Annotated in this window: 69 protein-coding genes (2 of these 69 running past the window's edge); 37 read left to right on the top strand and 32 right to left on the bottom strand. The window is 65.5% G+C overall.

From position 1 onward, the window contains the following. The 3 genes from P2T57_RS15675 to P2T57_RS15665 form a co-directional block, all read right to left on the bottom strand. Positions 1–832, bottom strand: the 5' portion of a protein-coding gene (locus tag P2T57_RS15675) for a Brp/Blh family beta-carotene 15,15'-dioxygenase (RefSeq protein ID WP_276300153.1). The gene continues 260 nt to the left of window position 1, outside the view; 832 of the gene's 1092 nt are visible here — the first part of the coding sequence; it begins with the start codon at positions 830–832; the stop codon falls past the left edge of the window. Continuing rightward, on the bottom strand, positions 823–1695 hold the full coding sequence (locus tag P2T57_RS15670) for a lycopene cyclase domain-containing protein (protein WP_276300152.1): 873 nt from the start codon (positions 1693–1695) through the stop codon (positions 823–825). Before P2T57_RS15670 ends, P2T57_RS15675 begins: the two co-directional genes overlap by 10 nt. Before the next feature lie 146 nt (positions 1696–1841). After that, positions 1842–2594 (bottom strand): bacteriorhodopsin, encoded by a 753-nt coding sequence (locus tag P2T57_RS15665; protein ID WP_276300151.1) that lies wholly within the window; start codon positions 2592–2594, stop codon positions 1842–1844. 277 nt (positions 2595–2871) lie between these two features. Between P2T57_RS15665 and P2T57_RS15660 the strand changes: the two genes are divergently transcribed. The 5 genes from P2T57_RS15660 to P2T57_RS15640 all read left to right on the top strand — a co-directional run bounded on the left by P2T57_RS15660 (position 2872) and on the right by P2T57_RS15640 (position 7544). Beyond that, positions 2872–3471, top strand: coding sequence for a hypothetical protein (locus P2T57_RS15660; protein ID WP_276300150.1), 600 nt, complete (start codon positions 2872–2874; stop codon positions 3469–3471). Positions 3472–3704: 233 nt separating this feature from the next. Then, complete coding sequence (locus P2T57_RS15655) at positions 3705–4757, top strand: zinc-dependent alcohol dehydrogenase (RefSeq protein WP_276300149.1); 1053 nt, start codon at positions 3705–3707, stop codon at positions 4755–4757. A gap of 403 nt (positions 4758–5160) precedes the next feature. After that, a complete protein-coding gene (locus P2T57_RS15650; RefSeq protein WP_276300148.1) occupies positions 5161–5538 on the top strand; it encodes a 6-pyruvoyl trahydropterin synthase family protein in 378 nt (125 codons plus the stop codon). A gap of 3 nt (positions 5539–5541) precedes the next feature. After that, entirely contained in the window at positions 5542–6630 is a 1089-nt protein-coding gene (locus tag P2T57_RS15645; protein ID WP_276300147.1) for a glycosyltransferase family 4 protein, read from the top strand. Further along, complete coding sequence (locus P2T57_RS15640) at positions 6627–7544, top strand: class I SAM-dependent methyltransferase (protein WP_276300146.1); 918 nt, start codon at positions 6627–6629, stop codon at positions 7542–7544. Before P2T57_RS15645 ends, P2T57_RS15640 begins: the two co-directional genes overlap by 4 nt. A gap of 164 nt (positions 7545–7708) precedes the next feature. Here P2T57_RS15640 and P2T57_RS15635 read toward each other — a convergent pair whose 3' ends face one another. The 3 genes from P2T57_RS15635 to P2T57_RS15625 all read right to left on the bottom strand — a co-directional run bounded on the left by P2T57_RS15635 (position 7709) and on the right by P2T57_RS15625 (position 8858). Then, positions 7709–7918, bottom strand: coding sequence for a hypothetical protein (locus P2T57_RS15635; protein WP_276300145.1), 210 nt, complete (start codon positions 7916–7918; stop codon positions 7709–7711). A gap of 72 nt (positions 7919–7990) precedes the next feature. Next, on the bottom strand, positions 7991–8599 hold the full coding sequence (locus P2T57_RS15630) for a DsrE/DsrF/DrsH-like family protein (RefSeq protein ID WP_276300144.1): 609 nt from the start codon (positions 8597–8599) through the stop codon (positions 7991–7993). A 1-nt stretch (position 8600) separates the two neighbouring features. Then, positions 8601–8858: a sulfurtransferase TusA family protein gene (locus P2T57_RS15625; protein WP_276300143.1), complete on the bottom strand. Its 258-nt coding sequence runs from the start codon at positions 8856–8858 to the stop codon at positions 8601–8603. 276 nt (positions 8859–9134) lie between these two features. Here P2T57_RS15625 and P2T57_RS15620 point away from each other — a divergent pair, with 276 nt between their 5' ends. The 7 genes from P2T57_RS15620 to P2T57_RS15590 all read left to right on the top strand — a co-directional run bounded on the left by P2T57_RS15620 (position 9135) and on the right by P2T57_RS15590 (position 13801). After that, positions 9135–10325 (top strand): MBL fold metallo-hydrolase, encoded by a 1191-nt coding sequence (locus tag P2T57_RS15620; RefSeq protein ID WP_276300142.1) that lies wholly within the window; start codon positions 9135–9137, stop codon positions 10323–10325. A gap of 24 nt (positions 10326–10349) precedes the next feature. Further along, positions 10350–10835 carry a YeeE/YedE family protein gene (locus P2T57_RS15615; protein WP_276300141.1) on the top strand — a complete coding sequence of 162 codons (486 nt, stop codon included), beginning with the start codon at positions 10350–10352 and terminating at the stop codon, positions 10833–10835. Then, positions 10832–11308, top strand: a complete 477-nt coding sequence (locus P2T57_RS15610; protein WP_276300140.1) for a YeeE/YedE family protein — start codon at positions 10832–10834, stop codon at positions 11306–11308. Before P2T57_RS15615 ends, P2T57_RS15610 begins: the two co-directional genes overlap by 4 nt. A gap of 133 nt (positions 11309–11441) precedes the next feature. After that, a complete protein-coding gene (locus P2T57_RS15605) occupies positions 11442–11591 on the top strand; it encodes a DUF7512 family protein (protein ID WP_276300139.1) in 150 nt (49 codons plus the stop codon). Between the two features lie 2 nt (positions 11592–11593). Next, positions 11594–12562, top strand: coding sequence for a sulfite exporter TauE/SafE family protein (locus P2T57_RS15600; RefSeq protein WP_276300138.1), 969 nt, complete (start codon positions 11594–11596; stop codon positions 12560–12562). 95 nt (positions 12563–12657) lie between these two features. Next, entirely contained in the window at positions 12658–13053 is a 396-nt protein-coding gene (locus P2T57_RS15595; protein ID WP_276300137.1) for a helix-turn-helix domain-containing protein, read from the top strand. 100 nt (positions 13054–13153) lie between these two features. Further along, entirely contained in the window at positions 13154–13801 is a 648-nt protein-coding gene (locus P2T57_RS15590) for a DUF7095 family protein (protein WP_276300135.1), read from the top strand. Positions 13802–14086: 285 nt separating this feature from the next. Here the strand turns inward: P2T57_RS15590 and P2T57_RS15585 are convergent, their stop codons facing one another. The 3 genes from P2T57_RS15585 to P2T57_RS15575 form a co-directional block, all read right to left on the bottom strand. Further along, on the bottom strand, positions 14087–15178 hold the full coding sequence (locus tag P2T57_RS15585; protein ID WP_276300133.1) for an aminopeptidase: 1092 nt from the start codon (positions 15176–15178) through the stop codon (positions 14087–14089). A gap of 108 nt (positions 15179–15286) precedes the next feature. After that, the gene (locus P2T57_RS15580) at positions 15287–16150 is read right to left on the bottom strand and encodes a universal stress protein (RefSeq protein ID WP_276300132.1); all 864 of its coding nucleotides are present in this window, start codon (positions 16148–16150) and stop codon (positions 15287–15289) included. Positions 16151–16201: 51 nt separating this feature from the next. Further along, positions 16202–17002 (bottom strand): class I SAM-dependent methyltransferase, encoded by an 801-nt coding sequence (locus P2T57_RS15575; protein WP_276300131.1) that lies wholly within the window; start codon positions 17000–17002, stop codon positions 16202–16204. 460 nt (positions 17003–17462) lie between these two features. Here P2T57_RS15575 and P2T57_RS15570 point away from each other — a divergent pair, with 460 nt between their 5' ends. Beyond that, on the top strand, positions 17463–17909 hold the full coding sequence (locus P2T57_RS15570) for a hypothetical protein (RefSeq protein ID WP_276300130.1): 447 nt from the start codon (positions 17463–17465) through the stop codon (positions 17907–17909). A gap of 25 nt (positions 17910–17934) precedes the next feature. Here P2T57_RS15570 and P2T57_RS15565 read toward each other — a convergent pair whose 3' ends face one another. Further along, positions 17935–18765, bottom strand: a complete 831-nt coding sequence (locus tag P2T57_RS15565; RefSeq protein WP_276300129.1) for a deoxyribonuclease IV — start codon at positions 18763–18765, stop codon at positions 17935–17937. A 125-nt stretch (positions 18766–18890) separates the two neighbouring features. Between P2T57_RS15565 and P2T57_RS15560 the strand changes: the two genes are divergently transcribed. Both P2T57_RS15560 and P2T57_RS15555 read left to right on the top strand, forming a co-directional pair. Next, entirely contained in the window at positions 18891–19199 is a 309-nt protein-coding gene (locus P2T57_RS15560; RefSeq protein WP_276300128.1) for a hypothetical protein, read from the top strand. A gap of 49 nt (positions 19200–19248) precedes the next feature. Further along, positions 19249–19782: a redoxin domain-containing protein gene (locus P2T57_RS15555; RefSeq protein ID WP_276300127.1), complete on the top strand. Its 534-nt coding sequence runs from the start codon at positions 19249–19251 to the stop codon at positions 19780–19782. Here P2T57_RS15555 and P2T57_RS15550 read toward each other — a convergent pair whose 3' ends face one another. Further along, a complete protein-coding gene (locus P2T57_RS15550) occupies positions 19783–20595 on the bottom strand; it encodes a lipoate--protein ligase family protein (RefSeq protein WP_276300126.1) in 813 nt (270 codons plus the stop codon). 226 nt (positions 20596–20821) lie between these two features. On the opposite strand from P2T57_RS15550, the gene P2T57_RS15545 reads away from it, so the two are divergent. From P2T57_RS15545 to P2T57_RS15525, 5 genes are all read left to right on the top strand, one after another. After that, the gene (locus P2T57_RS15545) at positions 20822–21109 is read left to right on the top strand and encodes a YbhB/YbcL family Raf kinase inhibitor-like protein (RefSeq protein WP_276302121.1); all 288 of its coding nucleotides are present in this window, start codon (positions 20822–20824) and stop codon (positions 21107–21109) included. Between the two features lie 293 nt (positions 21110–21402). Next, a complete protein-coding gene (locus P2T57_RS15540) occupies positions 21403–22080 on the top strand; it encodes a hypothetical protein (protein WP_276300125.1) in 678 nt (225 codons plus the stop codon). Between the two features lies 1 nt (position 22081). Then, positions 22082–22660 carry a hypothetical protein gene (locus P2T57_RS15535; RefSeq protein ID WP_276300124.1) on the top strand — a complete coding sequence of 193 codons (579 nt, stop codon included), beginning with the start codon at positions 22082–22084 and terminating at the stop codon, positions 22658–22660. Positions 22661–23259: 599 nt separating this feature from the next. Then, complete coding sequence (locus tag P2T57_RS15530; protein ID WP_276300123.1) at positions 23260–24171, top strand: serine/threonine-protein kinase RIO2; 912 nt, start codon at positions 23260–23262, stop codon at positions 24169–24171. Between the two features lie 201 nt (positions 24172–24372). Continuing rightward, complete coding sequence (locus tag P2T57_RS15525; protein WP_276300122.1) at positions 24373–25308, top strand: hypothetical protein; 936 nt, start codon at positions 24373–24375, stop codon at positions 25306–25308. Between the two features lie 123 nt (positions 25309–25431). On the opposite strand, the gene P2T57_RS15520 is transcribed toward P2T57_RS15525, so the two are convergent. Beyond that, positions 25432–25578 carry a DUF1328 family protein gene (locus P2T57_RS15520; protein WP_420028545.1) on the bottom strand — a complete coding sequence of 49 codons (147 nt, stop codon included), beginning with the start codon at positions 25576–25578 and terminating at the stop codon, positions 25432–25434. 363 nt (positions 25579–25941) lie between these two features. Between P2T57_RS15520 and P2T57_RS15515 the strand changes: the two genes are divergently transcribed. From P2T57_RS15515 to P2T57_RS15505, 3 genes are all read left to right on the top strand, one after another. Continuing rightward, a complete protein-coding gene (locus P2T57_RS15515; protein WP_276300120.1) occupies positions 25942–26532 on the top strand; it encodes a 50S ribosomal protein L15e in 591 nt (196 codons plus the stop codon). 84 nt (positions 26533–26616) lie between these two features. Then, complete coding sequence (ubaA, locus tag P2T57_RS15510; protein ID WP_276300119.1) at positions 26617–27450, top strand: SAMP-activating enzyme E1; 834 nt, start codon at positions 26617–26619, stop codon at positions 27448–27450. Positions 27451–27565: 115 nt separating this feature from the next. Further along, entirely contained in the window at positions 27566–28135 is a 570-nt protein-coding gene (locus tag P2T57_RS15505) for a DoxX family protein (protein WP_276300118.1), read from the top strand. A 248-nt stretch (positions 28136–28383) separates the two neighbouring features. Here P2T57_RS15505 and gfo6 read toward each other — a convergent pair whose 3' ends face one another. Next, positions 28384–29466, bottom strand: coding sequence for a D-xylose 1-dehydrogenase Gfo6 (gene gfo6 / locus P2T57_RS15500; protein ID WP_276300117.1), 1083 nt, complete (start codon positions 29464–29466; stop codon positions 28384–28386). A gap of 156 nt (positions 29467–29622) precedes the next feature. Here gfo6 and P2T57_RS15495 point away from each other — a divergent pair, with 156 nt between their 5' ends. From P2T57_RS15495 to P2T57_RS15485, 3 genes are all read left to right on the top strand, one after another. Next, a complete protein-coding gene (locus P2T57_RS15495; RefSeq protein ID WP_276300116.1) occupies positions 29623–30162 on the top strand; it encodes a VIT1/CCC1 transporter family protein in 540 nt (179 codons plus the stop codon). A gap of 69 nt (positions 30163–30231) precedes the next feature. Continuing rightward, the gene (locus P2T57_RS15490) at positions 30232–31341 is read left to right on the top strand and encodes a hypothetical protein (protein ID WP_276300115.1); all 1110 of its coding nucleotides are present in this window, start codon (positions 30232–30234) and stop codon (positions 31339–31341) included. Positions 31342–31414: 73 nt separating this feature from the next. Further along, positions 31415–31699 (top strand): hypothetical protein, encoded by a 285-nt coding sequence (locus tag P2T57_RS15485; RefSeq protein ID WP_276300114.1) that lies wholly within the window; start codon positions 31415–31417, stop codon positions 31697–31699. Here P2T57_RS15485 and P2T57_RS15480 read toward each other — a convergent pair. Next, positions 31696–32613, bottom strand: a complete 918-nt coding sequence (locus tag P2T57_RS15480; RefSeq protein ID WP_276300113.1) for a hypothetical protein — start codon at positions 32611–32613, stop codon at positions 31696–31698. The genes P2T57_RS15485 and P2T57_RS15480 overlap by 4 nt on opposite strands. A gap of 90 nt (positions 32614–32703) precedes the next feature. Beyond that, positions 32704–33339 carry a DsbA family oxidoreductase gene (locus P2T57_RS15475; protein WP_276300112.1) on the bottom strand — a complete coding sequence of 212 codons (636 nt, stop codon included), beginning with the start codon at positions 33337–33339 and terminating at the stop codon, positions 32704–32706. An 8-nt stretch (positions 33340–33347) separates the two neighbouring features. Between P2T57_RS15475 and P2T57_RS15470 the strand changes: the two genes are divergently transcribed. Beyond that, entirely contained in the window at positions 33348–33491 is a 144-nt protein-coding gene (locus P2T57_RS15470) for a hypothetical protein (protein ID WP_276300111.1), read from the top strand. A 133-nt stretch (positions 33492–33624) separates the two neighbouring features. Here P2T57_RS15470 and P2T57_RS15465 read toward each other — a convergent pair whose 3' ends face one another. Then, positions 33625–34005: a thioredoxin family protein gene (locus P2T57_RS15465; RefSeq protein WP_276300110.1), complete on the bottom strand. Its 381-nt coding sequence runs from the start codon at positions 34003–34005 to the stop codon at positions 33625–33627. 198 nt (positions 34006–34203) lie between these two features. Between P2T57_RS15465 and mutS the strand changes: the two genes are divergently transcribed. The 3 genes from mutS to P2T57_RS15450 all read left to right on the top strand — a co-directional run bounded on the left by mutS (position 34204) and on the right by P2T57_RS15450 (position 37742). Further along, complete coding sequence (gene mutS / locus P2T57_RS15460; RefSeq protein WP_276300109.1) at positions 34204–36849, top strand: DNA mismatch repair protein MutS; 2646 nt, start codon at positions 34204–34206, stop codon at positions 36847–36849. A gap of 65 nt (positions 36850–36914) precedes the next feature. Beyond that, positions 36915–37298: a DUF7522 family protein gene (locus P2T57_RS15455; protein WP_276300108.1), complete on the top strand. Its 384-nt coding sequence runs from the start codon at positions 36915–36917 to the stop codon at positions 37296–37298. 69 nt (positions 37299–37367) lie between these two features. Continuing rightward, positions 37368–37742 (top strand): winged helix-turn-helix transcriptional regulator, encoded by a 375-nt coding sequence (locus P2T57_RS15450; RefSeq protein WP_276300107.1) that lies wholly within the window; start codon positions 37368–37370, stop codon positions 37740–37742. 30 nt (positions 37743–37772) lie between these two features. Here P2T57_RS15450 and P2T57_RS15445 read toward each other — a convergent pair whose 3' ends face one another. Further along, positions 37773–38096 (bottom strand): DUF7344 domain-containing protein, encoded by a 324-nt coding sequence (locus P2T57_RS15445; protein ID WP_276300106.1) that lies wholly within the window; start codon positions 38094–38096, stop codon positions 37773–37775. A gap of 430 nt (positions 38097–38526) precedes the next feature. On the opposite strand from P2T57_RS15445, the gene P2T57_RS15440 reads away from it, so the two are divergent. Then, positions 38527–39120: a DUF6735 family protein gene (locus tag P2T57_RS15440; RefSeq protein WP_276300105.1), complete on the top strand. Its 594-nt coding sequence runs from the start codon at positions 38527–38529 to the stop codon at positions 39118–39120. A gap of 79 nt (positions 39121–39199) precedes the next feature. Further along, on the top strand, positions 39200–40015 hold the full coding sequence (gene nucS, locus P2T57_RS15435) for an endonuclease NucS (RefSeq protein WP_276300104.1): 816 nt from the start codon (positions 39200–39202) through the stop codon (positions 40013–40015). A gap of 20 nt (positions 40016–40035) precedes the next feature. Here the strand turns inward: nucS and P2T57_RS15430 are convergent, their stop codons facing one another. Genes P2T57_RS15430 through P2T57_RS15390 form a run of 9 tightly spaced genes read right to left on the bottom strand, consistent with a single transcriptional unit; the run spans position 40036 to position 47252 of the window. Next, positions 40036–41727, bottom strand: coding sequence for a proton-conducting transporter transmembrane domain-containing protein (locus P2T57_RS15430; protein WP_276300103.1), 1692 nt, complete (start codon positions 41725–41727; stop codon positions 40036–40038). Further along, positions 41724–43223 (bottom strand): proton-conducting transporter transmembrane domain-containing protein, encoded by a 1500-nt coding sequence (locus P2T57_RS15425; protein WP_276300102.1) that lies wholly within the window; start codon positions 43221–43223, stop codon positions 41724–41726. The genes P2T57_RS15430 and P2T57_RS15425 overlap by 4 nt, the downstream gene beginning before the upstream one ends. Continuing rightward, entirely contained in the window at positions 43220–44713 is a 1494-nt protein-coding gene (locus P2T57_RS15420) for a proton-conducting transporter transmembrane domain-containing protein (protein WP_276300101.1), read from the bottom strand. Before P2T57_RS15420 ends, P2T57_RS15425 begins: the two co-directional genes overlap by 4 nt. After that, positions 44710–45051 (bottom strand): sodium:proton antiporter, encoded by a 342-nt coding sequence (locus P2T57_RS15415; RefSeq protein ID WP_276300100.1) that lies wholly within the window; start codon positions 45049–45051, stop codon positions 44710–44712. Before P2T57_RS15415 ends, P2T57_RS15420 begins: the two co-directional genes overlap by 4 nt. Next, positions 45044–45493 carry an MnhB domain-containing protein gene (locus P2T57_RS15410; protein WP_276300099.1) on the bottom strand — a complete coding sequence of 150 codons (450 nt, stop codon included), beginning with the start codon at positions 45491–45493 and terminating at the stop codon, positions 45044–45046. The genes P2T57_RS15415 and P2T57_RS15410 overlap by 8 nt, the downstream gene beginning before the upstream one ends. Then, positions 45490–46029, bottom strand: a complete 540-nt coding sequence (locus tag P2T57_RS15405) for a DUF4040 domain-containing protein (protein WP_276300098.1) — start codon at positions 46027–46029, stop codon at positions 45490–45492. The genes P2T57_RS15410 and P2T57_RS15405 overlap by 4 nt, the downstream gene beginning before the upstream one ends. After that, positions 46013–46336, bottom strand: coding sequence for a monovalent cation/H(+) antiporter subunit G (gene mnhG / locus P2T57_RS15400; RefSeq protein ID WP_276300097.1), 324 nt, complete (start codon positions 46334–46336; stop codon positions 46013–46015). The genes P2T57_RS15405 and mnhG overlap by 17 nt, the downstream gene beginning before the upstream one ends. After that, a complete protein-coding gene (locus tag P2T57_RS15395) occupies positions 46333–46635 on the bottom strand; it encodes a cation:proton antiporter (RefSeq protein WP_276300096.1) in 303 nt (100 codons plus the stop codon). The genes mnhG and P2T57_RS15395 overlap by 4 nt, the downstream gene beginning before the upstream one ends. Then, entirely contained in the window at positions 46632–47252 is a 621-nt protein-coding gene (locus P2T57_RS15390) for a Na+/H+ antiporter subunit E (protein WP_276300095.1), read from the bottom strand. The genes P2T57_RS15395 and P2T57_RS15390 overlap by 4 nt, the downstream gene beginning before the upstream one ends. A gap of 279 nt (positions 47253–47531) precedes the next feature. On the opposite strand from P2T57_RS15390, the gene P2T57_RS15385 reads away from it, so the two are divergent. From P2T57_RS15385 to P2T57_RS15370, 4 genes are all read left to right on the top strand, one after another. Next, positions 47532–48551: an AIR synthase family protein gene (locus P2T57_RS15385; protein WP_276300094.1), complete on the top strand. Its 1020-nt coding sequence runs from the start codon at positions 47532–47534 to the stop codon at positions 48549–48551. 51 nt (positions 48552–48602) lie between these two features. Continuing rightward, positions 48603–49022, top strand: a complete 420-nt coding sequence (locus tag P2T57_RS15380) for a DUF7994 family protein (protein ID WP_276300093.1) — start codon at positions 48603–48605, stop codon at positions 49020–49022. A gap of 56 nt (positions 49023–49078) precedes the next feature. Further along, the gene (locus P2T57_RS15375; protein WP_276300092.1) at positions 49079–49444 is read left to right on the top strand and encodes a DUF5518 domain-containing protein; all 366 of its coding nucleotides are present in this window, start codon (positions 49079–49081) and stop codon (positions 49442–49444) included. A gap of 78 nt (positions 49445–49522) precedes the next feature. Next, positions 49523–49834, top strand: coding sequence for an ASCH domain-containing protein (locus P2T57_RS15370; protein ID WP_276300091.1), 312 nt, complete (start codon positions 49523–49525; stop codon positions 49832–49834). Between the two features lie 419 nt (positions 49835–50253). On the opposite strand, the gene hisE is transcribed toward P2T57_RS15370, so the two are convergent. The 5 genes from hisE to P2T57_RS15345 all read right to left on the bottom strand — a co-directional run bounded on the left by hisE (position 50254) and on the right by P2T57_RS15345 (position 52321). Beyond that, the gene (gene hisE, locus P2T57_RS15365) at positions 50254–50592 is read right to left on the bottom strand and encodes a phosphoribosyl-ATP diphosphatase (protein ID WP_276300090.1); all 339 of its coding nucleotides are present in this window, start codon (positions 50590–50592) and stop codon (positions 50254–50256) included. Beyond that, a complete protein-coding gene (locus tag P2T57_RS15360) occupies positions 50589–51041 on the bottom strand; it encodes a bifunctional nuclease family protein (RefSeq protein ID WP_276300089.1) in 453 nt (150 codons plus the stop codon). The genes hisE and P2T57_RS15360 overlap by 4 nt, the downstream gene beginning before the upstream one ends. 74 nt (positions 51042–51115) lie before the next feature. Then, complete coding sequence (gene pdxT, locus P2T57_RS15355; protein WP_276300088.1) at positions 51116–51730, bottom strand: pyridoxal 5'-phosphate synthase glutaminase subunit PdxT; 615 nt, start codon at positions 51728–51730, stop codon at positions 51116–51118. A 66-nt stretch (positions 51731–51796) separates the two neighbouring features. Further along, positions 51797–52093 carry a hypothetical protein gene (locus P2T57_RS15350; RefSeq protein WP_276300087.1) on the bottom strand — a complete coding sequence of 99 codons (297 nt, stop codon included), beginning with the start codon at positions 52091–52093 and terminating at the stop codon, positions 51797–51799. A gap of 63 nt (positions 52094–52156) precedes the next feature. Next, positions 52157–52321 carry a preprotein translocase subunit Sec61beta gene (locus P2T57_RS15345; RefSeq protein ID WP_276300086.1) on the bottom strand — a complete coding sequence of 55 codons (165 nt, stop codon included), beginning with the start codon at positions 52319–52321 and terminating at the stop codon, positions 52157–52159. Between the two features lie 226 nt (positions 52322–52547). Here P2T57_RS15345 and P2T57_RS15340 point away from each other — a divergent pair, with 226 nt between their 5' ends. Continuing rightward, positions 52548–52814 carry a thioredoxin family protein gene (locus P2T57_RS15340; protein WP_276300085.1) on the top strand — a complete coding sequence of 89 codons (267 nt, stop codon included), beginning with the start codon at positions 52548–52550 and terminating at the stop codon, positions 52812–52814. A gap of 153 nt (positions 52815–52967) precedes the next feature. Here the strand turns inward: P2T57_RS15340 and P2T57_RS15335 are convergent, their stop codons facing one another. Continuing rightward, positions 52968–53427 carry the end of a carboxypeptidase M32 gene (locus P2T57_RS15335; protein WP_276300084.1) on the bottom strand. The gene runs 1022 nt beyond the window's last position, so 460 of the gene's 1482 nt are visible here — the last part of the coding sequence; its start codon lies beyond the right edge, outside the window — the gene reads right to left on this strand; the stop codon is at positions 52968–52970.

The raw sequence follows: 53427 nt of genomic DNA, 5'->3' as shown, positions 1-53427 counted from the left end.
CCACCACGAGGAGTCTGGCGACGTGGCGGACCGAGTGCCAGAGACAGAAGTAGAGACCGACCGCGAGTATCGGCGGCACGACGAGGAAGTACGCCCAGAGCAGACCGGTTTCGAGCGCGTCGATTCGCCAGCTACGGCTCTCGGTTCCGGTCCGGACCGCACCGACTGCGAGCGCACCCACCGAGAGCGCCGCCAGTCCCCCGCCGAGCGCGAGCCGAGTTTCGGGCCGAAAGGCGGCGGCGAGCGCGGCCGAACCGACGATTCCGGGGTCGAACAGCCGAATCGTGGCCTCTGCGACCGACCGGTAGACGCCCGGAAACCCGACCAGCGGGACCACCATCGGAATCCCGCCCCGGACCGCGAGCGCAGAGAGGCGCTGACCGCGAGTCCGGAGGTGGTCGCCGACCGACAGCAGGACGTAGAGGTCACCCTGCCCCCAGTGGTACCACGTCAGCGCGATGAACGACGCGAATCCGACCGCGGGCGAGACCAGCCAGACCCCGAGGTAGGCCGCGCCGCCGACCAGATACGCCGCACCGACCGCGACCCACGGCCGAGACCCGCCGAGGCGAGCGACCGCGAGGTGGTCGGCCCCGCCGTGGGGTAGCCCGAAGACGACCAGACTGGCCAGAAACGGGAGGTAGCGCACCGCGGGCGGCAGGTCGGAAACGTCGCCGAGGACCGCCAGCGCGCCGACCGCGCCGAGCGCAACCCACGCCGGGACGAGCGCGACGCCGACCAGCGCCGAACCGCGGTCGTCGCTCGAATCGCCGGGCGTCGGACCAGCAGAGCCGCCGCGTTCCCCGGATTCGCGCTCGCCGGTCACTGCCATCTGCGGCGCACCTCCGCGACATCCGGCACGCGGCCCGCGACCGACCCCACCGAGTCAGCGACCGAATCGGGAAGTAGGCCCGAGACGGCGTAGGCGGGGCCTCGCTCGGCGGAGCGGGCAACCACCCAGTCGAACAGCAGGAGGCCCTGCACCACCAGCAGGTTCGTCGCAACGAAGAAGACGGCCTCCTCGATTGGAAGTCCGGCGACGAGAATCCCGGTCGAGGAGTCGGGCGAGATAGTCCAGAGGCCCGACCCGATGGCGTACCAGTCGGCGACCCAGAGGTACGCCGACGGGACCGCGACCCCTGCGAGGACGCGGCGGCGGTACCGGAGGATGACCGGGCCGCCGACCGCCCAGAGGAAGGCAACGACTGGCGCGGCCCACGCGAGTATCATGCCGAAGTAGTAGGTCCGAGGCGACGCGACCACCAGCACGACGCCGAGCGCCGCAATCGCCAGCCACACGCCTGCTCCGGCGGTTCGAGCCGTTCCGGCCCGGACCTCGCCGGGCACGTCCCGGCCGGGAAGTCCGGGGTCGATACCGGACTCGCCCCGAGGAGCAAGCCGGTGATACCACAGTCCGGTCCCAATCGTCTGGAGCGCGAAAAAGAGCCACTCGCCGAGGGGGACCCGCGCGAACCGGACCGCCACGACGTCCTCGCCGTAGGTCCAGACGCCGCGACCGATGAGATAGCTATCCCACGGCGCGGTGTAGCCGACCGCGATGCAAACCAGTGCTGTCACCCCCGCGAGGACTCGCCGAGGGCTGTCGGTCCGCCGGGCGACCGAAATCGCCAGCGCGACGATTGGTACTGCGAGGAAGGCCGACAGGAACTCGACGTAGGTGAGCGGGGGAGTCATCGTGAATTCGAACTCGTTCGCGGCGTTCGCAACCGGGATTCAAAACCGGTTCGGTGGAAAACCGGTTCGTGGTGGTCCGGGGCGTGGGTCGGGGAGTCGGCATCACCGTCGCTCGCCGCCCGGCCTCGCGGGTCGAGACGAGCGAGTCAGTCGTCGGCGGTGACGCCCGCTCCGGTCTCGGTTTCGCGGCGGCGGGGCGCGAGGCTCCCGACGCTACTCAGCAGGGCGTAGCCGAACACGACCTTGGCGGTCACGTCGAGGACCGCGTATCCGACAGTCTCGACCCCCAGTGGGACGACGCTGGCCCCCTCGGTCCCCACCAGCCACAGCAGGGGGTAGACGAACCACAGGACCGCCAGTAGGTTTCGGAGGGTGCCGAGGCTACTGGCACGCTCGTCGCCGTAGGCGCTGGCGAACTTTGGCAGTTTAGTGAAGATGGCGTACAGGATGACGACGAACGCGCCCGTACTCACCGCCCACCAGACGTACCGATTGACGGGTTGGGCCGAACTCGCGGCGAAGAAGCCGGTCACGATCATCATCACGTCCAGACCCAGCAGGGTTCCGATGGTCTCCCGGTCCGCGCCGGCGAACAGCGCGAGGTCCAGCAACAGCAGGGGTGTCGTGATTACCCAGTCGGCGTACCGACCCCAGAATACGAGTTGCTCCTCGCCCCCGACGAGCGAGATTCGGGAGACGCCGAACCCGAGCGCCATGGCGAGGTACATCGTCGCCGCGATGGCCGGGATGAAGATGGAGACCACCGCGTGTTCGCGGCCCTCGTCGGTGTCCATGTTCCGACCCTTGATGTAGAGGATGATGGTCCCCACTCCCATCGCGGCCGCGGTTATCCAAAGCGTCCAGTACGTCAATGCGTCGAATTGGTCAGGTGACACCATACCGAAGCGAGGCTTAGGATTTTCCGAACTTAATACCCTAACACCGTAGAACCCGTATCTGGCGGTGACTGATACTAGAAATCCCGATTTCGCAACGTCGGGACCCCTCTGCCGTCTCGTAAATCCGTAGTTACTTTCACGTTTTCGACACCGGATCGAGGGTCGCCGGTCGAACCGCCGAAATCGGACCCGGCCAGAAGAGATACGACCGGCTTGAATCCGGTGACGGCGCGAATCGGGGACGGAATTGAGTGACTGCAGACCGTAGGAGAGTCGAATGCGCCGCGTGTCTCAGGTGACGGTCCTCCGCGAGTGGCTCCGGGTTGAGCGAAGCCATCCCGAGGTAGCGTGGTTCCCCATCGACTCGCTGTCCGAGCGCGAGGCCCTCGACGAACTCTTAGACCGCAAGCCCGGCGCGGCGGCGTTCGTCTGGCGGGACGCTCCGGTCGAGTGGTACGAGACGACCCTCTCCCGCGAGGAGTTCGCCGACCTCCGGGTAATCGAGGGACCGCGGAATCTGCGGTGGCGCGAACTCTCGCCCGACGGGACGGTTCGTTCCGCGGCCGACCGAATCGCCCGCGAGGACCCGGACGAATTGTCGGCCGAGACCGGCGTGGACGTGCAGACCGTGCTGGATTTCGTGGACGAGATGCCTGCGGGACCGCTGGTGGTCTCGACGCGGGAGGGGTGCGTGCCGCGATTCGTCGCCGACGGGAACCACCGCGCGGTGGCCCACGTCCTCCGGATGCGCTCGGGGGAGTTCACCCCACAGCGCGCCTACCTCGGCGTCGGCCGGAACCCGGTGGCCAAGCCCCTGCTAGAGCGCGTCTGTGGCGCAGTTCGGGGCGTCCTCGGCGGAGATTCGGGCCGAAGGTAAACCATTTCGCAGGGCGACAGTCGGTGGGAAAGTGCAGGCCGCCCAGTCGCGTGACCTGCGACCGGGCAGGGGCTTCAAGAGGCGTTTACCGTCTCGGTTCCTATCGAGCCTGATTCGAGTGTTGCCGAGTCTGATTTGCGGTTTGCGGCCACATCGAAACCGAGTACCGGCCAAAGAACGATAAGCCATCCAACCGTATCGAACTGCGACGGTTCGCCGTCGGAATGGGGAGCATGCCACGGTCACTCTACTTCACGGGGAATGGCGAGGTTGAGGTGCGCGAGCGAGAACTACCGACGCCCGGCGAGGACGAAGTTCTCGTCCGGACCGAGCGGTCGGCGGTCAGTCCCGGCACCGAGATGCTGGTCTACCGGGGCGAGGTCCCGACAGGAATGGCCGCCGACGCGACCATCGACGCGCTGGCGGGCACCTTCGAGTTCCCGCTCCGGTACGGCTACGCCGCGGTCGGTCGGGTCGAGGAGGCCGGTCCCGGAGTAGACACGTCGTGGGAGGGTCGGGAGGTGTTCGGCTTCAACCCCCACGAGAGCCACTTCTGCGCGCCGGTCTCGGACCTGCTGGTCGTGCCCGACGACTGCTCGGCCGAGGAGGCCACCTTCCTCCCGAACGTCGAGACGGCGGTCAACTTCCTGCAAGACGGCGCACCCCGCCTCGGCGAGCGCGTGGCCGTCTTCGGACAGGGTGTGGTCGGCCTGCTCACGACCGCGCTCCTCGGCGAGTGCCCGGTAAGCGACCTCGTAACGGTGGATTACTACTTGTCGCGGCGCGAGCGGTCGCTGGAACTGGGCGCTGACACTGCACTCGACCCGGCGGCCGAGGACCGCGACGCGGGCGACCGAATCCGCGAGCGGTTGGGCGGCGGCGACGGAACACGCAACCCCGACGCCGACCGAGCGGCGGGTGCGGACCTGACCTACGAACTCACGGGGTGCCCCGACGCGCTGGACTCGGCCGTCTCGGCGACGGGGTACGACGGCCGGGTCGTGGTCGGGTCGTGGTACGGCACCAAACCGACCGAGTTGGACCTCGGCGGGCGGTTCCACCGGAGTCGGGTGAGTCTGGAGAGCAGTCAGGTCAGCACCATCGACCCCGAACTTCGAGGCCGGTGGTCGAAGGACCGACGCCTCTCGCTGGCGTGGGAGAAACTCCGGGACATCGGCCCCGAGCGGTTCGTGACCCACGAGTTCGACGTTTCGGAGGCCGGCCGGGCCTACGAGCTACTGGACGAGAACCCCTCGGAGGCGCTGGGCGTGATTTTCGAGTACTGACTCCTCGGAACTCGACTCCCGACTGCTTGACCTCGACAGCGCCAAAACTGTGGCAGGACTGGACCGAATAACGGACAGCAACAGCCCGTACCGCCGACAGCAACGCACCGCGACGGCAACGCTACTGTTGCCGAAGCCGAGGCGTCACCGCACCGCCCCGCGCCGCGACCGCGGGCCGGAGGCCTAAAGAAACCTAAGTAAGTCCGAGACACGTATTCGTAATTGTTAAACAAATACAAAGCCCCTTATGATGGTTGTCACGGCGAAGATGGCCGACGTTCGAGTTTGGGGGTTTGGGGTGGTCTCCTCGTCAGTCGTCGGTATCGGCGACACGGTATCGGTCGCTCGCTATCGCCCGTTCGACCCCGACTTTCATACTCGTCGCCGTCGTGTCTCTCGTGGAATGTACTCCGTCACGGTCGAACGCGCGTTCGTGGCACAGCACTTCCTGACGGTCCCTAACCCCGGTCCCGAGGGGGACCTCCACTCGCATCACTTCACCGCGAAGGTCGGACTCGCGGGCGAGGAGCTAAACGACTACGGCTACCTCGCCGACATCGACGCCCTGAACGAGCGAATCGACGCCACGGTGGCCCGCTACCGGGACGCGACCCTGAACGACCTGCCCGAGTTCGAGGACCTCAACCCGAGCCTCGAACACTTCGCGCGCGTCTTCGGCGAGCGATTCGCCGACAGTCTCGACGCCCCCGAGGTCGAGACCATCACCGTCAAACTCCGGGAGGACGACGTTGCGTGGGCGTCCTACCGGCAGGAAGCGTAGCGGATGCACGTCGGACTCGTCGTCTACGGCGACATCGGGACCACGACCGGCGGGTTCCTCTACGACCGGAAACTCGCCGCCGAACTCCGGAGCGCCGGCCACCGCGTCAGCGTGGTCTCGCTCCCGTGGCGGGACTACCACCGCGCGCTGGCCGAGAACTTCGACCCGCGAGTCCGCCGCCGACGCCGCCGGAAACTCCGGGGCTTCGACCTGCTGGTCGAGGACGAACTCTGCCACCCCTCCCTGCTGTGGTGCAACCCGACCATCGACGCCCCGATTGCCGCCGTCGTCCACCACCTCCGAGCCAGCGAACCTCACTCCGCGTGGCGGAAACCGGTCTACCGCGCCGTAGAGCGTCGGTACCTCCGGACCACCGACGCCGCGCTCTACGCCAGCGAGGCCACCCGCCAAGCCAGCGAGGCCCTCGCCGGCCCCCGACCAGCGACCGTCGCCCGACCCGCGGGCGACCGCTTCAATCCCGAAATCACCCCGGAGGCAATCGCCGCCCGCGCCGACCGTAGCCCCTTCCGCATCGTCTTCGTCGGGTCGCTGGTCCCGCGCAAGGGCCTCCACGTCCTCCTCGACGGCCTCGTGCAGGTCTCCGGAAACTGGCACCTCACAGTAATCGGGAGCGAGGCCGACGCCGATTACGCCGAGAAAGTCCGCCGGCAGGCCCGGAATCTCGACATCGCCAAGTCAGTCCGGTTCGAGGGGCGACTCCCGGACGCCACGCTCGCCGACCGACTCGCCGAGAGCCATCTCCTCGCCGTCCCGTCGTCCTACGAGGGCTACGGCATCGTCTACTTGGAGGGGATGGCTTTCGGCCTGCCCGCGCTGGCCACCGCCGCCGGAGGAGCCTCCGAACTCGTCACCCACGGCGAAGACGGCTTCCTCGTCCCACCCGAAAGCCCCGAAGCGGTCGCCGAAGCGGTCGAAACCCTCCTGAGAGACCGCAATCGCCTCGAAACAGCGGGCCTCGCCGCCAGACGCCGGTTCGAGCGCCACCCCGGTTGGGACGAATCGATGGCAACTGCCCGGCGGTTCCTCGAATCGGTCGCCCGAAAATCCGCCCCCGAGGAGGCCCCGGCGTGAACTTCCAGCGCTACCTCTCGGCCAAGCGGACCGTGGACGACCGCGCACTGAACCAGCGCGTCGAGGCCCGACTCGCCGACGAACTCCGAGAGCGCGCCAGACGCCCCGACTGCGACGACCTGCGCGTCCTCGAAGTCGGCGCGGGCATCGGCGCGACCCTGACCAGATTTCTCTCCCGGCCGTGGCTTCCCGACCGAGTTCGCTACACCGTCCTCGACCTCAGAGAGGAGAACGTCTCGGCCGCCCGCGAGCGCCTGCCCGCGTGGGCCGCCCCGCGCGGGTACGCGGTCCGGCGCGCGGGCGACCGGCACGCGGGTAACCGATTTCTGGTCGGTCGAGGACGACGCCGGGTCGAAGTCGAGTTTCGGACCGGGGACGCCTTCGACTTCCTCGCGGAAACCGGCCGCGAGTTCGACCTCGTGGTGGCTCACGCCTTCGTGGACCTCGTGGACCCCGCCGACGCGCTGGCGGCGTTCCGGGGGGTTCTCGCCCCCGGCGGGGTGATTTACTGCCCGATTACGTTCGACGGCGGGACGATTTTCGAGTCCGGCGGCGGCGGTGCCGACTCGGGGCCGGATTCGGCGTTCGAGGAGCGCGTCGTGTCGGCCTTCCACGACCACATCGACGCCGGGGGCGACAGCAGGGCGGGTCGGCACCTCCTCTCGCTGGCCCCCGAGGAGGGCGCGGTCCTCGCTGTCGGCGGGTCCGATTGGGTGGTCCGGCCCCGCGAGGACGGGTATCCCGCCGACGAGGCCTACTTCCTCGACTGCATCGTGGAGATGGTCGGGGGTGCAGTCGAGGACGAGGGACTCGACTCGGACCGACTCGACCGGTGGACCGACCGGCGGCGCGACCAAATCGAGTCAGCAGAACTAGTCTACTGCACCCATCAGTTGGACCTGTTGGTGCGGTAGATGGACTCGCTGGCGCGGTGAGACACCAGAACGCCGGCGAACGCGGAAATCGAACGGTACGGCGCTTCTCGGTCGGACTTTCGGAAGACAGCGAGTAGCGCCACCGAGGAGATTTCCTATATCGCTATTCGATTTAAGACTGTTTTTCGAGTGGAAAGTAGGGGTCAGCGAACAACGCCGACGAAAACCGCGAGGAGGCGTCTCGGTGCGGTTAGGCCGAACAGGGGTTCGGTCGTCTCTCCGGTCGCTTCTGGCATCTCGACCGACTCCTCGTCGGCCAATCGCCGAGGAGTCACTTCCTCGCCATGGTGGTAGCCCTCACCGCCCTCGGTCGCACTCTCGATTGTGACTGCGGAGATAGGACGAAACTCCAAAAGTGACTATACAATGGTCTAAGCATTGGCATCGTTTTGAAAAGCAATAATTCGGTTGCTAGTCCGGGCGACTCAGATGAGCAGTTGGATGTCCGCGTCGGCCATGTGTTCGAGCGCGGTGGCCGCGCCGACGCCGGTCGTCACGTCGTCGTACATCTCGTCTTCGTCGTAGTCCATCAGTTCCATCGTCATCTGGCAGGCCTGCAAATCGACGCCCGTGTCCAGCGACATCTCGATGAGTTCCTCGATTGTCGCGGTGCCCTGCTCGTCTATCTTCTTCTCCATCATCTTGGTCGCCATCGAGTCCATGAAGGGAAGCGAGGCGATGGCGTTGGGCATCGGCATGCTCGGGTTGCCGACTGCGCTCATCTTGAGGTCCTTGGATTTGTCCTCGTGGAGGATGTCGAGGCCCCAGAACGTGTGGAAGACCACCACGTCCCAGCCAAACGCCGCGGCGGTGCTGGCGAGGATGAGCGGCGGGTACGCCATGTCGAAGGTCCCTTTCGTGGCGATGATGGTCATCTTCTTCTGGCCGTCGCCGACCTCGGACCGGACCGCCGACAGTTCGTCCTCCAACTCGTCGATGCGGGCCTGCAACTGTGCGATGTCCTCGGCGTCCGCACGGCCGGGGTCCCCAGAGTCTGGGTCGGGGTCGGACGATTGGGTGGTGTCCGTACTCATCTTATTCGGTCTTGCGAACGTAGTGCTTGAAGACGGCCTCGCCGGCCTCCTCCGATTCTGCTTGGTCGAGGAGTTCCACGCCGTCGGTCGTGTTCGCCCACCCTTCGATGTCGCTCATACTGCCGGAGTCGGTCGCAACGACCTCCAGCACCTCCCCTTCGGAGAGGTCGTCAGTCGCTTGCTTGGACTTGACGACGGGCATCGGGCAGGACTGTCCTTTCACGTCGAGACTTTCGGTAACGTCGTATGTTTCACTCATTTTCAACACCAGTGGTCTGTCTTGTGTGTACCGAGCAATACCGGGTGCCGGGATAAAAGGTTGTTGGTTCTTGGGCAGAGCGAACAATTCAGTCGGTCGGTGAGTGGACGCGTATCGCGCGTATCAACTGTATTTTCCCCCGTAATCGGATTTTACACCCCGTTAAATCCGAATTTCGACGCGAGACGGGGCGAGCGCCCGACGAGACTGTGTTGTTGGTATTGCGCAATACTATGCAAACCCTTATGAGGGAGCGTCCGATTAGGATAACTCGTAATGAGTGACCCAGAGTTCCCGACCCCCGACGTGGCGGTCGAAGGCATCGCACCCGAAACGCTGAAAGAGAGTATCGACGCGGGCGAGGACGTGTTCCTCCTCGACAATCGCGTCCCCGCCGACGTGGCGGAGTGGGCCATCGACGGCGAGAACGTCGAGAGTCTGAACGTGCCCTACTTCGACTTCCTCGCGGGCGACCCCGACGAGGAGGTCTTCGAGCAGTTGCCCGACGACCAACAAATCGTAACCCTCTGCGCGAAGGGCGAATCCAGCGAGTACGTCGCCGGCGAGTTAATCGAGCGCGGCCTCGACGCCGTCTACCTCGAAGACGGCATGCAGGGCTGGGCGCGCGTCTTCGAGTACACCGAAATCGACGCCGACACCGACGCTACCGTCGCGCAGTACCAGCGCCCCTCCAGCGGGTGTATGAGCTACCTCGTCGTCTCGGGCGACGAGGCCGCCGTCATCGACCCGCTCCGGGCGTTCACCGACACCTACAAGCAGGACGCTCGGGCGCTCGGCGCTGACCTGAAATACGCAATCGACACCCACGTCCACGCCGACCACGTGTCCGGCGTCCGGGCGCTGGCCGACGAGGGTATCGAGGGCGTCCTCCCGTCTGCCGCAATCGACCGCGGCGTCACCTACGACGAGGCGGTCACCCACGCCGAGGACGGCGACACCTTCGCGGTCGGCGACGTGGAAATCGAGGCGATTTTCACGCCCGGCCACACCTCCGGGATGACCTCGTATCTCGTGGACGACGCGCTCCTGTTGACGGGTGACGGCCTGTTCGCCGAGAGCGTCGCCCGGCCCGACTTGGAAGGCGGTGACGACGGCGCGCCCGACGCGGCCCGTCAACTCTACGAGTCCTTGCAAGAGCGCATCCTCCCCCTCGGCGACGACGTGGTGGTGGGCGGCGCGCACTTCAGCGACGCGGCCGACACCCGCGACGACGGTACCTACACCGAGACCATCGGCAACCTCAAGCAGAAGATGGACGCGCTGACCATGGACGAAGACGAGTTCGTGGAGTTGGTCCTCTCGGACATGCCCCCGCGTCCCGCCAACTACGAGGAGGTCATCGCCACCAACCTCGGGCAGGAAGCACAGACCGACGAAGAGGCCTTCGAGTTGGAACTCGGCCCGAACAACTGCGCGGCGAGTTCCGACGCGATGACCAGCGACTAAAGCCACACCAACTGAGACACCATCATGGAACCACTCGTGACGTTCGCGGAACTGTTTCCCAACGGAATCTGGCGGTACGCGGTCGGCGGGGCGCTCATCGGACTGGGCACCGCCGCCATCTACCTCGGCACCGCCATTCCGGCAGGGGCCAGCACGTTCCTCGAATCCACGCTGTCGTACGTGTCGAACGTACCGCGGTTCAACCGCGCGAAGTACGTCGCCTCCCGCGACTGGCGGGTCGCGTTCACGCTGAGCATCGTCGCCGGGGCGGCAATCTACGCCGTCGCCTTCGGTGACTTCGGGTGGACGACCCGCGTCTCGTGGTGGCGACTCCTCGGCGGGGGCTTCCTCGTCGGCGTCGGCACCAGAATCGGGAAGGGGTGTACCTCCGGCCACGGCATCTGCGGCGTCGGGTCGGTGGCACCGACTTCGCTGGTCAACGTGGCCACCTTCCTCGGCGTCGCCATCGTGACCGCCCAAATCGTGCAGGCGCTGGGGGTGTCGCCATGAGCGAACCTGTCGAACGGGACCGCCATCCCCTGTTCATGCCCCTCATCGTGGCGGGTGGGCTGATATTCGGGTTCGGTCTCGGCCTGAGTCACATGGCCCGGCCCGAAGTCGTGCTGGACTTCCTCCAGTTCGAGGACTTCGGCCTGCTGTTCGTGCTGGGCACCGGGTCGGTGGTCGCGGGCACCGCGTTCGCCATCGGAGTGAACCTCCTCGACCGCGCGCCGCTGACCGGCCGGGCCTACGCCCGCCGACTGAAGTCGTTCGACCGGAACGTCCTCACCGGCGGCGTCATCTTCGGGGTCGGGTGGGGCCTTTCGGGCATCTGTCCCGGCGCGGCCTACGCCAGCCTCGGCATCGGGAACTATCCCATCCTGCTCGCAATCGGCGGGATGTTCCTCGGGGCCTACGCGCAGGGCCTCTGGCGGACGTACCGAAGCGACAACGACGCCGCGACGGCCGCGAAGGCCGACTAACTCCTCGATGTATTCCACACCTCACGAACCGAAACCGCCGGAAATGGTATTGTATGATAAACCCAATTAGGATAATAACTATGACGCAAGCACAACCACTCGAACGACCTCGTGGACGGACCGCGGTGTAACTATGTTCGGAATCGAAACCCTCTCGGGCAACGCGCAGGCGGTCGCTATCGTGGCGGCCGTCATCGGCGAGGCGCTCGCGCTGAACGTGGTCTACACCGTCCTCGAACGAATCGCCGGCCCGGCGTTGACCGAGGCGGTGGCGGGGACCTAACGATGGACCCCACGGTCATCACCGTCTTCGTCGGGTTCGGCCTCCTCATCGGAATCCTGTTCGGATTCTTCGGGATGGGCGGGAGTTTCCTCGTGACGCCCGCGTTGCTGGTGATGGGCTACGACTCCCAGACCGCAGTCGGAACCGGTCTCGCGTTCGTCTTCGGGACCTCGTTCATCGCGGCGCTCAAGCACCGCGACCACGGGCAGGTGGACTACAAACTCGGCGGTATCATGATACTCGGGATGACCGCCGGTATCGAGGTCGGTAAGACCCTCGTGGACGCGCTGAGCGAACTCGGATTCGCCGACACGGTGGTCAGCGTCGCCTACGTCCTCATGCTCGGCGCGGTCGGACTGTTCGTCCTCCGAGACGCGCGTACCGAGGACACCGACGACCTCCATCCGGTCGCCCGGACGATTCAGGATTTCGACGTGCCGCCCCACATCTCGCTGACGGGCGGCGGAGAGGTGTCGCTGTGGCTGACGCTCGCCATCGCGCTGTTCGTCGGCGTGCTGTCGGGATTCCTCGGTGTCGGCGGGGGGTTCCTGCTGATGCCCGCGATGATGTACGGTCTCGGCGTGCCCGCGGCGGTGGCAGTCGGAACCGACGTGTTCCAAATCACCATCTCGGGCGGCTTCGGTGCCTTCCGGTACGCACAGGCCGGTAACGTCGCGTTGGCAGTCGTGGCGGCCCTGCTGGCCGGAAGCACCCTCGGCGCTCGCGTCGGGTCTGCCGCGACGAACATCGTGGACGAGGGCGACATCAAGGGCTACTTCGCCGCGATGTTGCTCGGCGGGAGCGTGGCCGTCGCCGCGAAAGAAATCGGTAGCACCTACGGTATCGAGGTGCTGAACACCCTGAGCATCGCGCTCATCTTCGGGTCGGCGCTGTTGGTTGCGGGGGCCGTCGTCTACACGACGGTCTCAGAACTCCGCCGCGACCAACGCGTCGCCCCAGCGGGCGACTGACGCCCGCTGTGGCCGAATCCCGCTCAGCTAGCGGTAGTTGTGCAGGAATCATGCAAACCCTTTTAGGGGCGTAGTCCCTATCCATCACCAAGAAAATGACAGACTCGATGGCTGAATACCTGCAGAAGGACATGGAGTGCGAGGGGCTGTTAGAGTGCATCCACGGACTGAAGGAACTCGACCGGGAGTGCTTTCAGGCGCTGGTCGAGACCGAAGAACCTCTGACCATCGACGAGGTGGCCAACCGGGTGGACCGCGAGCGCTCGACTGCCTACCGCGCCATCCAGCGACTCCTGCAGGCCGGATTCGTCCAGAAAGAGCAGGTCAACTACGAGCAGGGTGGCTACTACCACGTCTACCGGCCGACCGACCCTGACGAAGTGGCCGACGACATGCAGAGAATGCTCAACGACTGGTACGCCAAGATGGGCCAACTGCTTCAGGAGTTCCGCGACAAGTACGACCAACAGCCAGTCGCCGCCGAGAACTGAGCGACCCCGATTCCGGGTTCGACCGACTTTCGTTTCTTCTCTCTCGTCTCGGTGGACGAACACGCCACGGTTAACCCGCCAGAACTCCAATCGGCGGGTAATGAACCGAGACGAGGCCATCGAGCGCGTCGAGGACGTCCTCGCCGCTGTCGAGGACGAGACCATGCCCGTGCCGGTCCGCGAGTTGTGGGTCTACGGCGACGTGGCGCTGGGGCTGGACCCCGTGGAGCGACTGGACGTGTACGTCACCAAGGACATTCTCCTCCGGGGCGACGACAGCGATGCCGACGAGGAGTTCCGCAAGTCCCACGGCGTCGAGGGCGTGGGCAAGACCGTTCGGGCCGAGTGGGCCGAACAGTTCCCCGAGTACATCCGGGCGAACGACAGCGGCCACGCCGCGCCGGAGAAGTGTCTGGCCGCCCACCTCTTGCCCGACGACGAACCGGTCCACCTCGAAGTCTGCAACTCCAGTTTCGAGGACAACGTGACCCAGCGGCTCAGAGGAGCGATTCAGCGCGACGACTACGAGCAGATTCTGGACCCGCGCGGGGTCTGCCTTTGGGCGGAAGGCCAGCGGAGCGACGAGGCGCTCCGCAAGCTACGCGAGAGCGAACTCGCCTTCCCGACGCTCCCCGCGGCGCTGGAGATGCTCGGCATGGACGAGGAGAAGACACAAGAAGCCGCCGAGGCGGTCGAATCCTACCGGAAGCGCCAAGAGGGAACGACGGTCCGCGGCGACGTGGTGTAGCCGCGACTGGTCGGCGTCGGCGATAGCGAACAGGCCGTGTCTCGCTCCGCGCGGGGGCACACGGCGCTCCCTCCTCGACGCCCCGCGCGGCGATTCTCAGGTCACGGCCGGGGTTGGTCCCGTGCTGGTATGTAAACCCTCGCAGAGCCAGCTTTTGAGAGCTGAACAATATTCTAGACTATTTCAGGCTCCTACGCAATTGCTAAAGAAATGTATTTGTTTCCCCATTCGCTCCGCTCACTTCGGACCCCTTCCTCGCAAAAACGTCGAATTAAAAAGACCGCCTTAGCCCTCGAAACCGTCCTCGAACCGGAATGTACCGTTTCGCTGGACCACTTCGCCGTCCACCTCGATGTACGAGTCCTCGGCCATGTCAACAATCATGTCCACGTGGACCGCGCTCTCGTTGCCCGATTCGTCCTCGGGCAGGCACTCGTCGTAGGCCTTGCCGACCGCGAGGTGAACCGTGTCGCCCATCTTCTCGTCGAACAGCATGTTGTAGGTGAACTGGTCGATGTCGCGGTTCATCCCGATGCCGAGTTCGCCGATGCGACGGGCACCCTCGTCGGCGTTCAGGACTTCGGTCAGCATCTCCTCGTTTTTGGCGGCGCTGTGTTCGACCACCTCGCCCTCCTCGAAGCGGAGGTAGGCGTCCTCGATTTCCCGGCCGTAGCGGACCAAGGGCTTGTCGAACAGCACTTCGCCCTCGACCGAATCGGCGACTGGCGCGGTGAAGACTTCGCCGCCGGGGAGGTTCTTCTCGCCGTAGTCGTTGATGGTCTGCATCCCCTCGACGCTCATCGTGAGGTCGGTGGTATCGCCCGAGACGATGCGAACCTCGTCGGCGGGGTCCAGAATCTCGACCATCTGGGACTGGAACTCGCGCTGGGCGTCCCAGTCCTTGTTGACCGCATCGTAGACGAACTCCTCGTACTCGGCGGTACTCATCTCGGCCTGCTGGGCCTCGCCGGTCGCGGGGAACTGCGTGCCGACCCACCGCTTGCCCATCTGCTCGGCCATGATGGGGCGGTTGACCTCCCGGTGAGCGGTCATCGTCTCGGAGGGCACGTCGCTCTTTTCGAGGGTGTTGGCCGACCCCTTCACGACGATTTTCACGTCGGTCTCCTCCATCTCGGCCAGCGAGTGTTCGGGCGTGTCGAGATTTTCGGGGTCGGCGGCGCGGAGATACGCCCGGTCGGCGCGCTGGCTTCCCATCGAGATAGCGATGTTCGCGCCGATTTCGCCGATTTTCTCGGCGAGCGCGACCACGAGGTCCTCGCCGGCGGGGTCCGCCTTGACGAGGACGTTGTCGTCGGATTCGACGCTTGTGCAGTGGTTGACGAGAATCTCTGCGTGCTGGCGGATTCGCGGGTCCATATCAGCCACAAAGCGACCGCGCCGATAGTTCTTTTCGACTTGTCCCCAGTCGAAGGGCAGTCGGTTTCAGACCGCGCTCACAGACTCTCCGACCGGCCCACCGTCTACCTACCGGCGCACGGTCAGTACCGGCACCGGCGAGGAGCGAACGATTCGCTCGGTCACGCTCCCGAGCAGAACTCGGTCGGCCGCGCCCCGGCCGGTGGTTCCCATCGCCACCACGTCGATGTCCTCGTCGGCAACGTAGTCAAGGAGTTTGTTCGAAGCCCGCCCGGTGAGGACGTGCTTCTCAACGCGCTCGACACCGGCCTCGTCTGCTCGGTCCGCAACGTCGGCGACGGCCTCCTCGGCGACGCCCCGTAGCTCCTCGCTGGCCGACCCCGAGCGAACGTCGATGCCGAGCGACCGGTCGTCCACCACCGAGACGGCATGGAGGGTCGCGTCGAAGGCGGCCGTCAACTCGACCGCGCGGTCTACGGCACCTCCGGCGGCCTTGCTCCCATCGGTCGGAATCAGGACGTTCTCGTAGGGGAAGGGCGTCCGGGCCTCGTCGTGGGTTCGAATCGTGAGGACCGGGACCTCGGAGTGGCGCACGACCTTCTCGGTGACGCTCCCCAACAAGTACCGCGAGAGGCCGGACCGACCGCGAGTCGGCATCACCACGAGGTCCATCCCCCGCGAGTCGGCGTAGTCCACGATGGTCATCGCGGGGTCGCCCTGTACGACCTCGGACTCGCAGGCGACTCCTCGGTCCCGGAGGTCGTCTGCGACCGGTTCTACGATGTCCTCGCCCTCCTGTTCGAGCGCGTCCACCACGTCGGACCCCACGACGGTCACGCTGTCGCGGTTCGTGCTGGCGACGAACACGACGTGGACGGTGGCGTCGAAGTGGTCGGCGAGGTCGGCGGCGTGGCCGATTGCGTCGTCGGCCCCTTCGCTGTCGTCTACTGGAAGGAGGATGTCGGCGAACATGATAGAACGTGTGACAGGCGCGGTAAAGAGAGTACCGACGAGTCGGGCGCGTCAGACCGACCCGACCGTCACGTAGAAGGGAACGACCTCGGCTCTGCGGTACTCGCCGGCGCTCATCTGCTCGACCACCGACCGGCCCATCTCGCGCCAGTCGGTCCGGAGGTCGTCGTACTCGGTCGCCGAGAGGCCGCCCGCCAGCAGGGTGGCGCGGTCGTCGGCCAGTCCCTCGCCGCTGGCCTTCCGGCGCGCGGACCGCAGGTCTCGCTCGGCGTAGGGCGGTTCGACGGTTCTGGTGTGGTAGTGGCGTCGAGTGGAGAGGTCTGACAGGCCCGCTGTGGCGAAGGCTTCGCGGGTGCCCTCCCCGCCGAGGGTCACGTCGGTCTCCACGCCGTCGAGGTAGGCCCGACGCGCTCGCTGTGCGAGGACGCCCTCGGATTCGACGGTGGACTCGACCGACACCGCACCGTTGTCGGGTTCGACCGCAGACACGAGGTCCGAGGAGACCCGCCGGAACTCCCGGACCGCCTCAGCGGGATTGGGGAGGTTGATGAGGAGGGCCTGACAGACCACGAGGTCGAACGTGTCGTCCGGGAAGGGCAGGCGGAGCGCGTCACCAGCGACGGTCGAGACGCCGGCCTCGTCGCGGGCGACCCGGAGGAGGTCGGGGTCGGCGTCCACGCCGACCACCTCGCCGGGGGCCTCCTCGGCCAGCACGCGGGAGAGTTCGCCCGTGCCGCATCCCACGTCGAGGACCCGCTCGCGCGAGTCGAGTTCGAGGTCGGCCAGCGCCGACCGGTCGTCCCACATCCCGCGGCGCGTGTCTCGGAGGTAGTCGGCGGAGAACTGTCGCACGGCTGAATCTGTCTCGGAGTTGGGCGCGGGCGGTGATAAGCAGGGCGGTCTCAAAGAAATGAATAATTGTCCTAGAAAATTAAATACGATTTCTTAACATATATTTATTCATCTCGTCTTCATTCTGGTCCGGCGCGCGAGAAACGCGCGAGGGACGAGCATCGCAGGGAGCGAAGCGACCGAGAAGCGCAGGAGGTTGGGGAGGTTCGAGGTCCGCGCTCGGTGAAAGGGTCCACGAGCAAAAACCCCACGACACGGACAACAGTGGGTGGAGAAAGGGGCCGTCGGGTTCGGTAATCTTCGCGGACTCCTCCGGCGCAACTACGTCCGACGGATATGCCGCTGAACGACCGGACGGGGACTTTCGAAGGCGAAATCACGTTGCGCCTGTCGGGCACACCACCCACTCTCGTCCCCGTCGCCCCACAGCATTCAAGACCGAACACGTTGCCCGTCTGATATGGGTGTCCGGAGCGCACTCGAGACGATGGGCCGGTTCGTCGCGGCGGTGATGGGACTCTACTTGGTCGTCGCGTTGGGAGCCTTGCTTCTCGTCGTTGCGGGCCGGACGCTCGGCGGATACTACCCGGTTCCGTCGGAGTCAGCGGCGGGACCGGTGAGCGACCTCGCTCTCTTCGTGTCGGTACTGGTAGCTTCGTGGTTCGTGGTCGAGGACCGGTCCCTGCGGCATCTCTTCGCGTTCGCGGTCTCGTTCTGGGCGTTCTTCTTCGTCCCGGTGTTGGCCATCGGTGCCCTCGATTCGGTCCTCGGCCCGTTTCTGTCAGACGCGTCGTGGGCCGGAGCCGTCGTCGTCCTCGTCGGTATCGGGGCGCTTCTCGGCGCATATCGACTCGTCTACCCGGCGTCGTTCGCCGAGCGGAGAGAACAGTTCGGTATCGGTTCCTGAACCGCGCTCCCCCAACTCCTGTCGGTCAGTTCTCTCGCAGTTCCCGAACGCGCTCGATATTCCACGCGAAGCCCTTGCCGTCCTCGTGGGGCGTTTCGAGGACGAGGGGCACGTCTTCGAGGTCCGGGTGGTTGACGAGCGCCCGCATTCCCTCCTCGCCGATGAGGCCCTCGCCGATGTGGGCGTGTTCGTCCTTGTTCGTGCCACACTCGTGCTTCGAATCGTTGAGGTGGACGCACTGGAGGTGTTCGAGACCAACCACCTCGTCGAACTCGGCGATGGTGTCGTGGACGGCCTCCTCGGTGGAGAGGTCGTACCCCGCCGCGAAGGCGTGGGCGGTGTCGATGCACACGTCGAGGTCCTGCTCGGAGCGCGAGAGGACTTCGGCCAGATGCTCGAAGTCGCCGCCCAACTTGGTGCCCGACCCGGCGTCGCTCTCGATGAGGACCGTCACGCCCTCGGGGATGTCCAACTCGTCCAGCGCGCTGGCGGCGTTGTCGAGGCCGCCGTCAACCCCGGCCCCGGTGTGCGCGCCGAGGTGGACGTTGACGTAAGGCACGTCGAGTTTGTCCGCGGCATCGACCTCCTTCTGCATGCTGTCGATGGACTTCGCCCGCAGGTCGTCCTTCGGCGTGCAGAGGTTCACCAGATACGACGAGTGGATGACCCACGGTCCCACGTCGTTCTCGGCCGAGAGGGTCCGGAACTGTTCGGCCTCGTCGTCGCCGATGTTGGGGTCCTGCCAGACCTGCGGGGAGTGAGTGAAGATTTGCCCGCAGTTGCCGCCGTCCTCGATTTGGTCGTCTACGGCGTTGTAGACGCCGCCAGCGATGGATTCGTGCGCACCAACTTTCATGTATTCGGGGAGGGATGGAGGGGTGAAAGGCGCTTCGGAACCCCCGCTGTGTTACCGAGACGACGGGAATCGTGGTTCGTACTACCAAGCCACACACTTTTTTGGACTCGGACCCTACGAGAAGTGTGCCAATCAGCCTCGAAACCTTCGAGGAGGGCGGCGAACGCTACTCCATCGAGGAGCGCGTCCTGAAGTTCCTGCAAGCCAACGACGAGCAGGCGTACAACGTCCGGGAGGTCACCGAGGCGGTGATGGACATCGGGTGGTCGGAATCCAACGTCGAGCAACCCTTCGAGGACGAACACGTCGGGTGGGTGCTGGACGTAGCGACCGTGAGCGCAATCTTGGACCGCCTCGTGGACCACGGTGCGCTGGACCGCCGAATCTTGGATACCGGGAACGGCGAGCAGAGCTACTACCACGCTCGGGGGTAGTCGGCCCCGAGACGCCGAGATTTAAGTCGCCAGCGCGACAGAACCGGTCATGAGCGATGCTCCCGGTGTGGCGGTCGGCGAACACGTCGGCGACGTGGCCGAGACGCTGGTGTATCCCGACGCCAGCGCGGCCGAGACCCGACTCTCGGACCTCCTCGACGACGGACCGGTCCTATTGACGTTCTACACCAACGACTTCAGTCCAGACTGCATCAAAGAGTGGTGTTCCTTCCGGGACTACGACTGGTTCACCAGCGACGACAGCGTGCAGGTCGTCGGCGTCAGCAAGTCCCGAGCGTTCACCCACCGGAAGTTCATCGACCACCTCGGTCTCCAGTTCCCCCTCTACGCCGACACCGACTTGGCCCTCGCCGAGGCCTTCGACGTGGACTACCGAGCGTTCAAACTCGTCCCGAGAGCGCGCCGGTCGTGCTTCCTCCTCGGCGAGGACGGCGTCGTCCGGTACAAGTGGATCAGCGAGCATCCCCTCGACCCGACCCGCGACCAGCCGCCGATTTCCGACATCCACGACGCCATCGTCGAGGAGTTCGGCGGTGACGGCCCGGAGACGTTCGGACTCTGACTACGCTGTCGGGTCCTCGCGGTCCCGGACCCACGCGCCGCTCTCGAACTTCTCCGTGGCGCGGTCCTCTGCTCGGGCGAGTTCGTCGTCGGTCCACCCGCCCTCGTCGGCGTCGGCCCACTCCCGGAGGGCCTCCTCGACCGCTTCGACTGCTTCTGTCCTGCTCACGCCCACTTGCTCGTTCATCGTCGTCACGCGCTCTCGGAACTCGTCAGGGGTAGTCTCGGGGTCCGAGAACACCGAGAGGTGGCGCTCGGCGTCGAGGTCGAACTTGAGCGACCCGTGCTGAATCACGGCGTCCTTCTGGCGGTACTGGGCGTTGCCCGAAATCTTCCGGCCCTCGCCCGCCACGATGTCGTGGGCCGGGTGGAGTTCCCGGAGGTAGCAGGCCGGTTGGTGGATAGCCGGCATCTCGTCGGCGGTAAACCGAGCGTCGATTCCGAGTCGCTCGAAGGCGTCGAAGACCGGTTCACAGAGGAGTTCGTAGGTCTCCATCAGGTCGCCCGGCAGTTCGTCGGCGGGCGCGATGATGGAGTAGGAGATGTCGGCGTACCGGTCGTGGTAGATGCCGCCGCCGCCGGTTGGTCGGCGCGTGACCGTAATCTCCTCGCGGTCGCAGTAGTCCCACGCCACGCTCTCGGGGGCCTGCCGGTAGCCCAGCGAGAGGGTACTCGGGTCCCACTGATACACTCGAACCGTCCGCAGACCGTCCTCGGCGGCCGTCTCCGCGGCGATTTCGTCCAGCGCCATGTTGAGCGGGCCGCGCCGGGACTCCTCCCGAACTAGCCGCCACTCGCGGTCGGATAGGGTCATGTCGAGTGCTTCGAGCGAGGTGGCAAAGTGGATTGCGAAGGCCGCCGGGTCTCCTCGGTTGGGAAGGTAAACAGTTAAGTGGTTTAGGGAGGCCTAAACTAGATATGGACCTGAACCGACTCGGCGGTAAGCGTACCAAGCGAACCCGGACGTGGGCGGCGGTGTGTGCCGGACTGTTCGGCGGTTCTGCCTCCGAGGACCCCGAGGAGACCCAGTAACGGTCCCACTGTTTTCAGGGGCCGACACGGCCCAAATTCCGGAGGCCATCGACCCGGCCGAGGAGTCCTCGGAACTCGACGGCGCGAAGCAGGGCGAGAACGACTTCGACGAGGTCGGTTATCGCGGCCCCTGCCCGCTGGCGGGCGACGACCCCCACGAGTACCGCTTCACGCTCCACGTGCTGGACGCGGCGTTAGACGCAGACGGGGGCGCTCCTCGGCCCGACGTAGAAGACGAACTCGACGCCAAGACCCGCGACTCCGACCAGTTCACCGGGACGTTCGCACGGTCGTAGCCGATACCGCTCTCCGGGCGCAAGAAAGCCGGTCCTCTTTGGATTCCGTTCATCGACAGCGCAGAGCGATTATCCGCGTTAGGCCGACGCAAATCGTTCCCGCGGGTTTAGGAACTCGGCATCAACTGGCCGTTGGATTCATACGTCTCGAAGAAACTCCTTCATTAGTCGATATGTCTGTGCGGTCTTGGGTAGACTGAGAAAAATAGGCTCTCTGGCGTCGAGCCGACAGGTTTCGAACGCTCCGAAGCGTAGTATGAGGCCTTACCCTCGGCAAATCGTTTATTTTAGCCGTGAACGATTGGGGCTTTATAATATCCTGTCCGGCGACCGAGATAGATGGTGCCATGGGAGAAAAGACACCAGATACCGGCGATAGTGGAATAGAGCGGCGAGACATCCTGAAAGGTCTCGGCTTCGGCGCGATGGGCCTCGCGGGCGTTGGTGCGATGAGTGGTGGAGTGGCGGCACAAGGTGCTGTGAATGCCGGGTTCACGCCCCCGGACGAAGACTTGGAGGACGACGAAATCAACGGGACCCCTCCAGAATTGGACCCTACTCAGACGGACAGCACCTACGACATAGTTCTGAAGACTAACATGGGAACTCCGGATGTCGAGACGGTGATCGGAAAGTCGTGGGCCGTCCTGTCGAAAGGAGAAGACCGCATGCGAGTTACCAAAGAGGTCTTCGAAGAAGGGACGGTAAAAGGGTCAATCGAGGAAGTGAAAGCAGACACCGACGGAATGATGGAAATCCGCCAGAACTTCAGCGTCGAGGACCTGACCCCAGGTAACTACGTCCTTTTCCTCTCATGCATTAATTTCTCCGGCCTTCAGGGAGCAGAGATGGTGGAGACGGAGGGCCACCCGATGAGAGGAACCTACGACTTCAGAGTCTGCGATGACCCTTCGACGGATCCAAACGAGAGATCTATAGCCACGGTCGCACACGGCTTCACCGTCCCGTAAAATGCCCAGCGAACGCCCAGACGACCAAGGCGGTATCGAGCGCCGGGACCTCATCAAGGGTCTCGGCCTCGGCGCGCTCGCCGTCACGGGCACGAGTGCGATGGCGGAGACAGTCGCGGCACAGGACGGCATGATTAGCTTCGCGGCTCTCACGCCGCCCGGCGAGGACGTAGAGGACGACACCATCCGCGAGTTCACCGACGGATTCGGTGGCGAGTACACCGGCGACTTGGTGTTCAGTCTCAAACTCGGCATCGAGCGGAGCGTCCCGTTGGGCTACCAGATTACCATCGTGGACCGCGACGACAACACGGTCGTTCCGGGGACGTTCGAGGAGGGCAGTTCGCGGGCGTTCGGCGGGACGATTAAGAGCGATTCGGCGGGCTATGCGTTAGAGCGCGAGCGAATCAGCGTCGAGGGGTTGGGTCCAGAGAACCCGCTCGAATCGCCGAACCACTACTGGGCCGTGCTGACCGTGGTGGACTACTCGGGGCTATCGCTGAAAGACTCCGAGAGCAACTGTGCGATGGACTGCGCCAACGTCCCGTTTTCGGTCAAGCACTGGATGCAGAACCAGTAGCCATCAAGCAGTCCGCGACGGGCAGTCCTTTTTTGTCGTGAAGCGTACTCACTTGGCCGATAGTTCGGGAATAATTAGAATTTGCTTAGGCATATAGGTACAAGTCTCAAAGACAACCGTATATTGTAGAAACAGACACAGTTCTTGTCGTGCCCTTCGACTGGCCGACGAGACTCTGGATTCCGGGGCGAATCCGTCTCCGACGGGAAGCCTCGACCGTTTGCACCGACTTACACGCGGCCGTCGCTCACAACGTGCAGTTTCTCGCAGGTCGTGAGAAGCGATACAAAACAGTTTCGACGGTTCAGAGAGCGGTAGTCAGATGCGCAGTCGAAACCACGATTCCGGTTTCGGCTGGCCTCGCGCGGTTCGCCATCTGTCGGACCTTCGGCCCGACGGGCCGTGGCTCACGCCGCAGTTTTCGACTGTGCTTTCTGAAAGGCCAATTGGCGCGGGAGGCGATATTTCCTATCGCAACAAATAATTTATAGAGCTAAAAGGTCGTCAGTCAAGTGGGACGTTCTGCCCGAGGAGGACGACTGACAGTCGGAGGCCGCGTTGCGCGGGGCTTTTATCCGCCGGGCGTCTACTGGGCGGTGATGGTACAGAACGTCGCGGGCATGCTGGCCGAGTTGGAACCCGAGGACTTCCATCTGCTGTCCGGCATCGAGCAGGGGATGCGCTTCTCGGAGTGGGTCGCCCGCGAGAAGTTGCCGGAGTTCTCGCGGTTGACCGCCGAGGAGGTAGATTATCGACTCGACCGGTGTCTCGACCGGGAACTCGTCGAACGCCAGACGATTCAGTACGAGGGCTATCGACTCAAGTTCGAGGGCTACGACGCGCTGGCGCTCCACACCTTCGCCGAGCGCGAGACGTTGGAAGGGTTCGGGTCGCCCCTCGGCGTCGGCAAGGAGAGCGACGTGTACGAGGTCCAGTCGTACAAACCGCTCGCGCTGAAGTACCACCGGGAGGGCTACACCAACTTCCGCGAGGTGATGAAGGAGCGCGATTACACCTCCGACCGAGAACACGTCTCGTGGTTCTACACCGCCCGGAAGGCCGCCGAGCGCGAGTACGACGCGCTCGAAGGTCTCTACCCCGACGTGAAGGTGCCCCGGCCGGTGGACCACAACCGCCACGCTATCGTCATGGAGAAAATCGACGGCGTGGAACTCTCCCGGACCAAACTCGAAGACGAGCAGGTCGTGCCCCTCCTCGACCTCATCCTGTCGGAGATGGCCGACGCCTACGCCGAGGGCTACGTCCACGCCGACATGAGCGAGTACAACGTCTTCGTCAACAGCGAGGGCATCACGATTTTCGACTGGCCCCAAGCGGTCGAGACCGACCACGAGAACGCCGACGAGTTCCTCGAACGCGACGCGGACAACATCGTCAGCTACTTTGCCCGGAAGTATCCCCGACTCGTCCCCGACGACGTGGACATCGCGGCGGTGGCCGACTCGCTCGCCGACGGCGATTTCGAGACCGTTCGGGACCACGCGCCCTGAGGTCCGCGTCCGCACACTTTTGGCGTCGCCCCAGTTCGAGCGACTTCTCGACCGCCCCAAATCGTCGTCTGCCCCTCTCCTCGTCCCGTCAGTAGCCCAGTATCGACACTCGCGCCTCGTTACGCCACAATTTGTCAAATCGAACCTATTTAATACATAACTTTTTTATCCTCTATTTATTGGTTCTATTCGTGGTCTAAAATGAACGATAAAAACGGCGTAAACACGAATCGGCGACAGTTCTTGCAAACGACCGCGGCCGTCCTCGGAACCACGGTCGTCGGCGCTGGCGCGGCCACTGCGACCAGCGAGGGTCCGATTACTGCGACCGGCCGACGCATCCACAAGTTCGTCCCCGACGGCGACACCTACCGCCACGAGGACCGCTTCGTGAGTTCGGACCTCGTGGGCCGGTACGGCGACAAGGCCGTCTCGTTCGAGACCGAGGAGGTCCCCCGCGATGCGATTCCCGCCGAGTACACGAATCCGGACCGAGCGTTCACCCGGACCTACCGCGAGACGGCCGTCATCGGTGCCCCCGAGGAGCACGCCGCCGCCGAGCAGGCCGAGCGTGAGCAGTTGCAGTCGTCTGGCGACGTGTCCACCTCCGGAGACGTGAGCACCCAGAGCCAGCCCTACTACTACGGCCCGCTGTACGTCTACAAGGACGGCGACCAGTTGGTCCGGACCGGTCCCATCAACGTCGGCTGGCGGCGCTATCTCGGGATGAACGCCAGCGAGGTCGATACCAAGATGTACAATCAGGCCGCGTGGAACGGCTACTGGGAAGGCTTCGCCGGCGACCGATACGTCTTGCTGGACAACGGTACGACGATGAAAAAGCAGGACGTTCACGCCTCGAAACCGACCGGACCCTCCTCGCAGTGGCACGGCCGCCTCTACAACCTGCCGACCGACGATAGCGACGACTACGCGGTCGTCGCGCAGGCCCACCACGACCCCGAGTGTCACTGCTACAACGACTGGCGCTTCGCCGACTCGCGCCGGACGTTCCTCGACGTGTGGGACAGCACCATCGACGACGGCTACTACCTGACCGACAACATCGACGTGGCCAACGGCACGGGCTACGGCGACGACGACTCGTCGAACGGCCTGTTCGGCGTCGTCTACTGACGGCTTCCGCCCCGCAGTTATTTGCGACCGGTCCGAGGACGTTCACCTCTGTCTGCTCACGCCTCCGTCGTCACGTCGGACTGCCCTCCTCGCGGCGTCGGCGGCCGGCGTCTCCTCGCGGTCTCACAACACCAGCGAGACCACGGCCAACACGAGGAAGACGATTACCAGCCACTTGGCCACGTCCATCGACAGTCCCGCGACGCCGCCCGCGCCGACCGCACCGGCGATGATTGCGAGGACGAAGAACGCGATGGCGAGTTCGAGGATAGCCACGTTACCGTCCTCCCGTGCGCTGGGTCGGTCGCTCGTCGGCCACTCGGTCACCGCTCGGTCGGTCGCTGGCGTTGGTGTGTGCCATAGGGATACCTGACGCTCGGGGACCTTTGTTATCCGCCGAGTAATCTATCGGCAGTCAGATTCAGTCGAAAACGGGTGAATGAAACGGTCTGCAACGGAGTTTCGGCCGGACGCAACCAACCCACGCAGAGCGAAGACGAAGCCCTTAAACCCCGACGACGAGAAATTTCGGCAACTCGCTGGTAGACGGGCACCAGCGGGCACCTGTTTCCACAGGACGGAATGTGGTCCGCTCCTCGCGGACTGAACCACCCAACGCCCGTGGTGATACACATGGCAAAAAGCTTCTACTCCCACATCAAGGACGCGTGGAAGGACCCGGACGACGGCGATCTCGCCGAACTCCAGTGGCAACGAAAGCAGGAATGGCGCGACCAAGGCGCTATCGAGCGAGTCGAGCGACCGACCCGCCTCGACAAGGCCCGCGAACTCGGCTACAAGGCCAAGCAGGGCGTCGTCGTGGCCCGCGTCAGCGTTCGCAAAGGCTCGGCCCGCAAGGAGCGGTTCACCGCTGGCCGACGCTCGAAGCGGCAGGGTGTCAACCGCATCTACCGGCGCAAGAACCTCCAGCGCATCGCCGAGGAGCGTTCCAGCCGGAAGTACCGCAACCTGCGCGTGCTGAACTCTTACTGGGTCGGCGAGGACGGTAGCCAGAAGTGGTTCGAAGTGATTCTGCTGGACCCGGAACACGGTGCCATCCAGAACGACGACGACCTCAACTGGATTTGCGACGACTCCCACAAGGGTCGGGCCTTCCGGGGCCTGACCAGTGCGGGACAGGACAACCGCGGCCTCCAGCAGAAGGGCAAGGGCACGGAACACAACCGCCCGAGCAACAACGGCGGTCAGGGTCGCGCGAAGTAACGCCACCCCACCACACACTCGAATTTTCACTCTTTCACATCGGCCAGCGGCGCTTTTTTACCCAGAGACCACCAAGCCTCGGCTATGAGCCTCTCACTCGACCCGACCCAACTCGACCGCTACTCGCGGCACATCATCATGGACGAGGTGGGACCCGAGGGCCAGCAGGCCCTGCTCGACGCCTCGGTGCTGGTCGTCGGCGCGGGCGGCCTCGGAGCGCCGGTCATCCAGTACCTCTCGGCGGCGGGCGTCGGCGAACTGGGCATCGCCGACGACGACGAGGTGGAACTCAGCAACCTCCAGCGCCAGATTATCCACGGCAACGACGACGTAGGCCGACCGAAAGTCGAGTCGGCGGCGGAGTTCGTGGCCGACCTCAACCCCGACGTGGACGTTCGGACCCACCACGTCCGCGTCGAACCCGACAACGCCGAGGAGTTAATCGCGGACTACGACTTCGTGGTAGACGCCAGCGACAACTTCCGGACGCGCTATCTGGTCAACGACGCCTGCACCCTCTCGGGGACGCCGTTCTCCCACGGCGCGATTTACAAGTTCGAGGGGCAGGTCACGACGTTCACCACCGAGGGACCCTGCTACCGGTGTCTGTTCCCCGAGGCCCCACCCCAAGGGATGGTCCCCGACTGCGCGAGTACCGGCGTGCTGGGCGTGCTTCCGGGGACCGTCGGGTGCATTCAGGCCACCGAGACCGTCAAGTACCTGCTCTGCGAGGACGGCGGCCTCGATTCGGCCGAACTGCTGGACGGTCGGATGATATTCTACGACGCGATGGAGATGAGTTTCGAGGAGGTCGAATTCAAGCCCAACCCCGACTGTCCGGTCTGCGGCGAGAATCCCATCGACTCGGTGGCCCAAGTCGAGTACACCGAGGAGGCCTGCCCGGTGAGCGCCGACTGACAACACGCCACAGACTGAGACCGCGTCTCACGGTTTCTTCATTCTCTTTTTCCGGGAATCAGTGTCTGTTTATATACGCTACCGGTGCGTCTGTTGAACTGTAAGGTGAACTACGATGGCAACTTCTGACATCAAAACCCGAGTCAACGAGTTCGAGAGTACGATTGGCGGCGTCACGGTCCACGGCAAGGCCCACAGCCTGAGCGCGTGGTTCGTCCTCGCGTTACGCCTCATGATGGGCTACGCATTCCTCTACTCCGGATGGGACAAGATTACCGCCGCGGAACCGTTCAGCGCGACTGGCTACCTGATGAACGCGGTTCCGGCCGAGAGTCCGCTGGTCGAGATGTTCCACTGGATGGGTTCGACAGTCTGGTTCGCTGACTTCCTCAGCATCGCGGTCCCGTGGGGCGAACTCCTCATCGGGATGGCCCTGCTGGTGGGCGTGCTGACCCGCCTCGCGGCGTTCTTCGGCGCGTTCATGATGCTGATGTTCTACTTCAGCAACTGGGACGTCGCCCACGGCCTCATCAACGGGGACTTCGCGTACATGCTGGTGTTCCTCGCCGTCGCGGCGTTCGGCGCGGGCCGCATCCTCGGACTGGACGCCATCATCGAGAACTACGACCTCGGCGGCGAGACCCTGACCGAGCGGTACCCGAAACTGGGCTACCTCCTCGGCTGAACGCTTTCTTTCGGCGAATTCCGGCACTCGCTATTCTTCGCGTCGCTCCTCGCGGCGCTTGCGACGACTGAACGGCGTGATTCTTCGAGTCGGAGCGCGCCTCTCGTGGCCACGTTCGGGGGTCCGGTCGTTCGGCGGTCTATTCGCCTCGCGTCTGTCGCTGGAACTCGTCAGAGTGGCCCGAATTGGTCCCGGCTTCGTTTATAAACGTTCGGCGAGGAGACGGTGGTAAATTGTTTCCCGCTATATCAAATATCCGAGAGCGAGACCGTCGAACCCGTCTCGGCGCTCTCGTAGACGGCGTGCATGGCCTCGATGTCGGTCAGGCCGTGGCGGCCGTCGGGATGAATCTCGCCGTCGGTCCGAATTTGGTGGACGAAGTAGTCGAACTCCTCCAGCATCTGGTCAACCTGCTCGTACTCAACGTTGGCCCGGTTGCCACCGACTTCGAGCGCGAACTTCCGGTTCTGGCGGTCGAAGAACGCAGGTTCGACGCTGACCTCGCCCTCGGTGCCGACGACTTTGAGGTGACTCGACTGGGCGGCGTTCTGGCTTGCCGAGCAGGCCGAGAGAGTGCCGTCGTCGAAGCGAATCTCAAAGGTGGCAACCTCGTCGGGCACGTCGTCGAAGGCGTCGTCGTCTGACCGGGCGAACGCCGAGACTTCGGCGGGTTCGGCGTCGAGGACGAACCGAGCGGTGTTCAGGGGATAGATACCGAGGTCCATCACGGACGCTCCCGGCCCCGAGAGGTCGGGATTCAGTCGCCACTGGTCGGGGTTGGGAATCATCTCCAGCAGGCGCTGGGACATGCTCCCGTGGACCAGCACGGGGTCGCCGATGGCACCGTTCTGGACGAGTTCCCGCGCCCGGCGGACCGCGGGTTCGGTCTGCATCCGGTAGGCGACCATGAGCGGAACGTCGGCGTCCTCGCAGGTCCCGACCATCCGGCGGGCGCGTTCGGGGGTCGCCTCCATCGGTTTCTCGCAGAGAACAGCCTTGCCGAACTCGGCGGCCGACTCCGCGAATTCGAGGTGCTTGGCGTTCGGCGTGGCGATGTAGACTGCATCGTACTCGTCGGTTGCCGCGCCGTCGTGGAACTCGTCGTAGGTGATGGCTGTCTCGGCGCGCTCCGCGGACTCGGCCACGTCCTCAGCCTTGTCGTGGTCGCCGCTGACGACCACGGTGGTCTCGCACCAGTCGCTCTGTTCCGTGGCGGGAATGGCCTCCTCGCGGGTCCACCACCCCAACCCTATCATGGCGAACCGCAGGAGTTCGAGGTCCGATTCGGTCTGCCAGTCGCGCCGGCCGAACTCCGAGAGGGCGTCGTCCATAGCGGAGGGTCGGCGGCCACGCGGACGTAGCTTTCGGCGACCCGAGCGAGCCAGAGCAACAAAATCATTGCTTTCGAGTTTATATCGCTCCCGACCGTTTGCAGGGATTTCTCCACGACGCCGAGATTCTTTGCGGATGGTCGCGTACTCCTCGGCATGTTGGAAGTCCTGCTGGGCGACGACGCCGAGCGGTCCGGCGCGTACATCGCGGAGTTCGTCTACGGCGCGAACGACGGCATCGTGACCACGTTCGCCGTCGTGGCGGGCGTCGCGGGTGCATCGCTGTCGCCCTCCATCGTCCTCGTGCTGGGCGCGGCCAACCTCTTTGCCGACGGCTTCTCGATGGGGATGAGCAACTACCTGAGCAGGCAGTCGGAACTCGCCTATCGAGAGAGTCGCGGCGACTCCTCGGCGGCCGAGGCCGACGGTAAATCCCCCGCCAGTACCGCGCTGGCCACCTTCGTCGCGTTCGTCCTCGCGGGGGTGATGCCGCTGATTCCCTACGCGCTGGCGGTCCGGCCGCTGTTCCCGTCAGCCGTCGCGGTCACGGGCGTCACGTTCTTCGTCGTCGGCGCGAGTCGGAGCCTCGTGACCGACCGGGGATGGCTCCGGAGCGGTGCGGAGATGTTCGCCATCGGGATGCTCGCGGCGGTGGTCGCGTTCGTCGTCGGCGACCTGCTGGCTGGTGCGGCGTGACGAGACATCAGTCCGACCGCCAATCCGGGATGCAACGAATACAAATCGCTCCGACGCCGAGTCCCGCCCATGAACACTCGTTCTGTCGCCCGAGGAGGGACGCTGTTCGCCGCGCTCGCCGCGATGCCGGTCGCGTCGGCCCACGGCGGCGAGGCCGCGCCGCCGATGCCCCAATGGCTCGCGCTCGCGGTCCTTCTGGTCGGCGTCGTCGTCGCGGTCGGAAGCGGCTACGCGCGCCGGCGGACCTCGGCGACGGCCGCGCTGTCGGGCGCGTTCGCCGGCCTCGCGGTGGCCGCGGTCGGCGCGATTGGACTCGTGCAACTCTCGCCGGTCGAATCGCTCGCGGCCAGTCAGCCCCCGATTGCGAGGGCGTGGTACGGCCCGCTGACGCTCGGTATCGGCCTCGCAATCGTGGTCGGAAGCCTCGTCGTCGGTCGGATGCAGTGGCCCGACCGGCCTCGGTACGCCGCGCTCGGGATGCTGTTGGGCCTGTGGGTCGCCTACCCAGTCGTCGTGCCGGGGTCGCTGACCAACCCGCTGGGCTACCTGCTGGCGCTTTCGGTCCCCGTGACGGTCGGCTACGTCGTCTGGCGCGACGCTCGCGGTCTGGTCGGCCGGGCGCTCGCCGACCGACCGAGCAGGTGGTTCGGAACCGGCACGGGCGTCGTCGCGGGCCTGTTCTTCATGTTCTCGATGGGGATGTTGACCTTCGTGCCCGAACCCGGCCGCGGCGTCGAACTCGAATCCAGTTTCGTCACGACCTCGCAGGTCACGAACCCGCTGGTCTACTGGCCCGCGGTCGAGTTCCACTTCCACGACTTCCTCGGGACCGCGCCCCTCAGCGGCGTCGTCTCTGTCGGGATGGGCCTGCTGGTCGGACTGGTGGCGGTCCTCGTGGGACTCAACGCCGCCCTGCTAGCCTCCCAGTGGCGAGCAAACTCGTCGGGCGGCGGGGCAGAGGCCACCGCCGGGTCGGCGGCCGTCGCCGCGCCCAACGCCTGCTGTTGCTGTGGCCCGGTTCTCGCCGAGATGGCCGTGGTCTCGGTGGGTCCCGCCGCGGCCGCGCCGCTCTACTGGCTGTTCGTGGATTTGGCCTCGCCGCTCGGCGCGCTGTTCTTCGTCGTGAGCGTCGGCCTGCTGGCCGGGAATCTGGTCCGGTCCGGGCGAAGTGTAGCATGAACCCGGCCGTTCCCTTTGTTTATGCCGGTTTCCACAACAATCATATACCGTGGAATAGAGAACCCATTGTACAATGAGTCACGAGGTTACGTCGCGTTATCGGGTGGAAGATATTGTCGATTCGCAGGGAGACGTGTGGCTCGAAGACCTGCACCCACAACGCTCGGGATACCTCGTGGCAGTAGAGATGAACGCGCAGTACGACTCGAAACTAAAAAATCGGGTTGAGGAGTTGAACGAGGGCGAGACGATTATAGCCACTCTGAAGAGTCAGGATAAGCGTCACACGGTGTGGCGTTTCGCGGAAATCACCGACGAACCGAAAAAGCAGTTAAACAACGCCGTCGCTCGGTCTTAGGCCAATTCTCCCGACTGAGACGTGACGTAATCGGTGAAAAGGTATTCTATGAACTCTTCTTCGTACTTCTCCTTGAGTTCCCAGAAGGAGTACGAGACAATTCCAGTAAGGAGCCAAAGCGTCCAGACGGGACTCCAGATGTCGAGTATCGCGGGCGTCCACGGTTGAATACCGATTACGGAAAGCCAATCATAGAACAGTCTCGGAAGAAACTGGGAAAACTCGACCCAGAAGTAGAGGACGGAAGCATAGAAGCAGGCAATCCACATTCCGCGCTGGAAATTTCGAATCGCTTGAAATCGTAACGCGCGGGACGTGCCGTGGTTTTCCAAGTCGCTCGAAATGAGATGGAGGAGGTCACCGTAGTTGTTGTAGTTGTTGTCCAGACGGTACTTCTTCTTACAAATTTTCCAAACTTTACTCGCCAACCGGTTGTCGGGGAGCGGTTCGTCTTTTTTCACTTTGACCAAGAGTACGGCCTCGATGACCGACCGATAGAGACGAGCAGGGAAAACGGTGATTCGACCCACGAGAGATTGGCCGACGTATTCACGAACTGGGTCCCCGATACACTCGTTCCAGTAATAGTACGGCAGATAGAGACGCCTTTGATTGCCGTCGTAGTCGTCTACTCCAGTCGAGGGAGACGTATCGTACGATTGGGCAGAGAGGATAGTGAACTTGAACGTTTCACGTTTGCCCGCCGCTTCGGAGGCGTGTTGCTGGATAACGTGACCGAGTGCGAACGCGATGATGGCGAGGAGGAACTGAATTCCGAGCGGTGCGGAGGCGATTTGCGTCACGTTTTCCATCGGAAAGACGGAAACGAGCGCGGCCAAGACGATGGTTCCGGGAATAAGATTACCGAAGATGTCGAAAAGGGTGAACTGATTGAATATTCGACTTACGGCCATTTGACCCACGTTATATCGTGCTTGTAATTATGGTTTCCTGTTCTACCCTTCCATTATCGAAAATAGCGACGACTGACTCGATTTCGGAAGTTACTGGCCGCCTTCGATCAGTCGCTCGAACTGCTCGGGCGGAATCGCGCCGCGGGCGGCGTGGCCCTCGTAGACGAAGGTCGGAATGCCCGAGACGCCGGCCTGCTGGGCCTGCTCGAACCGCTCGCGGAGTTCGGCTTCGAGCGTCTCGTCGTCGGTCGCATCCCGGATTTCCTCGGAGTCGATGCCGGTCTCGTCGGCGATGTCGGCCAGCACGTCCGGGTCGCCGATGTCCCGACCCTCCTGCCAGAGGACCTCGAAGACGGATTCGTGGAAGTCGAGGAAGGTGTCCTCGTCGTAGCTCTGGCGGACGTAGAGGGCGGCCTGCTGGGCGTTCCACGAGTCCACGTCCGTCGAGAAGTCGAGGTCCATCTCCACGTCGTAGCGGTTCTTGAGTCGCTCGACGTTCTCCCGGACCTGTTCGAAGTAGTCGTCGTCCTTGCCGTCGGCTACGTCGTGGTCGATGCTCCCGTCGGGGTTGCGCTTGTACCCCCGGAGGTCGTAGAAGCGCCACTCGACCTCGGGCGGGTCGTCGGCTTGCTGGCGGTACTCCTCCATCGCGGCCTTGCCGAGGTAGCAGAACGGGCAGACGTAATCGGAGTAAATCGACAGGGCGTCGGTGGATTGCTGGCTCACGGGCGAGGTTGGGTCCGCGGACCCAAAAGCGGACGCTCGGCGGTCGGGATTTCCGGTATCTCCTCGGTGGCGCGCCAGTCGGAAACCGGGCGACTGACTGCCAGCGGACGACCGAGGGAATGGTCGCCATCGAAATCGAGTTGCAGGAGTAGTCGAGTTGCGGGCGCGGTGGTCACGCGATAACTGCGCGTCCACCGGAGACAATGGAACAATTCCTTTAAAAATCTACTATTGTCTTTAGGAAATGTGTAGTTACCCGAGAGCCCAGCGCGTCATTCCCTACTGTTACTCGTCGTCGCTCTCCGCGGCGGTCGCCCCGTCGCTGTCGGCGTCCTCGCCACGACGCTCCACGAACTCCACGACGGCATCGGTGCCTTGGAACCCGTCGGCCATCTTGTCGACCAGTTCGCCGTCCTCGAACAGCAGGAGGGTCGGCACGCTCCGCACGTCGAAGCGCTCTATCAGCGGCGGGTCGTCGCGGGGATTGCAGAGCGCGACGGCGACGTCGGTGGCGCGAGCGACGTTGCCCACCACGGGTTCGATGGCCTGACAGAGCGAACACCCCTCGGTGTAGAAATCGACCAGCGCGAGGTCGTTGTCGGCGACGAAGGCGTCGAGGTCGTCGGCGTCTTCGAGGTGGACCGGCTTGTCGGTGGCTTGATTCATGGCCGTTCGTAGTCGCTACCGAAGGTTAGCCCTTCCGTCCGCCCGTGATTCTGTCGGTTCCGAGTCGGCCACCAGTCCGGGAAAGCGACGGCGACGACCGCAAAGTTAGCAAGTCCGGCCGTCTATCCGACCCACGAATCGCCGTCCCCTCGCCGAGTTCCGATTGCTTATTGGGCTGGGACCACTCTACTTGCACCCATGGACGCGGCGCTGGGGGAACCCGAGAAGATGGCCGAGAACGAGGACGAGTTGACGCCGATGATGAGCCAGTACTTCGAACTCTGTCGGCGGTACGACGACTCGCTCGTCCTCTTTCAGGTCGGCGATTTCTACGAAACCTTCTGCGAGGCCGCCGAACGGACGGCCAGACTCCTCGAAATCGCGCTGACACAGCGCGAGGACTCGACCGGCACTTACCCGATGGCGGGCATCCCCATCGACAGCGCCGAGTCGTACATCGAGACCTTACTGGACGCTGGCTACCGGGTCGCCGTCGCAGACCAAGTGCAGGAACCCGAGGAGACCACCGGCGTCGTCGATAGGGCAGTCACCCGCGTCGTCACGCCGGGCACCTTGACAGAGGACGAACTCCTCGATACCGACGACAACAACTTCGTGGCGTGCCTGACCGAGGACCCCGACAGATACGGACTGGCCCTGCTGGACGTTTCGACCGGCGACTTCTACGCGACCAGCACCCGCAGAGCCGAAACCGTCGCCGACGAGGTAAGCCGATTCGCCCCGGCGGAGGCCATCGTGGAACCCGAGACCACCGCCGACCCCTTCGACGCCGACTGCATGGTGACGCCCCACGACCCAGAGGCGTTCGAGTTCGAGACAGCGGCCGAGAAGGTCGAGAGCTACTTCGGGTCCCCCGACGCGCGACTCACCGCCGACGTGGAAATCCGGGCCTGCGGTGCCCTGCTGGCCTACGCCGAGTACACCCGCGGCGGCGTGGCGGGGGACAGCGAGGGAGTGGACGCCGACGACGGCGGCCACCTCGACTACCTCAACCACCTCACTCGGTACGAACCCCGCGAGTACATGCTGTTGGACCGGGTGGCGCTCTCAAGCCTCGAACTGTTCGACCGCCGGACGGTCCACGGCGACGACGACGTGACCCTGCTGGGGGTGCTGGACGAGACCTCCTGCGCGCTCGGAAGTCGGAAGTTGAAAGACTGGCTTCGGCGGCCCCTCCTCGAACCCGACCGCATCGAGGCCCGACTCGACGCCGTCGAGGAGTGGACCCACAACCTACAGGCCCGCGAGGAGGTCCGGGAACTCCTCCGGGACGTGTACGACATCGAGCGTCTCATCGCCAGAATCTCCCGCGGTCGGGCCAACGCTCGGGACCTCCGGTCGCTCAAGGACACCCTCGACGTGGTGCCCGAACTCAAGGCCGAGATGGCCGACTTCGAGAGTCCGAAACTCGCCGAACTCCGCGAGCGTCTGGACGAGTTGGCGGACGTGCGAAATCTCGTCGAGCGAGCGATTCGGGAGAACCCGCCCCGCGAGATTACCGAGGGCGACGTGATTCGGGAGGGCTACGACGACGAACTCGATTCGCTGAGAGAGACCGAACGCGAGGGCAAAGCGTGGATAGACAGCCTCGAACAGCAGGAGCGCGAGCGCACCGGCATCGACTCGCTGAAGGTCGGGCACAACTCGGTCCACGGCTACTACATCGAGGTCACGAACCCGAACCTCGATTCGGTGCCCGACGACTACAACCGCAGACAGACGCTCAAGAACTCCGAGCGGTTCTACACCCCCGAACTCAAGGAGCGCGAGGACGAGATTCTGCGCGCCGAGAACCGGGCCGACGACCTCGAACACGAACTGTTCCGCGAAGTGCGGAGCGAGGTCGCAGACGAATCCGAGCGCGTCCAAGCCCTCGCCGACGCCCTCGCCGAAGTGGACGTGCTGGCCGCCCTCGCGGAAGTCGCCGCCACGCGGGACTACGCCCGGCCCAAAATCGGCGGCGACGGCATCCACATCGAGGGCGGTCGTCACCCGGTGGTCGAGCGCACCCAGCAGTCGTTCGTGCCCAACGACGCCCACCTCGACCCCGAGTCGGCCTTCGCGGTCATCACCGGGCCGAACATGTCGGGCAAATCGACCTACATGCGACAGGTGGCTCTCGTCACCGTCCTCGCCCAGACCGGTAGCTTCGTCCCCGCCGCCAGCGCCCGCATCGACCCGGTAGACAGGGTGTTCACCCGAGTCGGCGCGAGCGACGACATCGCCGGAGGACGCTCCACCTTCATGGTCGAGATGGTCGAACTCTCCTCGATTCTCCGGAGCGCGACCGACGAGTCGCTGGTCCTGCTGGACGAAGTGGGCCGGGGCACCAGCACCACCGACGGCCTCGCCATCGCCCGCGCCGTCACCGAGTACGTCCACGACGAAATCGGCGCTCTCACCCTCTTTGCGACCCATCACCACGAACTCACCGAAACCGCCGACGAACTGCCTCGCGCGTTCAACCTCCACTTCGCCGCGGACCAGACAGACGAGGAGGTCTCGTTCGACCACGACGTGCGCCGAGGAGCGGCCACGGCCTCCTACGGCGTGCAGGTCGCTCGGGAGGCCGGCGTCCCGGACGACGTGGTGGAGCGCGCTCGGGACTTGCTCAGCGAGACGCACCCCGAGTCTGCCGGCGTGGCGGACGACGAGCGAGAGGCGGAACGAGCGCCCGAACCGGACCAAAGCCCCACGCCCGAGGCGGTGGCCGACGGGTCGGCGGACGCGCTGGCGGAGCGACTCCGGGACATGGACGTGGCGACGATGACGCCCTTGGAGGCGATGAACGAACTCGCCGAACTCAAGCGCGACGTGGAGTGAGAGCGGACCCGATGGCGACCCGCCCGCCACGAACGCTTTTGAGCATTCGTCTCGTGCGTCCCTCCATGCCGAAACCCCGGTACGACCGACTCACGGACGACCTCGAAGAGACGTTCGGCGACCGACTCCGGTGGGTCGCCTCCTTCGACAGCGACGACTACTCCTACGACGTGCGCTACATCCGCGGCGACCTCAAAGCCGACCTCTCGGGCCTCGAACTCGACACCATCATCCACCGGTCGCTGGCGGTGTTCAACCGCGAACACGTAGAGGACGTCTACTTCCATCTCGGGGAGGCGAAAGCCATGCTCCTGCGCCACGAGAAGGCCACGGCGGTCCACCTCTACCTCTCGCGGAATCGCGGGGTCGTGGTCAAACTCGAACCCGACGCGAGCTTTCAGTACCCCGACTTTCTGGACGAGTGCGTCGAGACGCTCCGAGAAGATTGAGGGTCGGTTACTCTCGGTAACTAGATGGGAAGAAGTAACTATTTTTGCCCGGCGGGAGTACCGCCCCGCATGAGCGACTCCGAGGAGAGACTGCCAATCTGGTGCGCCGGCAAGGAGTGGTGTCCGATTACCGCGACTGCGACGCTGGTCGGCAAGAAGTGGCACCCCGTGGTCATCCACCGACTCCTCGACGGCGGGCCGATGGGGTTCAACGAACTCAAAGACGACGTTGGGGGCATCTCCAGCAAGGTCCTCTCGGACAGCCTCGACGATTTGGAGGAGAAGCAGTTAGTGAACCGCGAAATCGTGAGCGAAAAGCCGGTTCGGGTGAACTACTCGCTGACAGAACAGGGCGAGTCGCTGGAACCGCTCATCTACGAGATGCGCGACTGGGGGATGGAACACCTCGTCTCGGCCGACGACGAGGAGGAAGCCATCGCCTGAGTCCGGGAAAAGTGCGAGACAGACGAGGCGCTACGCCGGACGCTCCACGAGCGCCACGGCGCGTTCGAACTCCGGTCCCTCGTCGATAACGCCGTCACCGACCTCGGGGTCGTAGTCCACGATACCGGCCTCGTGGAGTTTCGGCAGGTGGGTCCGGACGAGTTCGTCGTACACCTCGGCCCGGAAGGCCTCGAAATCGTCGGTTTCGGCGTCGGGAAACTGAGAGAGAGCGAGATACGTTGCGAACGAGGGAACGGGTATCGGGAGGTACTTGGTGACCAAACGGCGAATCACCGCGCGTCGTCGGGGGTGATTCAGCGCGTCGCCGACTAGATTTTGACGTTCGTTACCCATTCAATCCTGACTAAGTACGCCGGTCACGATAAAAAGCGGCGGGGTTCACCACTCACGGAGTTTAAAAGGGGACTTCCGGCGGTCGAGGCCCCGAAATTCCGCCTCGGTGGTTCAGGCCGACAGATGAGCGCGATTTCCCGACCCCGATGGTGGCCTCGCTTGCTCGCGCGCCGATTGGGCGCAGGATGGATAGCGCCAACCGCCGCGTGGAACGGTTGCCGAGGAGGTCCTCGGTCGCGGTCGTGACGGATAGGTTCGGACACTTTTACAGTTCCTTCAGGAATGTTTAGACGGCTTTAGAAATCAAAAGATTGTCTTTCGGACTGTTTGTTCACGCCGACGAGGAGCAACCGACGGTTAGACACGTATCGAAATACTGCCCGCCGGTCCAGCGTAGATTTAAATCGAAAGGGGCGGCCAACTCGCCCCGATGGGACACCGCGCACTGCTGGCTTACCGCCGCGACGACACCGACGATGGACCCGCCGACGACACACCACCCTTCGACGACGCCGACCGGCCGCTCTCCCGCGAGGCCGACGAAACCGCCGAGGACCCCCGCTACGACCTCCATCGCTCTCACTGGGGCGGGGCCGACTTCGCGCTGTGCGGTCGCCTCTCTGCTGATACCCCCTTCGCCACGGACTCGTCGTTCGCGGTGGACCCCGAACCGATAGCCACCGACTGCTCGCTCGCCGAAATCGTCGGCGAACACCTCGATTTCCTCCACCACGAGGCCGTCTACCGCGTCGGGACCGACTACGAGACCACGGCCTTCCACGTCTGCTGGTTCGGCCTCGAAGGCGACTGCGAGGAGGTCGAGCGAAGCGAGACGGTCGGCCACGGCGCGCTGGTCGCAGTCGGCGACGACGCCGACTACTTCCGGGGGTGGTTCCGCGGAACTAAAACCGTGGTCGGCGACGCGGTGGACCGCGAGTGCTTCTCGCCCGCCGAGGCGACCGACTACCTCGCCGAGCGCGTGACGGCGTGGGACGCCGACCGGGAGGTGATTCTGCCCGACTGAGCGGCCCTTCGACTGTCTGCCTGCTCGTCACCTCGCCGACGCGGGCCGCTTTAGTGCGCTCGCCGCCTACGCCGGGATAGTGACATTCGCAGACGGCGACCCCGCAAGCGGTGATTCCGCAGACAGCGACCCCGCGGACGGCGACTCGACCAGCGATGGCTCTGGGGAGCATCCCGCCGAGAGCGACACCCTCCACCGACCCGACGCCGAGGAGGCCCGCGCCCGAGTCGCCACCGCAATCGACCGCGCCGAGATGATTACCGTCTTCGGCCGGTGTACCGTCGAGTACGAGGGCCGCGCTGTCAGCACCCTCGGTCCCGGCGACCGACTGGTCGTCCTCAAACCCGACGGGACCGCGCTGGTCCACACCGACGAGGGCCAGAAACCCGTCAACTGGCAACCGCCGGGGTGCGCCCACGAGGCCGGCGTCGAGGACGGCCAGTTCCGGATTCGGAGCGTGCGGTCGTCGCCCGACGAGGAACTCCTCGTCGCCTTCGAGCAGGTCCAACAGGTCGCCACCTTCGACGTGACCGACCAGCGTGACCTCGCCCTCCGAGGCACCGAGGAGGACCTCCGCCAGCGAATCTTGGACGACCCGGACCTCGTGGAACCGGGGTTCCGACCGCTGGCCACCGAGCGCGAGACCCCCGCCGGCGCGGTGGACATCTACGGCGAGGACCGGGACGGCAAGACCATCGTGGTCGAACTCAAGCGCAAGCGAGTCGGGCCGGACGCGGTGGGCCAACTCGCGCGCTACGTCGAGGCGCTGGACCGGGACCTCCACGCGGACGCCGAGATTCGCGGGATTCTGGTCTCGCCGTCGGTGACCGAGCGAGCGCGGAAATTACTCGGCAAGAGGGGACTGGAGTTCGTCTCCCTCGGCCCGCCGGAGTGACCGGCGACCCCTCGTTCGCGTCACACCCCGAGGAGGACCGCCAACACCACCGCGAGCGTCAGCACGACCAACAGGACCCCGACGCCGATGGGGTCGAGGCGGCCCTCCGGAAACGTCGCGGTCTGCCAGCGGTCGCCCGCTGTGTTCACCGACGAGGCCACCGAATCCAGCGCCGTCGCAACGCGAATCGTCGCCTCGGCCGCGAAGTCGAGCGCGGCCCGGCCCGCCGGGTGGTAGACCGAATCGAGGTCGGGCGCGCCGGTCACTTTCGAGAGCGGGCGCTTCAGCAGGGCGAAGACGGCGAGGCCCGCGACCAGCACCGCCCCGGCCTTCGTGAACTGCGACGAGACGAACACCTTGGCCTCCTCGGTTCCCGGCGGAAGGACCGCGAACAGGAGGTCCGGGAAAAGCCCGAGAGCCACGCAGGCGACCGAGACGGCGACCAGCGGGACAGCCTCGACCGGAGCGAGGGACGGAATCTCGTCGGCGGAGTCGCCGTGGCGCTCGCCGAGGAAGGCGTAGTAGCCGAACTTGGCGAACGAGACCACCGTGCCGACGCCGCCGACGACCAGCGCCCACCAGAGCAGTTCGAGGCCGCCAGCGTCGGCGCTGTCGATGACCATCCCCTTGCTGACGAAACCGTTGAACCCCGGTACGCCGGCGATGGCGAGCGCGGCGACCGCGTAGGTGGCGAACAGGACTGGCGTCTCGCGGGCCAACCCGCCCATCTTCTTCAGGTTCTCCGAGCCGGTTCGGACCAGAAGCAGGCCGCCGACCATGAACAGGAGGCTCTTGTAGAGGACGTTGTTGAGCAGGTGGGCCATCCCGCCGGCCCGGCCGAGCGCCGACCCGACGCCGACCCCGGCGACCATGTAGCCGACCTGCGAGACGATGTGGTAGGTCAGGAGCCTTCGGACCTCGACCTGCAAGACTGCCATCGTGACCCCGACCAGCACCATCGCGCCCCCCATCGCCGCGATTGCGACGTGGCCGCCGGGGAAGGCTCTGGCGAGCGCGTAGACGCCGACCTTGGTGGTGCAACCGCAGAGGACGACCGTTGCGGCGACATGTGACCGAGGGTACGAATCCACCAGCCACGGGTGAAGCCCCAGAAACCCGACGTTCAGGCCGATGCCGATTGCGGCCAGAACCGCGGGGAGACCGGGTGAGAAACCCTGCCCGGTGAAAACGAAACTCCCGACTCGGAGGTAGTGAAGCAGGACCCCCGCGATGAGGAAGACCCCGCCGACTTCGTGGTAGACCGCGTACCGGAACCCCGCCCGGATGGCGTCACTGCCGCGGTTCCAGACCAGCAGGGTCGCGCCGACAGCCATCAGTTCCCAGAAGACGACGAGGGTGAGCCAGTCGCCTGCGAACACCGCACCGAGGCAGACCCCGGTGTAGGCCAGCGCGTAGGCCGTCGTACTCCTCGGGGCGTCGGTGGCGTAGGCGTAGACCACGTTGACGGCCGCGATGAATCCGAGGACGACCCCCACGGTGCGCGAGAGTGGACCGACCGCGACCACCACCGCGTCGAAGCCGAACAGGGTGGTCGGGAAGTGCCGGCCCGCCGGAACCGCGAGCGACCAGCCAAAGACGAGGAGGCCGGCCACAACCCCAACAGCGTGACCCACCCGCCGGGAGGAGGCCCCAGCGACCGGCGCGGCCGCCAGCAGGAAGCCCGCCGGAGGAAGGGCGGCCCACCAGCTCACGGGCCGAACACCTCCGCGACGACCGCCTCCGCGAGGTCGAAGAAGGGCGTGGCGGTCGGGACCACCCCGAGGAGGACCGCCACGACCGCGGTGAACAGCAGGGGGCCGAGCAAGGCGGGCGAGGCCTCCGAGAGGCGGGACTCGGGGCCGGACCACCGGGCTTCGAGCGGCGAGTCGAACACCGCGGTCGAGACGATGGGCCAGAAAAAGAGCAGTTTCACGAACGCGGCCAGCCAGAACGCGGCGGCGAGGAGGGGAACCGGTCCCGCCAGTGTCCCGAGCGCGAGGTACCACTCGCTGACGAACCCGCCGACGAGGGGGACGCCGACCAGTCCCGCCGCCACGACCGAGAAGGCCGTGGTCGTGACTGGAAGCCTGCGAGCGATGCCCGACATCTGCGGGACGTACTCGGTCCTCGTCTCGACGTAGATGGTGCCGGCGCAGAAGAACGCGGTAATCTTCATGAAGGCGTGGGTCACGAGGTGGAACAGCGCCCCGAGGACCGCGGTCGGCGTGAGGACGACCAGACCGAGGACGATGAACGAGAGTTGGCTGGTCGTCGAGTAGGCCAGCACGCGCTTGAGTTTGTCCTGTCGGAGCGCCAGAAAGCCGGCCAGAATCATCGTCGCTGTGGCGAGACCGGCCAGCGGCCACCGGAGCGCCGACTCGCGGACCGCCTCGGGACCGAAGACGAACAGGACGACTCGGGCGATGCCGAAGACGCCGCTCTTGACGACTGCGACCGCGTGGAGGAGCGCCGAGACCGGGGTCGGGGCGACCATCGCGTCGGGAAGCCAACCGTGGAAGGGCATCACCGCGGCTTTGACGCCGAATCCGCCCGCCAGCAAGCCGAATGCGACCTCGGCGACGAGTGGGTCGGCGGTTCCGAGGCCAGCGAGGCCGCCGGGCGTGAAGGTGACGCTTCCGGCGAGGACGTAGACCAGCACGGTGCCCCCGAGGACCGCAATCCCGCCGCCGAAGGCGTAGCGGGCGTACTTCCGGCCCGACCGCCGGGCCTCCGCGGTTCCGGCGTGGGCGACGAGGGGGTAGGTGGCGACGGTCAGGAGTTCGTAGGCGACGAACAGGGTCAGCAGGTTGCCAGCGAGCGCGACCCCCATCGCCGACGCGATGCTGACAGCGAACGCTGAGAAGAACCGCGTCTGGCCGTGTTCGGCGAGTCCTCGCATGTAGCCGACGCTGTAGACGCTGGCGACGAGCCAGAGGACCCCTGCGACCGAGGCGAACAGCGCGCCGAGCGCGTCGGCCCGGAAGGCGAGCGGGATTCCGGTGGCGAAGGTGCCGAAGGAAGTCGTCGGCGTCTGGCCCGCCAGCGCCGAGGAGGCGAGGCTTCCGACCACGACCAACTCGGCGACGGCCGCGAGCGCGGTCACCGATTCCCTGAGGTTGGGGCGACTGCGAGAGACCAACACCGCGACGGCGGCCAGCGCCGGGATGGCGACGGCGAGCGCCGGGCGGAGAGACTGTACCTCGGTCATGCCAGCAGTCCGGAAATCGCCGGTTCGAGGAACTGTGCGAGGAGGGCGGCCGACAGGCCCAGCGCGACGGTGGCGACGGCGGCGGCGACCGGGAGGGCGTCGAGGGCCGACGCGGGGACCGAATCGAGCGGACGGTTCGGCCCGGCCGCAGTCGGCGCGTCCGGACCCTCGGCGCGGTCCGATTCGGCCGACGCGAAGTACATCTGGGCCAGAATCCGACCGAAGTACGCCAGCGAGACGAGCGAACTGACGAGGACGGCCCCGACCAATAGCCACGCCTCGGCGTCGGCGGCCGCGACGAGGACGTACCACTTGCCGGCGAATCCGACCGTCGGCGGGACGCCAATCATCCCGAGCGAGAGGAGCGCGAACGCCGCACTGGTGACCGGAGCGCGGTCGGCGAGACCGGCGTACTCCTCGACGGTCTTGGCGTCGGTGGCCGACGCGAGGAGTCCCGCGGAGAAGAACAGGCCCGCCTTGGTGACGGCGTGGCCGAGCAGGTGGACCGCAGAACCGGTCAGGCCGACGCGACTCCCGAGGCCGACGCCGACCACGACGATGCCCAACTGGGAGACGGTCGAGTAGGCCAGCACGCGCTTGACCTTCGATTCGCGGAGCGCGAGCGCGCCGCCGACCAGCAGACTGACCGCCCCGAGACCGGAAATCAGTTGGCCGACCGCGGGATTCGCGGTCAGAAATTCGGTGCCGAACGCGCCGTAGAGGACCTTCACGAGGCCGTAGACGCCCGCCGTCGTCACCAGCGCCGAGAGGACCACGCTGGCCGGAACTGACGCCCGAGCGTGAGCGTCGGGGAGCCACGTGTGGACCGGCACGAGCGGAATCTTGACCGCTAACCCGACGAACGCCAGCGAGAACGCCGCCAGAACGAGCGGCGACGAGAGACCGACTTGAGAGATGAATTCGTTACTTCTAGCTATATTTAGTTGTCCTAAAGAAATGTAGAGATATGCGACGCCGAGGAGATAGAGGCTCGCGCCGACGGTCCCGACCACGAGGTACCGGAGCGCGGCGCGGGCCGACCCCCGCTCGCCGAGCGCGACCAGCGCGTAGGCCGCCAGTCCGGTGATTTCGAGGACGACGTAGAGGTTGAACAGGTCGGCGGTCAGCGCCACGCCCGAGAGGCCCGCCGTGAGCAGGAGTAGGAGAACGTCGGGCCGAGCGCCGGAGACCGAAGGAGTCGCGTTGGCGTACCAGACCGCCCCCAGAACGACGACCGCGACCAGCGCGACGACGAGGCCGGCGAGCGGGTCGGCCCGCAGTTCGACGCCCACCGCCGGGCGAAACCCGCCGACGACGGTGCTGACGCGCCCCGAGTCGGCGACTCGGGCCACGAGCGCGCCCGCGAGGAGCGTCTGCGCTGTGAGCGTCGTGCCCGAAATCCACCCCGCGAGGCGGTCGCCCGCCAGCACCGCCAGCGCCGCGCCGACCACCGGAAGCGCGACCAGCGCGGGGAGCAGGAGGTCGGTCACGCTCTCCCTCCCGGACTGGTCTCCTCCCAGCGCACCCGAATCACCAGTGCCAGCGCCAGCGCGGTCAGACTCACCCCGACCACGATGGCCGTCAGCACGAGGACGTGGGGCAAGGGGTTAACCGACGGCAGGTCCGCACTCCCCGGCCGGGCCAGCGGGGGGCGTCCGCCGGTCCGGTACGCTGACGCGACCAGCAACAGCAGGACGCCGGTTTGAAAGACGTTGACACCCACCACTTTCTTCAACCTGCTCGGTTCGCCGACCAGCACGCCGAGACCGATTGCCACCAGCGCGACCGCCGCGAGGTAGGGCAGGCGGGCCAGATACGCCTCAAGCACGGAAATCACCTGCAAGGAGGAACCAGAGACCGACCAGCGTGGCAGAGACCGTCACCGCGATGGCGACCTCAGCGAGTTCGGTGGCGTAGACCACAGGTTTGGGAATCGGGTAAACCGACAGTTCGAGGACCCGACCCCCGAACGCCACCGGGCCGACGCCGACGACGGCGAACCCGAGGACTCCTCCGGCCGCGAGCGCGGGCGAGCGCGGAACTGCGAGCGCGGAGCGCACACAGCCGGGACCGACCGCGAACGCCAGCAGGAGAATCGTGGCCGCAATCACGACCCCGCCCTGAAAACCGCCGCCGACCGAGGAGGTCCCGTGGAGGGTCGTGAACAGGCCGAGCGTGGCCGCGAAGGGCGCGACGACGCGGACGGTGGTATCAGCCACGATACCCCCGGCGCGCTCGGTCCCCGGTCCGTCCGATTCCGGGTCGCTCACGCCGTCACCTCCCGGAGGACCGCCGCTGACGCGACCCCCGCGGTGAACACCACCACGACCTCGCCGAAGGTGTCGAACCCGCGGTAGACGACCAGAATCGCGGTCACGACGTTCTCGATGCCCAGCGTCGGCGCGTCGGCGAGGTAGAAGGGCACGGCTCGCCGGAACGCGGGCGCGGTCGGGTCGCCGAAGGCCGGGAGCGCCGGAATCGTAACCCCGAGCGCGAGGGCCGTCCCGCCGGCAGTGAGTGCGGTCGCGGGCCGGACCCGGAATCGAATCTCGGGGGCCGAAAATAGGTCGGGGAACCGGCGCAGGACCGCCAGAAACAGCGCGGTCGAGATGCCGGCCCCGACCGCGGCCTCGGTCAGCGCCACGTCCGGAGCGCGCAGGACCGCCCAGAGCATCGCCAGCGCGAGGCCGTAGGCCCCGAAGACGACCACCGCAGACACCGCGTCGGCGAGGAGGGCGATGGAAATCGCCAGCAAGACGCAGAGCGCCAGAAGCGCGGCGACCAGCAGGTCAACCACTGCGCTCACCACCCGATTCCGCTTCGGGACCACTGCGACCGTCTCTGTAGGCGGTCCGGACGACTGCGTGAGTCGCTGTGGGGGTCGTCACCAGCACGAAGACGAACAGCATGGCGACTTTGAGCGTGGCCGAATCGACGCCGAACGCGACCCCGACCCCTGCGAACGCCGAGAGCGCGCCGAGCGTGTCGGCCTTCGAGGCGGCGTGAGCGCGGGCGAACACGTCGGGCAGGCGAAGCAGGCCAACCACAGCGAGGCCGGTGAAGAAGACGCTCGCGCCAGCGAGCAGGGCGACGAGAATTTCGCGGGGCGTCATCGCGGGCCTCCGGTCGGAGACGACTGGGCGTCGCTCCGCTCGCCGAGGACCCGCGCGAGGCCGACGCTCAGCAGGAAGTTGAGCAGACCGTAGACCAGCGCCACGTCGAGGAGACCGGGGTCGTCGAACGCCGCCGAGAGGACCGCGAGGACGACGACTGCCGTAGTTCCGAGGGCGTTGACCGCAATCACGCGGTCCTGCAGGGTCGGCCCGACGACGACCCGGTAGCCGACCGCGCCGGCAAGTGCGACCAGCAGGACGGCGGCGACCAGCAGGAGGTCGGTCGGAGCGGTGGTCATTCGGAGCGGTCCTCCTCGTTCGGGCGGTCCTCACCGGTCCGGCGGTCCTCGGAACCCGCCCGCGATTCGTCGGCCATCCGAGGGTCACGAGTCGCCTCGCGGCCGCCGAACACGAACGCCGCGCCGCGCTCGATGGTCCCCTCGCGGAGCGACTCGCGGGAGGCGGCGGTGAGCGCGTGGACGTGGAAGGTGTCCTCAACCACGTCGAGGACCACCGTGCCGGGCGTGAGAGTAATCGCGCTGGCGACGGCGGTGCGTTCGAGGTCCGACTCGGCCCGAGATTCGACCCGGACGACTTCGGGGTCGATGGGGAGTCGCGGGTCGAGGAGGACGACGGCGAGCGCGACGTTGGCCCGCAGAATCTCCCAGAGCAGACCCGGCAGGACGGCGACCGCCCGGAGAAACCGCCCGCCGGACCGACCGAGAGACGGGGCCTCCTCGAAGACGAGGCCCGAGAGCGCGACTGTCACAATCCCCGCGCTCACCGCGCCGGTCACGATGTCGAACGGGTCAGTGGCCCGGCCGAGCGCGAGGTAGAATCCGTAGGCGACCGCAAACGTTGCGAGCGGACTGGCGATACGGCTGTCCGGCGGTGACGATGGCTCGCTCCCCCTCATTCCCGTGGGCTTACGAACACGTCTACCGTCATTACGTTTTGGCCGGGGAGACGGGATGGTTTGAGAGTGGAGTTGTCTCCATATTTGTTTTGCACACCGTTTTGTTTTTCTGGCAAATATTTCTATTTGTGTGGCTCGAAGCGCGAACCGCAGAATCACAGCGATGGACGGTTACTGAGGCCCGCAACCAACCTGACGGTTCGACCCGGCGCGACTGCGTGAACCCACGTGGCTCGCGGAACCACCACCGATTAGTCCGCACCCGCCCAATCCCCGCCAATGACCGACCTCGGCAAGGTTGACAGGGACTTCTTCGACCAGCGAATCTACCCGCACCTCGGCGCAAGCCGCGAGGACGTGACCCTCGGCCCCCAACACGGCGTGGACTTCGGGGTCGTGGAAGTCGGCGGCGAGGCCGTCGTCCTCGCCAGCGACCCCCTCTCGCTCGTCCCCAACCTCGGGTTCGAGAAGGCGGCGTGGTTCGCGGTCCACGTCGCGCTGTCGGACGCCGCCGTCTCCGGCATCCCGCCCTCCCACCTCGCGGTCACGTTCACCCTCCCGCCCGAGATGACCGACGACGAGTTCGGCACCGTCTGGGAGACGTTCGACCGCGAGGCCACCAACTTGGGCGTCAGCATCGTCACCGGCCACACCGCCCGGTACGGCGGGTGTCAGTACCCGTGGGTCGGCGGCGCGACTGCCCTCGCGGTCGGCGACCCGGACGACGTGGTGCGACCCGACGGCGCGAAACCGGGCGACCGCGTGGTGGTCACGAAGGGTCCCGGCGTCGAAGTCGCGGGCTTTCTGGTGACGCTGTTCGAGGAGGCCATCGACCTGCCGGAATCGACCATCGAGACCGCCAAGGAGCGATTCTGGGACATGAGTCCGGTTCGGGACGCGCTGACCGCCTCTGCGGCCGGTCCCGTCACCGCGATGCACGACGCCACCGAGGGCGGCCTGCAGGGCGCGCTGGTCGAACTCGCGCGGGCCGGGGAGGTCCGACTCGACGTGGATTCCGGCGCAGTGCCCTTCCTACCGGGAGTTCGGGAGTCCTGCGAGTTCTTCGACATCGACCCGTGGACGGCGACCAGCGAGGGGACGCTCCTGTTGACCGTGGACTCCTCGGGCGTCGAGGACGTGCTGTCTGCGCTGGACGCCGAGGACATCCCCGCCGCCGAAATCGGTGAGGTGACGGACGGAGATGGGGTTTTCATCGACGGCGAAGCAGTCGAACACCCCGAGGTTGACCCCTCGTGGGAAGTCTTCGAGGAGTACGCCGAGAAGGTCGGACTGGAGTGACCGACCCACCGAGACGGCCATTTTAACACCGACCGCGCCGTACCGCCGACGATGCGACGCATCTGGTTCGCGGTCATGGGCGGCACCTTCCTCCTCGTCGGCGTCGGGTTCGCTGGCGCGTTCGGCCTCGAAGGGACGACCGACCCGGCGACCGCAATTGCGCTGGTGCTGTGGTTCTCCGCGGCGCTCCTCTACGTTCTGGGCGGTCTGGGGAAGTCTATCGGAGGACTGGCGTGGTTCCAGTTCGTCGGGTTGGGCAACGTCTGTCTGGGTCTCCAGTTGCTGACCCAGATTCCCGTCGCGCTGGCCGACGGGATACCGGGCACCGAGGCCCTCGTCGTGACGATTGCCACCGGTCTCGGGGGACTGTCGCTTTCGTTCATCGGCCTCGACTGGTTCCGGGGCGGTCGCCACTTCGACCTGTCGGCGTTCGACGACGGGCCGTCTGCCGGTCCCGAGCAGTCCCGGTGAGTCGGTCCTCTGGCGACGAAGCCTTATCTGGCCCGGTAACGTACTTGTTCCGGAAAATGACTAACTGGTACGCAGTTGCGGTGGGGTTCGTCGTCATGACCGTCATCGGCGTCGTGGGACTCGCAATCCCCGGTCTCGGCCAACTCACGGCGGGACTGGTCGGCGGGTTCGTCGCTGGCTACATGGCCGCCGGGAGCGCAGGTCGGGGCGCGTGGCACGGCCTGCTGGCCGGGTCGGTCGGCGGGGTTTTCTTGGCCATCGTCCTCGGTGTCGCGGTCGGCGCGCTCGGCACGGTGGGTCTCGGCCCGCTTGGCCCGCTTCTTGGCGGGAGCATCTTCTTCGTGGGCGTCGTCCTCGCGCTGGTGATGGGCCTCGAAAGCGCGCTCGCCGGAGCGGTCGGCGCGTGGGTCGCCGAGGAGTAGCGCCCGAAAAACGGTCCTCGAGCAAACGCCGGTCCGTTGACAGAACCATTTTTCCCAATCGCGTCCGAAGGGTCGAACATGGCAACTATCGACGCCGACGACCTGTTTCCGAGCGACCACATGCTCCGCGGCGTTAGCACCGGCGAAGTCACCCAGATTCACCGCGGCCAGCAGTACGCCGACGAGGGCGACCGATTCGAGGTAGACGGCGACGAGTTCGAGGTCGTGGAGGTCCGCGAGCGAAAACTCGGCGACCTGACAGACGAGGACGCCCAGAAGGAGGGCATGTCGGACATGGACCAGTACCGCGAGATGCTGAACCGCGCCCACGACGACTACGAGTGGGACCCCGACAGCGACGTGGTTCTGCATCGAATAGAGAAGCGGTAGGAGCGCGACATTCCGAGCGAAGCGCGGCGTAACTGCCTTTTAAGCCTGCGTATCTGGCCTGATTTTGCTCGGATTAGAAGTTCGTACAGCAATACAGCGTACAGCACCAGCGCAGAATACCGTACCAACGCAGAATACGGTGAACGGCACACGAAGCTAGCTTCAGGCTTGAGCCGAGGCGTCTTCCGCACCCCCGCACCGCTACCGCGGGCCTCACACCTCCCCAACCTCTTGCGGTCTCTGCGAACCACGTTCGCGGATCAGCGAGACGCACGGCGTCTCGCCAGCCTCGGCTTCGCTGTGGTCCTCATCCCGCGCGCATGGGCGCGGCACAGGACCGCGCCCGCTCGCGCCGACCGCAAGAGGAAACAAATATACTGTTTTAGTAAACAGAATTATTTGCTAAATCAAGGTAGATATTACCGGCGCTCTCGGAGTTCCGCCCGCAGGTCGGCGAGGTCCATCTCCTTCATCGACAGCAGGACCAGCAGGTGATACACGATGTCGGCGCTCTCGTGGGCGATTTCCTCGTGGTCGTCGTCCTTGGCGGCCAGCAGGAGTTCGGTGGTCTCCTCGCCGAGTTTCTCCAGCACGGCGTTCTCGCCTTTCTCGTGGGTGAACAGCGAGGCCGTGTACGAGTCCTCGGGCAGGTTCTCCTTGCGGTCCTCCACGACTGCGAACAGTTCGTCCAAGATGGCCGCGGTGTCTTGGGAGGTGTCGCCCTCGCTCCCAGCGTCGGTGGTCGATTGCTCGCTCATGGTCCGAGTTCGGCGACCTCCCGGATGTCTTGCAGTTGCTCGAACTCGTCCCGGTCGCGCCGGCCCGACTCGAACACCTCGGTCTCGACCTCAATCGGGGCGTTGGTCCGGGCCGCCAGCGCCAGCGAGTCGCTGGGTCGGGCGTCAACCACGGTGTCTCCTCGGGGCGTGTCGATGTGGAGGTCGGCGATGTAGGTGTTGTCCTCCAGCGCGGAGACCACGACGCGGGTGACTCGCCCGCCGAGTTCCTCCACGAGGTCGAGTGTGAGGTCGTGAGTCAACGGCCTGCCGATGTCCTCGGCCTCCATGCCGCGGGCGATGCTGACGGCCTCCTCGAATCCGATGAAGATGGGGAGTACGCCGTCGTCCTCCTCGGGTGCGAGTACGACGACCGGAATCGGCCCGTCGTCGGTCATGGCGACGCGCACCGCGTCGATGTCGGCGTCCATACGTCTCCTGACGGGGGCCAGAAAGAAAAGTCTGCCCTACTCCGGGTCGTCTCGGGACGATTCGGTCGTCTGCGCTACCGGTCGGGAGTGGGTCGCTCGGCCAGTTCGTTCTCGAAGAACGCGAGGCCGTGAAGTCGGGAGTCGGGGGTCAACTCGGGGTGGAAGGAGGTCCCGACCACCGGGCCGTCACGGATTGCAACCGGGCGGCCGTCCCACTCGGCGAGGACTTCGACCTCCTCGCCCACGTCGCTGATGAGCGGCGCGCGGATGAATACCGCGGGGAAGGGGTCGTCCAGTCCGGCCACGTCCAGCGGGGCCTCGAAACTGTCCTTCTGTCTGCCGAAGGCGTTGCGCTCGACGGTCACGTCGGCGAGGCCGAGGTTCTGTACCCGGTCGTCGCCCGCGTCGGTCGCCGAGACGATGAGGCCCGCGCAGGTCGCCAGCACCGGCTTACCGGCCTCGACGTGGGCGACGATTTCCTCGGCGATGTCCTCCGAGTGGAGGAGACTCGAAATCGTGGTCGATTCCCCGCCGGGCAGAGACAGGAAGTCGCAGTCGGGGACCGTACCGGCGTCTCGGACCTCCACGACCTCGATTTCCCGGTCGTGGGCCTCGCCAGCGCGTCGGACCGCCTCGGCGTGTTCGCTCACGTCGCCCTGCACCGCGACGACGCCCGCTTTGAGAGTCATGGCCGTGGGTAGGGATTCGGAGCGCAAAAGTGGCGCGTCTCGCGGTGGCCGACCCGAACCGCGGCCTCACTCGTCGCTGGTCCGGGACCCCAGCAACGTCCCGAGCGAGAGGCCGTAGACGAGGTGCAAAACGAGCGCCGGGAGCGCGTGGTCGTCAGGGTCGCCCCCGGCGACGAACTGCGACCAGAACTCCGCCGTCGGCGGGAGTGCGTGGGAGACTGGAAGCCGATACGCGGTCAGAACCAGCGTGGCGACGAGGCCGCCTTTAGCGCCCTCCTCGATGCGTCGGCGACGCGGCGTCGGCGAGTCTGGGGTCGGACGGGAGTCGTCGCTGTCGGCGTCGGAACTCGATAGCGAGCGCATGGAGAATTAGCTACGCCGACCGACTCGAAAGAGGTGGCGGGCGCGAATAGAATCGGCGGACACTCAGAGTCCGAGGACGTTCATGACCTGAATCAGCAGGCCGAACAGGACGCCGAAGGCGACGACGGTTTTGGGGTCGATTCGGATGGCGTTGCGGTCCTCGGCGTCGAAGTATCGGACGAGTCCGGCGCTGGACATCAGTCCGCCGGAGTTCTGGCCACTGCTCATGCACGAGAGTCGGACCGCCCGTCGCCTAAACCTTTCGGAGGGCCGCGGTGGGAGCGTTCGGGTTCAGCGAGAGAGGTGTGGGTTTGCGTAGCGAAAACGAGGTCGAACCTCCCTCTCGCGGTGTGCAAAAACTCGCCAATACTCCGGATGCCCACAGGTCGCGGCAAAGCAACGTTGGTGGGAAACCCTTATGCGCGCGGCGGGGATACGTTCGGCCAGAGCAACGATGACTGTCACCCTGAAGGACTTCTACGCGGATTGGTGCGGACCGTGCAAGACCCAAGACCCGATTCTCGAGGAGATGGAAGACGACTGGGGCGAGGTCGAATTCGAGAAAATCGACGTAGACGAGCATCAGGACGTCGCCAACGAGTATCAGGTACGTTCCATCCCGACCATCGTGGTCGAGAACGACGACGGCGTGGTCGAGCGATTCGTCGGCGTCACTCAGCGCGACGAACTCGAAGACGCGCTGGAAGAAGCGGGCGCGTAAGTTCGGGACTCGCGGTCTTTTCCGGTCGCTCTGTTCGGGAGCGGCGGCCGTCTCGTCTCGAATAGCGCCGCCGGAAAGCAATCTGTACGGTTGCTAGAGAATTATTCTTATTGCTGACGAAAATAGAGAGACACGTCTTCGGCGCGAGTCGGCTCAGAGGCCGTAGATGTCGCCGAACTTCTCTCGGACGTAATCGAGGAAGTAGTCGGCGGTCAGCGGTTCGCCGGTGGCCTCCCGAATCAGTTCGTCGGTGGTGTAGCGCTGGCCGTGCCGGTGGAGGTTCTGCTGGAACCAGTCGTGGAAAGGTTCGAAGTTCCCCTCTCGAATCAGTCTGCGGGCGTCGTCGAACTCGTCTTCGATGGTGGCCCAGAGTTGGGCCGCCAGCACGCTTCCGACGGTGTAGTTCTGGAACCGGGCGAACCCGCCGGTCCAGTGGATGTCCTGCAAGGCTCCGTTCGCGTCCGAATCGGGTCGGACCCCTAGATACTCCTCCATCTTGTCGTTCCACGCGGACGGAATCTCGCTGACTTCGAGGTCGCCCGAGACGAACTCGTGTTCGATTTCCGACCGGAGGATGATGTGCATGTGGTAGGTCACTTCGTCGGCCTCGACC

The organism is Halorussus lipolyticus (assembly GCF_029338375.1).
Classification (GTDB): Archaea; Halobacteriota; Halobacteria; order Halobacteriales; family Haladaptataceae; genus Halorussus; species Halorussus lipolyticus.
Note: the sequence above shows the minus strand (reverse complement) of the source record. Positions and strands in the feature narration are given on the sequence as shown.

Bases quoted from the DNA above. Each gene is read 5' to 3' on its own strand.
- P2T57_RS15670 (WP_276300152.1), bottom strand. From the start codon at position 1,695: ATGACTCCCCCGCTCACCTACGTCGAGTTCCTGTCGGCCTTCCTCGCA.
- P2T57_RS15665 (WP_276300151.1), bottom strand. From the start codon at position 2,594: ATGGTGTCACCTGACCAATTCGACGCATTGACGTACTGGACGCTTTGG.
- P2T57_RS15660 (WP_276300150.1), top strand. From the start codon at position 2,872: ATGCGCCGCGTGTCTCAGGTGACGGTCCTCCGCGAGTGGCTCCGGGTT.
- P2T57_RS15655 (WP_276300149.1), top strand. From the start codon at position 3,705: ATGCCACGGTCACTCTACTTCACGGGGAATGGCGAGGTTGAGGTGCGC.
- P2T57_RS15650 (WP_276300148.1), top strand. From the start codon at position 5,161: ATGTACTCCGTCACGGTCGAACGCGCGTTCGTGGCACAGCACTTCCTG.
- P2T57_RS15645 (WP_276300147.1), top strand. From the start codon at position 5,542: ATGCACGTCGGACTCGTCGTCTACGGCGACATCGGGACCACGACCGGC.
- P2T57_RS15630 (WP_276300144.1), bottom strand. From the start codon at position 8,599: ATGAGTACGGACACCACCCAATCGTCCGACCCCGACCCAGACTCTGGG.
- P2T57_RS15625 (WP_276300143.1), bottom strand. From the start codon at position 8,858: ATGAGTGAAACATACGACGTTACCGAAAGTCTCGACGTGAAAGGACAG.
- P2T57_RS15620 (WP_276300142.1), top strand. From the start codon at position 9,135: ATGAGTGACCCAGAGTTCCCGACCCCCGACGTGGCGGTCGAAGGCATC.
- P2T57_RS15615 (WP_276300141.1), top strand. From the start codon at position 10,350: ATGGAACCACTCGTGACGTTCGCGGAACTGTTTCCCAACGGAATCTGG.
- P2T57_RS15610 (WP_276300140.1), top strand. From the start codon at position 10,832: ATGAGCGAACCTGTCGAACGGGACCGCCATCCCCTGTTCATGCCCCTC.
- P2T57_RS15605 (WP_276300139.1), top strand. From the start codon at position 11,442: ATGTTCGGAATCGAAACCCTCTCGGGCAACGCGCAGGCGGTCGCTATC.
- P2T57_RS15600 (WP_276300138.1), top strand. From the start codon at position 11,594: ATGGACCCCACGGTCATCACCGTCTTCGTCGGGTTCGGCCTCCTCATC.
- P2T57_RS15595 (WP_276300137.1), top strand. From the start codon at position 12,658: ATGACAGACTCGATGGCTGAATACCTGCAGAAGGACATGGAGTGCGAG.
- P2T57_RS15590 (WP_276300135.1), top strand. From the start codon at position 13,154: ATGAACCGAGACGAGGCCATCGAGCGCGTCGAGGACGTCCTCGCCGCT.
- P2T57_RS15585 (WP_276300133.1), bottom strand. From the start codon at position 15,178: ATGGACCCGCGAATCCGCCAGCACGCAGAGATTCTCGTCAACCACTGC.
- P2T57_RS15580 (WP_276300132.1), bottom strand. From the start codon at position 16,150: ATGTTCGCCGACATCCTCCTTCCAGTAGACGACAGCGAAGGGGCCGAC.
- P2T57_RS15570 (WP_276300130.1), top strand. From the start codon at position 17,463: ATGGGTGTCCGGAGCGCACTCGAGACGATGGGCCGGTTCGTCGCGGCG.
- P2T57_RS15565 (WP_276300129.1), bottom strand. From the start codon at position 18,765: ATGAAAGTTGGTGCGCACGAATCCATCGCTGGCGGCGTCTACAACGCC.
- P2T57_RS15555 (WP_276300127.1), top strand. From the start codon at position 19,249: ATGAGCGATGCTCCCGGTGTGGCGGTCGGCGAACACGTCGGCGACGTG.
- P2T57_RS15550 (WP_276300126.1), bottom strand. From the start codon at position 20,595: ATGACCCTATCCGACCGCGAGTGGCGGCTAGTTCGGGAGGAGTCCCGG.
- P2T57_RS15535 (WP_276300124.1), top strand. From the start codon at position 22,082: ATGCCCAGCGAACGCCCAGACGACCAAGGCGGTATCGAGCGCCGGGAC.
- P2T57_RS15530 (WP_276300123.1), top strand. From the start codon at position 23,260: ATGGTACAGAACGTCGCGGGCATGCTGGCCGAGTTGGAACCCGAGGAC.
- P2T57_RS15525 (WP_276300122.1), top strand. From the start codon at position 24,373: ATGAACGATAAAAACGGCGTAAACACGAATCGGCGACAGTTCTTGCAA.
- P2T57_RS15515 (WP_276300120.1), top strand. From the start codon at position 25,942: ATGGCAAAAAGCTTCTACTCCCACATCAAGGACGCGTGGAAGGACCCG.
- ubaA (WP_276300119.1), top strand. From the start codon at position 26,617: ATGAGCCTCTCACTCGACCCGACCCAACTCGACCGCTACTCGCGGCAC.
- P2T57_RS15505 (WP_276300118.1), top strand. From the start codon at position 27,566: ATGGCAACTTCTGACATCAAAACCCGAGTCAACGAGTTCGAGAGTACG.
- gfo6 (WP_276300117.1), bottom strand. From the start codon at position 29,466: ATGGACGACGCCCTCTCGGAGTTCGGCCGGCGCGACTGGCAGACCGAA.
- P2T57_RS15495 (WP_276300116.1), top strand. From the start codon at position 29,623: ATGTTGGAAGTCCTGCTGGGCGACGACGCCGAGCGGTCCGGCGCGTAC.
- P2T57_RS15490 (WP_276300115.1), top strand. From the start codon at position 30,232: ATGAACACTCGTTCTGTCGCCCGAGGAGGGACGCTGTTCGCCGCGCTC.
- P2T57_RS15485 (WP_276300114.1), top strand. From the start codon at position 31,415: ATGAGTCACGAGGTTACGTCGCGTTATCGGGTGGAAGATATTGTCGAT.
- P2T57_RS15480 (WP_276300113.1), bottom strand. From the start codon at position 32,613: ATGGCCGTAAGTCGAATATTCAATCAGTTCACCCTTTTCGACATCTTC.
- P2T57_RS15465 (WP_276300110.1), bottom strand. From the start codon at position 34,005: ATGAATCAAGCCACCGACAAGCCGGTCCACCTCGAAGACGCCGACGAC.
- mutS (WP_276300109.1), top strand. From the start codon at position 34,204: ATGGACGCGGCGCTGGGGGAACCCGAGAAGATGGCCGAGAACGAGGAC.
- P2T57_RS15455 (WP_276300108.1), top strand. From the start codon at position 36,915: ATGCCGAAACCCCGGTACGACCGACTCACGGACGACCTCGAAGAGACG.
- P2T57_RS15450 (WP_276300107.1), top strand. From the start codon at position 37,368: ATGAGCGACTCCGAGGAGAGACTGCCAATCTGGTGCGCCGGCAAGGAG.
- P2T57_RS15445 (WP_276300106.1), bottom strand. From the start codon at position 38,096: ATGGGTAACGAACGTCAAAATCTAGTCGGCGACGCGCTGAATCACCCC.
- P2T57_RS15440 (WP_276300105.1), top strand. From the start codon at position 38,527: ATGGGACACCGCGCACTGCTGGCTTACCGCCGCGACGACACCGACGAT.
- P2T57_RS15425 (WP_276300102.1), bottom strand. From the start codon at position 43,223: ATGACCGAGGTACAGTCTCTCCGCCCGGCGCTCGCCGTCGCCATCCCG.
- mnhG (WP_276300097.1), bottom strand. From the start codon at position 46,336: ATGACGCCCCGCGAAATTCTCGTCGCCCTGCTCGCTGGCGCGAGCGTC.
- P2T57_RS15395 (WP_276300096.1), bottom strand. From the start codon at position 46,635: ATGACCACCGCTCCGACCGACCTCCTGCTGGTCGCCGCCGTCCTGCTG.
- P2T57_RS15390 (WP_276300095.1), bottom strand. From the start codon at position 47,252: ATGAGGGGGAGCGAGCCATCGTCACCGCCGGACAGCCGTATCGCCAGT.
- P2T57_RS15385 (WP_276300094.1), top strand. From the start codon at position 47,532: ATGACCGACCTCGGCAAGGTTGACAGGGACTTCTTCGACCAGCGAATC.
- P2T57_RS15380 (WP_276300093.1), top strand. From the start codon at position 48,603: ATGCGACGCATCTGGTTCGCGGTCATGGGCGGCACCTTCCTCCTCGTC.
- P2T57_RS15375 (WP_276300092.1), top strand. From the start codon at position 49,079: ATGACTAACTGGTACGCAGTTGCGGTGGGGTTCGTCGTCATGACCGTC.
- P2T57_RS15370 (WP_276300091.1), top strand. From the start codon at position 49,523: ATGGCAACTATCGACGCCGACGACCTGTTTCCGAGCGACCACATGCTC.
- hisE (WP_276300090.1), bottom strand. From the start codon at position 50,592: ATGAGCGAGCAATCGACCACCGACGCTGGGAGCGAGGGCGACACCTCC.
- P2T57_RS15360 (WP_276300089.1), bottom strand. From the start codon at position 51,041: ATGGACGCCGACATCGACGCGGTGCGCGTCGCCATGACCGACGACGGG.
- pdxT (WP_276300088.1), bottom strand. From the start codon at position 51,730: ATGACTCTCAAAGCGGGCGTCGTCGCGGTGCAGGGCGACGTGAGCGAA.
- P2T57_RS15350 (WP_276300087.1), bottom strand. From the start codon at position 52,093: ATGCGCTCGCTATCGAGTTCCGACGCCGACAGCGACGACTCCCGTCCG.
- P2T57_RS15345 (WP_276300086.1), bottom strand. From the start codon at position 52,321: ATGAGCAGTGGCCAGAACTCCGGCGGACTGATGTCCAGCGCCGGACTC.
- P2T57_RS15340 (WP_276300085.1), top strand. From the start codon at position 52,548: ATGACTGTCACCCTGAAGGACTTCTACGCGGATTGGTGCGGACCGTGC.